49 protein-coding genes, 1 other RNA gene and 1 pseudogene (2 of these 51 cut by a window edge) are annotated in these 57671 nt (G+C 71.2%); 19 read left to right on the top strand and 32 right to left on the bottom strand.

Features of this window, described 5'->3' with window-relative positions; translation table 11 throughout:
• From DNK56_RS05760 to DNK56_RS05740, 5 genes are all read right to left on the bottom strand, one after another.
• Positions 1-8, bottom strand: partial view of a carbohydrate ABC transporter permease gene (locus DNK56_RS05760; RefSeq protein WP_111331034.1) — the 5' end (the start) only. 841 nt of this gene lie to the left of the window's left edge; 8 of the gene's 849 nt are visible here — the first part of the coding sequence; its start codon is at positions 6-8; its stop codon lies beyond the left edge, outside the window.
• Positions 5-973 (bottom strand): carbohydrate ABC transporter permease, encoded by a 969-nt coding sequence (locus DNK56_RS05755; protein ID WP_111331031.1) that lies wholly within the window; start codon positions 971-973, stop codon positions 5-7. Before DNK56_RS05755 ends, DNK56_RS05760 begins: the two co-directional genes overlap by 4 nt.
• A gap of 2 nt (positions 974-975) precedes the next feature.
• A complete protein-coding gene (locus tag DNK56_RS05750) occupies positions 976-2280 on the bottom strand; it encodes an extracellular solute-binding protein (protein ID WP_111331029.1) in 1305 nt (434 codons plus the stop codon).
• A gap of 236 nt (positions 2281-2516) precedes the next feature.
• Positions 2517-2804, bottom strand: coding sequence for a DUF3039 domain-containing protein (locus DNK56_RS05745; RefSeq protein WP_026171211.1), 288 nt, complete (start codon positions 2802-2804; stop codon positions 2517-2519).
• A 29-nt stretch (positions 2805-2833) separates the two neighbouring features.
• Entirely contained in the window at positions 2834-3394 is a 561-nt protein-coding gene (locus DNK56_RS05740) for a YqgE/AlgH family protein (RefSeq protein ID WP_111331026.1), read from the bottom strand.
• 276 nt (positions 3395-3670) lie between these two features.
• Between DNK56_RS05740 and murA the strand changes: the two genes are divergently transcribed.
• Positions 3671-5011 carry a UDP-N-acetylglucosamine 1-carboxyvinyltransferase gene (gene murA, locus DNK56_RS05735; RefSeq protein WP_111331024.1) on the top strand — a complete coding sequence of 447 codons (1341 nt, stop codon included), beginning with the start codon at positions 3671-3673 and terminating at the stop codon, positions 5009-5011.
• Positions 5012-5111: 100 nt separating this feature from the next.
• On the opposite strand, the gene DNK56_RS05730 is transcribed toward murA, so the two are convergent.
• The 3 genes from DNK56_RS05730 to DNK56_RS05715 form a co-directional block, all read right to left on the bottom strand.
• Positions 5112-5393: an HU family DNA-binding protein gene (locus DNK56_RS05730; protein WP_003968811.1), complete on the bottom strand. Its 282-nt coding sequence runs from the start codon at positions 5391-5393 to the stop codon at positions 5112-5114.
• 353 nt (positions 5394-5746) lie between these two features.
• On the bottom strand, positions 5747-7180 hold the full coding sequence (locus DNK56_RS05725) for an NAD-dependent malic enzyme (RefSeq protein ID WP_111331021.1): 1434 nt from the start codon (positions 7178-7180) through the stop codon (positions 5747-5749).
• 568 nt (positions 7181-7748) lie between these two features.
• On the bottom strand, positions 7749-10124 hold the full coding sequence (locus DNK56_RS05715; RefSeq protein WP_111331019.1) for a HelD family protein: 2376 nt from the start codon (positions 10122-10124) through the stop codon (positions 7749-7751).
• A gap of 160 nt (positions 10125-10284) precedes the next feature.
• Between DNK56_RS05715 and DNK56_RS05710 the strand changes: the two genes are divergently transcribed.
• On the top strand, positions 10285-10824 hold the full coding sequence (locus tag DNK56_RS05710; protein WP_111331017.1) for a GNAT family N-acetyltransferase: 540 nt from the start codon (positions 10285-10287) through the stop codon (positions 10822-10824).
• 4 nt (positions 10825-10828) lie between these two features.
• Here the strand turns inward: DNK56_RS05710 and DNK56_RS05705 are convergent, their stop codons facing one another.
• A complete protein-coding gene (locus DNK56_RS05705; protein ID WP_111335503.1) occupies positions 10829-11401 on the bottom strand; it encodes a GNAT family N-acetyltransferase in 573 nt (190 codons plus the stop codon).
• Here DNK56_RS05705 and DNK56_RS05700 point away from each other — a divergent pair.
• Positions 11400-11651, top strand: a complete 252-nt coding sequence (locus DNK56_RS05700; protein ID WP_111331014.1) for a hypothetical protein — start codon at positions 11400-11402, stop codon at positions 11649-11651. The genes DNK56_RS05705 and DNK56_RS05700 overlap by 2 nt on opposite strands.
• On the opposite strand, the gene DNK56_RS05695 is transcribed toward DNK56_RS05700, so the two are convergent.
• The 6 genes from DNK56_RS05695 to DNK56_RS05665 form a co-directional block, all read right to left on the bottom strand.
• Positions 11591-12742 (bottom strand): uroporphyrinogen-III synthase, encoded by a 1152-nt coding sequence (locus DNK56_RS05695; RefSeq protein ID WP_111335501.1) that lies wholly within the window; start codon positions 12740-12742, stop codon positions 11591-11593. The two genes, DNK56_RS05700 and DNK56_RS05695, sit on opposite strands and share 61 nt — an antisense overlap.
• A 127-nt stretch (positions 12743-12869) precedes the next feature.
• Positions 12870-14201, bottom strand: coding sequence for a nitrate/nitrite transporter (locus tag DNK56_RS05690; RefSeq protein WP_111331011.1), 1332 nt, complete (start codon positions 14199-14201; stop codon positions 12870-12872).
• 133 nt (positions 14202-14334) lie between these two features.
• Positions 14335-15621 carry an acyltransferase family protein gene (locus DNK56_RS05685; protein WP_111331008.1) on the bottom strand — a complete coding sequence of 429 codons (1287 nt, stop codon included), beginning with the start codon at positions 15619-15621 and terminating at the stop codon, positions 14335-14337.
• Positions 15618-17747, bottom strand: a complete 2130-nt coding sequence (locus DNK56_RS05680; RefSeq protein ID WP_446750451.1) for a glycosyltransferase — start codon at positions 17745-17747, stop codon at positions 15618-15620. The genes DNK56_RS05685 and DNK56_RS05680 overlap by 4 nt, the downstream gene beginning before the upstream one ends.
• A gap of 72 nt (positions 17748-17819) precedes the next feature.
• Positions 17820-18221, bottom strand: a complete 402-nt coding sequence (locus DNK56_RS05675) for a hypothetical protein (RefSeq protein ID WP_111331002.1) — start codon at positions 18219-18221, stop codon at positions 17820-17822.
• Between the two features lie 488 nt (positions 18222-18709).
• Complete coding sequence (locus DNK56_RS05665; RefSeq protein WP_111331000.1) at positions 18710-20032, bottom strand: alanine--tRNA ligase-related protein; 1323 nt, start codon at positions 20030-20032, stop codon at positions 18710-18712.
• Positions 20033-20188: 156 nt separating this feature from the next.
• Here DNK56_RS05665 and DNK56_RS05660 point away from each other — a divergent pair, with 156 nt between their 5' ends.
• The 7 genes and pseudogenes from DNK56_RS05660 (at position 20189) to DNK56_RS05635 (ending at position 27714) form a co-directional block, all read left to right on the top strand.
• On the top strand, positions 20189-21229 hold the full coding sequence (locus tag DNK56_RS05660; RefSeq protein ID WP_158558544.1) for a DUF4158 domain-containing protein: 1041 nt from the start codon (positions 20189-20191) through the stop codon (positions 21227-21229).
• Position 21230: 1 nt separating this feature from the next.
• Positions 21231-21509: pseudogene (locus tag DNK56_RS05655) on the top strand (Tn3 family transposase); the annotation flags it as partial.
• Positions 21510-21684: 175 nt separating this feature from the next.
• Positions 21685-22857 carry a tyrosine-type recombinase/integrase gene (locus DNK56_RS05650; RefSeq protein WP_111335499.1) on the top strand — a complete coding sequence of 391 codons (1173 nt, stop codon included), beginning with the start codon at positions 21685-21687 and terminating at the stop codon, positions 22855-22857.
• The gene (locus DNK56_RS05645) at positions 22854-23201 is read left to right on the top strand and encodes a helix-turn-helix domain-containing protein (RefSeq protein WP_111330993.1); all 348 of its coding nucleotides are present in this window, start codon (positions 22854-22856) and stop codon (positions 23199-23201) included. The genes DNK56_RS05650 and DNK56_RS05645 overlap by 4 nt, the downstream gene beginning before the upstream one ends.
• Positions 23202-23205: 4 nt before the next feature.
• A complete protein-coding gene (locus DNK56_RS05640; protein ID WP_111330992.1) occupies positions 23206-25518 on the top strand; it encodes a site-specific integrase in 2313 nt (770 codons plus the stop codon).
• Positions 25519-25582: 64 nt separating this feature from the next.
• Positions 25583-26668 carry a hypothetical protein gene (locus tag DNK56_RS34615; protein ID WP_146610524.1) on the top strand — a complete coding sequence of 362 codons (1086 nt, stop codon included), beginning with the start codon at positions 25583-25585 and terminating at the stop codon, positions 26666-26668.
• 17 nt (positions 26669-26685) lie between these two features.
• A complete protein-coding gene (locus DNK56_RS05635) occupies positions 26686-27714 on the top strand; it encodes a Tn3 family transposase (protein WP_274543584.1) in 1029 nt (342 codons plus the stop codon).
• Positions 27715-28019: 305 nt separating this feature from the next.
• Here DNK56_RS05635 and DNK56_RS05630 read toward each other — a convergent pair whose 3' ends face one another.
• Positions 28020-28367 carry a hypothetical protein gene (locus DNK56_RS05630; protein ID WP_111330991.1) on the bottom strand — a complete coding sequence of 116 codons (348 nt, stop codon included), beginning with the start codon at positions 28365-28367 and terminating at the stop codon, positions 28020-28022.
• Between the two features lie 32 nt (positions 28368-28399).
• On the bottom strand, positions 28400-28831 hold the full coding sequence (locus DNK56_RS05625) for a hypothetical protein (RefSeq protein WP_146610525.1): 432 nt from the start codon (positions 28829-28831) through the stop codon (positions 28400-28402).
• A gap of 359 nt (positions 28832-29190) precedes the next feature.
• Here DNK56_RS05625 and DNK56_RS05620 point away from each other — a divergent pair, with 359 nt between their 5' ends.
• Positions 29191-30552 carry an IS701 family transposase gene (locus tag DNK56_RS05620; RefSeq protein ID WP_111330989.1) on the top strand — a complete coding sequence of 454 codons (1362 nt, stop codon included), beginning with the start codon at positions 29191-29193 and terminating at the stop codon, positions 30550-30552.
• Positions 30553-30753: 201 nt separating this feature from the next.
• Here the strand turns inward: DNK56_RS05620 and DNK56_RS05615 are convergent, their stop codons facing one another.
• From DNK56_RS05615 to DNK56_RS05600, 4 genes are all read right to left on the bottom strand, one after another.
• On the bottom strand, positions 30754-31332 hold the full coding sequence (locus DNK56_RS05615) for a recombinase family protein (RefSeq protein WP_111330988.1): 579 nt from the start codon (positions 31330-31332) through the stop codon (positions 30754-30756).
• Positions 31333-31513: 181 nt separating this feature from the next.
• Positions 31514-32884: an alanine--tRNA ligase gene (gene alaS, locus DNK56_RS05610; protein WP_241989772.1), complete on the bottom strand. Its 1371-nt coding sequence runs from the start codon at positions 32882-32884 to the stop codon at positions 31514-31516.
• 240 nt (positions 32885-33124) lie between these two features.
• Positions 33125-33802 carry an HAD family hydrolase gene (locus tag DNK56_RS05605; protein WP_241989771.1) on the bottom strand — a complete coding sequence of 226 codons (678 nt, stop codon included), beginning with the start codon at positions 33800-33802 and terminating at the stop codon, positions 33125-33127.
• Entirely contained in the window at positions 33799-34353 is a 555-nt protein-coding gene (locus tag DNK56_RS05600; protein ID WP_241989770.1) for an orotate phosphoribosyltransferase, read from the bottom strand. The genes DNK56_RS05605 and DNK56_RS05600 overlap by 4 nt, the downstream gene beginning before the upstream one ends.
• Between DNK56_RS05600 and DNK56_RS05595 the strand changes: the two genes are divergently transcribed.
• Positions 34324-35766, top strand: a complete 1443-nt coding sequence (locus DNK56_RS05595; protein WP_241989769.1) for a tetratricopeptide repeat protein — start codon at positions 34324-34326, stop codon at positions 35764-35766. The two genes, DNK56_RS05600 and DNK56_RS05595, sit on opposite strands and share 30 nt — an antisense overlap.
• Before the next feature lie 32 nt (positions 35767-35798).
• A complete protein-coding gene (locus tag DNK56_RS05590; RefSeq protein WP_111330987.1) occupies positions 35799-36149 on the top strand; it encodes an ASCH domain-containing protein in 351 nt (116 codons plus the stop codon).
• A 164-nt stretch (positions 36150-36313) separates the two neighbouring features.
• On the opposite strand, the gene ssrA is transcribed toward DNK56_RS05590, so the two are convergent.
• The 5 genes from ssrA to ftsE all read right to left on the bottom strand — a co-directional run bounded on the left by ssrA (position 36314) and on the right by ftsE (position 40349).
• Positions 36314-36700: a transfer-messenger RNA gene (gene ssrA, locus DNK56_RS05585) on the bottom strand.
• A gap of 92 nt (positions 36701-36792) precedes the next feature.
• A complete protein-coding gene (gene smpB / locus DNK56_RS05580; protein WP_111330986.1) occupies positions 36793-37281 on the bottom strand; it encodes an SsrA-binding protein SmpB in 489 nt (162 codons plus the stop codon).
• Between the two features lie 18 nt (positions 37282-37299).
• Entirely contained in the window at positions 37300-38487 is a 1188-nt protein-coding gene (locus DNK56_RS05575; RefSeq protein WP_111330985.1) for a S41 family peptidase, read from the bottom strand.
• Positions 38488-38718: 231 nt separating this feature from the next.
• Positions 38719-39636 (bottom strand): permease-like cell division protein FtsX, encoded by a 918-nt coding sequence (ftsX, locus tag DNK56_RS05570; RefSeq protein ID WP_111330984.1) that lies wholly within the window; start codon positions 39634-39636, stop codon positions 38719-38721.
• Positions 39637-39659: 23 nt separating this feature from the next.
• Complete coding sequence (ftsE, locus tag DNK56_RS05565) at positions 39660-40349, bottom strand: cell division ATP-binding protein FtsE (protein ID WP_018555946.1); 690 nt, start codon at positions 40347-40349, stop codon at positions 39660-39662.
• 272 nt (positions 40350-40621) lie between these two features.
• On the opposite strand from ftsE, the gene DNK56_RS05560 reads away from it, so the two are divergent.
• Positions 40622-40819, top strand: coding sequence for a hypothetical protein (locus tag DNK56_RS05560; protein ID WP_111330983.1), 198 nt, complete (start codon positions 40622-40624; stop codon positions 40817-40819).
• An 82-nt stretch (positions 40820-40901) separates the two neighbouring features.
• Here DNK56_RS05560 and DNK56_RS05555 read toward each other — a convergent pair whose 3' ends face one another.
• The 4 genes from DNK56_RS05555 to DNK56_RS05540 all read right to left on the bottom strand — a co-directional run bounded on the left by DNK56_RS05555 (position 40902) and on the right by DNK56_RS05540 (position 46197).
• On the bottom strand, positions 40902-41594 hold the full coding sequence (locus DNK56_RS05555) for an LPXTG cell wall anchor domain-containing protein (RefSeq protein ID WP_111330982.1): 693 nt from the start codon (positions 41592-41594) through the stop codon (positions 40902-40904).
• 318 nt (positions 41595-41912) lie between these two features.
• Positions 41913-43019, bottom strand: coding sequence for a peptide chain release factor 2 (gene prfB / locus DNK56_RS05550; RefSeq protein WP_111330981.1), 1107 nt, complete (start codon positions 43017-43019; stop codon positions 41913-41915).
• Between the two features lie 80 nt (positions 43020-43099).
• A complete protein-coding gene (locus tag DNK56_RS05545; RefSeq protein ID WP_111330980.1) occupies positions 43100-44341 on the bottom strand; it encodes a serine/threonine-protein kinase in 1242 nt (413 codons plus the stop codon).
• 185 nt (positions 44342-44526) lie between these two features.
• Positions 44527-46197, bottom strand: a complete 1671-nt coding sequence (locus DNK56_RS05540) for a serine/threonine-protein kinase (protein ID WP_111330979.1) — start codon at positions 46195-46197, stop codon at positions 44527-44529.
• A gap of 401 nt (positions 46198-46598) precedes the next feature.
• Here DNK56_RS05540 and DNK56_RS05535 point away from each other — a divergent pair, with 401 nt between their 5' ends.
• From DNK56_RS05535 to DNK56_RS05515, 5 genes are all read left to right on the top strand, one after another.
• Positions 46599-49841: an FtsK/SpoIIIE domain-containing protein gene (locus tag DNK56_RS05535; protein WP_111330978.1), complete on the top strand. Its 3243-nt coding sequence runs from the start codon at positions 46599-46601 to the stop codon at positions 49839-49841.
• A 296-nt stretch (positions 49842-50137) separates the two neighbouring features.
• Entirely contained in the window at positions 50138-51508 is a 1371-nt protein-coding gene (locus tag DNK56_RS05530) for an ABC transporter substrate-binding protein (protein ID WP_199563870.1), read from the top strand.
• 4 nt (positions 51509-51512) lie between these two features.
• Positions 51513-52937 (top strand): carbohydrate ABC transporter permease, encoded by a 1425-nt coding sequence (locus tag DNK56_RS05525; RefSeq protein ID WP_111330976.1) that lies wholly within the window; start codon positions 51513-51515, stop codon positions 52935-52937.
• Positions 52934-53836 carry a carbohydrate ABC transporter permease gene (locus tag DNK56_RS05520; protein WP_111330975.1) on the top strand — a complete coding sequence of 301 codons (903 nt, stop codon included), beginning with the start codon at positions 52934-52936 and terminating at the stop codon, positions 53834-53836. Before DNK56_RS05525 ends, DNK56_RS05520 begins: the two co-directional genes overlap by 4 nt.
• Before the next feature lie 310 nt (positions 53837-54146).
• Entirely contained in the window at positions 54147-56321 is a 2175-nt protein-coding gene (locus DNK56_RS05515; RefSeq protein ID WP_111330974.1) for a bifunctional glycosyltransferase/CDP-glycerol:glycerophosphate glycerophosphotransferase, read from the top strand.
• Between the two features lie 70 nt (positions 56322-56391).
• Here DNK56_RS05515 and DNK56_RS05510 read toward each other — a convergent pair whose 3' ends face one another.
• Both DNK56_RS05510 and DNK56_RS05505 read right to left on the bottom strand, forming a co-directional pair.
• Positions 56392-56766, bottom strand: coding sequence for an EamA family transporter (locus DNK56_RS05510; protein ID WP_199563871.1), 375 nt, complete (start codon positions 56764-56766; stop codon positions 56392-56394).
• 73 nt (positions 56767-56839) lie between these two features.
• A protein-coding gene (locus tag DNK56_RS05505) for a bifunctional glycosyltransferase/class I SAM-dependent methyltransferase (protein WP_111330973.1) crosses the window boundary here: on the bottom strand, positions 56840-57671 show its 3' portion. 686 nt of this gene lie beyond the right edge of the window; 832 of the gene's 1518 nt are visible here — the last part of the coding sequence; the start codon falls outside the window, past its right edge — the gene reads right to left on this strand; it ends in the stop codon at positions 56840-56842.

Below are 57671 nucleotides of genomic sequence, written 5' to 3'. Positions count from 1 at the left end.
CGGTTCACAGTTCCTCCCCCTGGCGGCGCACGAGGCGCAGGTAGACGAGTGTGACGGCGAGCAGGATGAGCAGCATCACGATGCCGATCGCCGAGCCGAGGCTGTACTGCGAGGAGGCGAACGCCTTCTGGTAGGCGTACACGTTGAGCACCAGGTTCTGCCCGGCGATGCCGCCGCCGTTGGTCATGACGTAGATCTGGGTGAACACCTTGAAGTCCCAGATGACCGACTGGATGGTGACGACGGTGAGGATCGGCCGCAGGATCGGGGCCATGACGGAACGCCAGATCCGCCACTGGGACGCGCCGTCCAGCGCGGCGGCCTCCAGCACCTCGGTGGGGATGGCGCGGATGCCCGCGTACACGGTGACCATCACGAACGGGAACGAGCACCACAGGACTTCGAGGAGCACCAGGGCGAAGGCGCTGTAGCGCCCGTACGTCCACGAGTGGTCGCCGAGCCCGAGCACCCGGTTGACGGGTCCGAAGTCGGCGTCGAAGAGGAAGACCCAGACGGTGGAGCCGGTGATGGCGGGGGTGGCCCAGGCGCCGAGCGCGGCCAGCATGAGGGCGAGCCGGGGCACGGCCCGTATCCGGGTCAGCAGGACGGCGAGGGCGCAGCCGGTGAGCAGGGTGGACAGGACGCAGGCGGCGGCGAGGACCACGGTGGCGAGGAGGACCTGCCAGAACTGGCTGTCGCCGAAGAGGGTGCGGTAGTTGCCGAGCCCCTGGAAGGTGGCCGGTTCGCCGCCGCTGACCTGGGCCTGGGTGTACTCCAGGAAGGAGATCAGGCCGAGTTGGTAGATCGGGTAGACGAGCAGCCCGCCGAGCAGGACGAGCGCGGGCAGGAGGTAGAGCCAGGGGGTCCAGCCCGGCCGCCGGGCCGGGGAGGCGGAGCGGCCGCGCGGGCCGCGTGCGCGGCGGCCCGGCGCGGGTGTGGGGGGCGCTTTGTACGCCGTGCTGTTCGCGGTCATGGTCAGCCCGCGTCGGCGAACGCGGCGTCCATCTTCTTCGCGGCGTCGTCGGCCGCGTCGGCCACGTCCTTACGGCCGCTGACGATCTCCTGGAACATGGTGGGCAGGACCAGCGAGGAGTCGATCCGGCCCCAGGCCGGCGACGCGGGGACGAACTTGGCTCCGGCGCCGAGTGTCCTGACGAAGGGCTCGACGAACGGCTCGCGCTTCGCGGCCGCGTCGCGTACGTCGGTGTAGGTGGGCAGGAAGCCCATCGCGTCGAACATCCGGGCCTGGGACGCCTTGCCGGTCAGCCGCTTCATCAGGTCGACCGCGAGGGTGCGGTGCTTGCTGCTCTTCAGCATCCCGATGTTGTTGCCGCCGGCGAAGGCGGGTGCGATGGACCCCTCGGCGACGCCGGGCAGCGGTACGACGGCGTACTTGCCCTTGACGCTGCCGGCCTCGACGGCGCTGTGGCTGAAGTCGCCGCCGATGGCCATGGCGGCCTTGCCGGAGGCGAAGGCCGTGACGGTGGCGTTGCCGCCCATGGCGGCGCACTTGGCGGGCGGGCAGTTGGTGTCGCCGAACAGCGAGGTGTACGCCTCGATGCCCTTGCGGGCCTCGGCGCTGTTGATGGCGGCCTTGTACGAGGAGCCGTCCTGCTGGGCGAGTTCGCCGCCGTGGGCCCAGATGAACGGCATGGCGCCGTAGGTGTAGGCGCCGCCGACGGCGAGCCCGTACAGGTCCGGCTTCTTCTGGTGGATCTTCCGGGCGGTGGAGATGAGTTCGGCCTGGGACTTGGGCGGCTGGATGCCCAGGTCCGCGAAGATGTCGGTGCGGTAGTAGAGCGCGCGCACGCCGACGAAGAGCGGGGCCCCGTAGACCTTGCCGCCGACCGTCACGGACTGCTTGGCGGCCGGGTCGGTGTCCTTGGCGTCGGCCCAGGCGCCGAATTCGGTGGTGATGTCGGCGAGTCCGCCGTCCTTGACGTAGCCGGCGGTGTCGGTGTTGCCGTACTCGATGAGGTCGGGGGCGCTCGCGGGGTCGTTGAACGCGGCCTTGACGCGCTCGGCGCGGGTCTCGACCGGGATGTACTCGATCTCGACCTTCGTGTCGTCGTGGGCCTTCTCGAAAGCGGCGACCGCGGTGTCGACGACCTTCTCCTTGGGCTTGTTGCCGACCTCCTGGAACAGCCAGACCCGCAGTGTGCCGGTCTTCTCGTCCCCCTTGGCGCCGGTGTCGGAGGTCTGCGGCGCGCAGGCGGTGGCCGTGAGGCCGGCCAGGACGAGGGCCGCGGCCGGAGCCGCGATTCGGGCAGAAAGCTTCATCCGGGAACCCCTACCGGTAGGCGTTGCAACATACGCAACGCTCGTTTCGTTCTGCACAACAGGCAGGACACTAGGTGGGGACCAGAACGACGACAAGTGGTCTGCACCACTCTGTGACCCGGCGGAGCACCCCGCGCAACGCGTATCCGCCCCGTCACGCGAAAAACCCCCGGAGCACGCGAACGCGTGCTCCGGGGGTCTCCCCGCGAGCCGTCGGGTGGGGGCCGTACCGGCCGCTACTTCTTGTCCTTGCCGCCCTTGCCCTTGTCGCCGCCGGCGCCCATGGACTCGTAGATCTCCTTGCACATCGGGCAGACCGGGTACTTCTTGGGGTCGCGCCCCGGTACCCAGACCTTGCCGCACAGTGCCACCACGGGAGTGCCCTCCAGGGCACTCGCCATGATCTTGTCCTTCTGGACGTAATGGGCGTAGCGCTCGTGGTCGCCGTCGCCGTTCGACACCTGCGGCGTCGGCTCCACGAGGGTTCCGGTACCTGCCCCGCGCTCGGGCTCAAGAGTGCTCATAACCGCCAAGCGTACTGAAAGACGGGACATCAGTTCAGCGAAGGGTCGTCCGGATACGTGGCGATCATGGCCAATTCGCTGCGCTGCCGGCGCAGGACCGCACGCCACAGCCCCTCCGGGCGCGGCGACGACACGTCCCCGGGCTCCGACTCCACCACGTACCACGCGCCCTCGGACAGCTCGCGCTCCAGCTGTCCGGGGCCCCAGCCCGCGTACCCCGCGAAGATCCGCAGCGAGCCCACCGCGGCCGCCAGCAGCTCCGGCGGCGCCTCCAGGTCCACCAGGCCGATCGCCCCGTACACCCGGCGCCAGCCCAGGGGCCCGTCGCCGCCCGGGATCACGGCGACCCCGAGGGCGGAGTCCAGCGAGACGGGCCCGCCCTGGAAGACGACCTCGGGCTCGCCGGTGAGCCCGGCCCAGCCCGCCAGGATGTCCACGACGCCCACCGGCGTGGGCCGGTTGAGGACGACGCCCAGGGAGCCCTCCTCGTCGTGGTCGAGGAGGAGCACGACCGCACGGTCGAAGTTCGGGTCAGCCAGGGCGGGCGCGGCCACGAGCAGCCGCCCTGTGAGCGAGGACACCTCGGTCATGGCAGAAATGATCCCGCATCTTCGGCCGCCGCGTGGGCCAAGTGACCCGGCCGTCGCGCTCGGTGCCCGAGCGCAGCTCAGGGCGCACGGATGCATGAGGAGCGCATGCCCGGATCACACATCCGGACGGTGACCCTCCGCAAGCCCCGTTCAGCGGAGCGTACCGGGGGCGGATTCATGGCGATCGCGCACTGTCCGCACCCTTACGGAAGGGGGGTGCGGGGCCATTACCCTTTCGTTTGACCCTCTGCCCGACCACTCCGGAACGCGAGATTCATGACCGGCACAGACGATGTCCTGCTTGTCCACGGCGGAACCCCGCTGGAGGGCGAGATCCGCGTCCGAGGCGCCAAGAACCTGGTGCCCAAGGCGATGGTCGCCGCGCTGCTGGGCAGTGGGCCCAGCCGGCTGCGCAATGTGCCCGACATCCGCGACGTGCGGGTGGTGCGCGGGCTGCTCCAGCTGCACGGCGTGACGGTCCGCCCCGGCGACGAGCCGGGCGAGCTGGTCCTCGACCCCACGCACGTCGAGAGCGCCAACGTCGCCGACATCGATGCCCACGCCGGTTCGTCGCGCATCCCGATCCTGTTCTGCGGGCCGCTGCTGCACCGCCTGGGCCACGCCTTCATCCCCGGCCTCGGCGGCTGCGACATCGGCGGCCGGCCGATCGACTTCCACTTCGACGTGCTGCGCCGGTTCGGCGCGACGATCGAGAAGCGGGCGGACGGGCAGTACCTGGAGGCCCCTCAGCGGCTGCGCGGCACCAAGATCCGGCTGCCGTACCCCTCGGTGGGCTCCACCGAGCAGGTGCTGCTGACGGCGGTGCTCGCCGAGGGCGTCACGGAGCTGTCCAACGCGGCCGTGGAGCCGGAGATCGAGGACCTGATCTGCGTCCTGCAGAAAATGGGCGCGATCATCTCGATGGACACCGACCGCACCATCCGGATCACCGGGGTGGACCGCCTCGACGGCTATACGCACCGGGCCCTGCCGGACCGCCTGGAGGCCGCCTCCTGGGCGTCCGCCGCGCTGGCCACCGAGGGCAACATCTACGTCCGGGGCGCCCAGCAGCGCTCGATGATGACGTTCCTGAACACCTTCCGCAAGGTCGGCGGCGCCTTCGAGATCGACGACGAGGGCATCCGCTTCTGGCACCCGGGCGGCGCGCTGAACGCCATCGCGCTGGAGACCGACGTGCACCCCGGCTTCCAGACGGACTGGCAGCAGCCCCTGGTGGTCGCGCTGACGCAGGCCGCCGGCCTCTCCATCGTCCACGAGACGGTGTACGAGTCCCGGCTCGGCTTCACCTCCGCGCTCAACCAGATGGGCGCGCACATCCAGCTGTACCGCGAGTGCCTGGGCGGCTCGGACTGCCGCTTCGGCCAGCGCAACTTCCTGCACTCCGCGGTCGTGTCGGGCCCCACGAAGCTCCAGGGCGCGGATCTGGTCATCCCGGACCTGCGCGGCGGGTTCTCGTACCTGATCGCCGCCCTCGCGGCCCAGGGCACCTCGCGGGTGCACGGCATCGACCTGATCAACCGGGGCTACGAGAACTTCATGGACAAGCTGGAGAAGCTGGGCGCCAAGGTGGAGCTGCCGGGCGGCTCACTGGTCTGAGGCGGGACCGCCGGGGCCTCGGGGGCCCGGGCGGTCCCGCGCACGCCGGAGGGCGGCCACCCTGGTCGGGGTGCCGCCCTCCGTCGTTGCCCAGGGGGTCTTACTTGCCCTTGGCGGCTTCCTTGAGCTTCGAGCCCGCGGAGACCTTCACGCTGTAGCCGGCCGGGATGTTGATCGGGTCGCCGGTCTGCGGGTTACGAGCGGTGCGAGCGGCACGGTGGGTGCGCTCGAAGGTCAGGAAACCGGGGATGGTGACCTTCTCGTCGCCCTTGGCGACGATCTCGCCGACGGTCTCGGCGAGAGCGGCCAGCACGGCGTCGGCGTCCTTGCGGGTCACCTCGGCGCGGTCGGCCAGGGCGGCCACCAGCTCACTGCGGTTCATGTTGTTACTCCCGTGTTCTTCTTGCCTGTGAGGCGGAGATCGAAGCCGATGCTGCCAGGACCCTCGGACAGTCCCCGTACTCGGGTCCGTCCTTGAGAGGGTCCGGGTAGACCTCGCGCCCTGTGGGGTCTCCCCTGGACGTAGTCCTCGGGGAAGCATCCTGCCCCCACCTGCGGCGGGAAAGCCAATCCGGCACCCTCCGGAAGCCGTGCGAAAAGCACCACTGCCTCGTCGTGGTGACGTCCCGTCGGCTTCCCCGAAGCGGTCCGCAGCGCTGCGGGGCTCCGCAGGTCGCGTCGCCCGCCCACCCTAAAGGGGCGTTTGGGGCGCCGCGACCCGCGACGCGCCGTACGTCAGACGGACGTGGGCGCCGTCACAGCGGCCCCCGCGGCCCGTGCGGCGTCCCGGACGGCTCCGGCGACCGCGCCGGCGACCTTGTCGTTGAAGACCGACGGAATGATGTAGTTCGCGTTGATCTCGTCCGCGGCGACCACATCGGCCAGGGCGCGGGCGGCGGCGAGCATCATCTCCGTGTTGACGGTCCGGGACTGGGCGTCGAGCAGACCGCGGAAGACGCCGGGGAAGACCAGCACGTTGTTGATCTGGTTCGGGAAGTCCGAGCGGCCGGTGGCCACGACCGCGGCGGTGCGGCGGGCGATGGCCGGGTCCACCTCGGGGTCCGGATTCGCGAGCGCGAACACGATCGAGCCCTCCGCCATGGCCGCCACGTCGTCCCCGTCCAGCACGTTGGGGGCGGAGACGCCGATGAAGACGTCGGCGCCGACCACGGCCTGCTTGAGGGTGCCGGTGACGTTCTCCGGGTTGGTGTTCTCCGCGATCCAGCACAGCGGCGAGTCCGGGTCGGCCGAGCGCAGGTCCTCGCGGCCGGAGTGCACGACGCCGTGGATGTCGGCGACCACGGCGTGCTTGACGCCGGCGGCGATGAGGAGCTTGAGGATGGCCGTACCGGCGGCGCCGGCCCCGGACATGACGACCCGTACGTCCCCGATCGCCTTGCCCACCACGCGCAGCGCGTTGGTCAGCGAGGCCAGCACGACGATGGCCGTGCCGTGCTGGTCGTCGTGGAAGACGGGGATGTCCAGGGCCTCGCGCAGCCGGGCCTCGATCTCGAAGCAGCGCGGCGCGGAGATGTCCTCCAGATTGATCCCCGCGAAGCCGGGCGCGATGGCCTTGACGATCTCCACGATGGCGTCGGTGTCCTGGGTGTCCAGGCAGATCGGCCAGGCGTCGATGCCGGCGAAGCGCTTGAAGAGGGCCGCCTTGCCCTCCATGACCGGCAGCGCGGCCTTCGGGCCGATGTTGCCGAGGCCCAGCACGGCGGAGCCGTCCGTCACGACTGCGACGGAGTTGCGCTTGATGGTGAGGCGGCGGGCGTCCTCGGGGTTCTCGGCGATCGCCATGCACACGCGGGCCACACCGGGGGTGTAGATCATCGAGAGGTCGTCACGGTTGCGGATGGGGTGCTTGGACGCCATCTCGATCTTGCCGCCGAGGTGCATGAGGAACGTACGGTCGGAGACCTTGCCGAGCACGACGCCCTCGATGGAGCGCAGCCCTTTGACGATCTCGTCGGCGTGCGCGGTGGAGGAGGCGGCGATCGTGACGTCGATCCGCAGCTTCTCGTGGCCGGATGCGGTCACGTCGAGGCCGGTGACCGAACCGCCGGAGGACTCCACGGCCGTGGTGAGCTGGGAGACCGCGGTGCCGCTCGCGGGCACCTCCAGCCTGACCGTCATCGAGTACGAGACGCTGGGCGCCGTTGCCATGGCCGAGTCCTTCGCTTTCCTTGGGGCCGACCGTCATGCGGGGGGCGGCGTCGCGGGGCTGGGCACGCACGTCTGCGGCGTTGTCGTCAATCAACAACGCTCCGCGTTGCCTCAATCCTCCGCCTTGCAGCCGCACGCACCCAGCCCCGCTCCTTCACCCACCCCCCGCATGACGGTCGGCCCTAGCTTCATTGCTATGCGGCCCGTCACCTCTCGGATCGGACACGCCTTCCGATATTCGCACCTACCGACGAGTATTCGTTAATGACTGTCGCAGCGCGGAAACACTTTTCCACCATACGAGAATGAGTGCGGGCTGCGGAACCCCCGCGCCGGTCCGGGAAAGGCCAGAGGCCCGCGCCACCGGAAGGTGACGCGGGCCTCTGCTTCAGTTGACGACACCGACCCGCCATGCTCGCCTCGCGGCAAGTGGTCGCTCGAAGCGACTAAGGTTGGGCCCGGGGGCTTGGATCGGGCCGGTGCCGATATCCAGGCTAACAAACCACCCGGAAAAGCGACTCCCGGAACGCGGGTTGACTCCGGGAGCCCCGGCCGCGGCCCCCGCGCCTCAGTCCCTGAGCAGGTCCGGCACCCCGTCCGCGTCCGGCAGGTCCCGCTCCTGCGAGACCACTGTGAGCCGCTGCGTCGCCCGGGTCAGCGCCACGTACAGCACCCGCAGCCCGGCCGGCGACTCGTCCGCGATCTCGGCCGGCGAGACCACCACCGTCGCGTCGTACTCCAGCCCCTTCGCCTCCAGGCTGCCCAGCGCCACCACCCGCTCGCCCAGCTCCGCCAGCCACTCGCGGGCCTGCGCGCGCCGGTTCATCGCCACGACCACGCCGACCGTGCCGTCCACCTCGGCCAGCAGCCGCCGCGCCTCCGCGCGCACCGCGGCGGCCAGGTCGCCGTCCCGGACGGTCTCGAAGCGCGGCACCAGGCCCGTGGAGCGGACCGCCGCCGGGGCCTCCATGCCGGGCATCGCCAGGGCCAGCACCTTCGCGGCCAGCTCCGCGATCTCGGCCGGGTTGCGGTAGTTGACGGTCAGCGTGAAGGTACGGCGCGGACGGCTGCCCAGGGCCTCGTCACGGGCGGCCGCCGCCTCGTCCGGGTCGGACCAGGAGGACTGCGCCGGGTCGCCGACGACCGTCCAGGTGGCGTGCCGGCCGCGCCGGCCGACCATCCGCCACTGCATGGGCGTGAGGTCCTGCGCCTCGTCCACGATGACGTGGGCGTACTCGGTGCGCTCGGCGGCCAGCCGTTCGGCCCGCTCCCACTGGGTCTCCTCGCGCCGGGGCATCAGCTCCTCCAGGCCGGTGAGCTGGTCCAGCGGGTCCGCCTCGCGCTTGCGCCTGGGCCGGCTCGGGGTGCCGAGGAGCGTGTGCAGCTCGTCCAGGAGCGCCACGTCGTGCACGGACAGCGGCCCCCGGCCCGTCTCGTCCAGCCGCTTGAGGGAGCGGGCGAGCCGGCGCACCTCGCCCTGGTTGAGCGTGCGCCGCGCCCACCGGGCGAGCCGCTTCTCGTCGGCCATCGCGGCGAGCACCCCGCGCGGGGTCAGCTCGGGCCACCAGGCGTCCAGGAACTCGATGAACGGGGTCTCCGTGGACACGTCCTCGTCGAACGAGGTGCGCAGCTCCGCCACCAGCTCCGGGTCGGTGTAGCGGCCCCGGCCCGAGGAGCGGTTCCACAGCGCGTCCAGCAGCAGCCTGCGGGCGCGCGGGCGCAGCAGGTTGACCGGGGCGGTGCCGCTGAGGACGTTGTTGCGGATGCGCCGCAGCTCCTCCTCCTGGAGCTCGATCCGGCCGCCGAAGGCCACCACGCGCAGCCGGGTGGGCGTGCCGGCGGGGCGCGGGGCCTCCTCGGCCTCGCCGAACTCCAGCTGTCCCCCGGCGGACGCGGCGGGCCGGGGCTGCTCCAGGGCGCCCCGGGCGGCCTTGCGGAGCACGGGGAGCATCCGTGAGGAGCCCTTGATCCGGGCGACGGCGGGTTCGTCGTACACGGTGGCGCCCTCGGGGCCCGCCGCGTCGTCGGAGAGCGAGCCGACCGCGCGGATGGCGACCTGGCCCTCCTCGCCGAGCGAGGGCAGCACGCCCTCGGTGTACGCCACCAGGAGCGGCGTCGGCGAGACGACGAGGATGCCGCCCGCGTAGCGCCGCCGGTCCTGGTAGAGGAGGTAGGCGGCCCGGTGCAGGGCGACCGCGGTCTTGCCGGTGCCGGGGCCGCCGGAGACCTCGGTGACGGAGGCGGCGGGCGCCCGGATGACCAGGTCCTGTTCGGCCTGGATGGAGGAGACGATGTCGCGCATGGTGTGGCTGCGGGCCTGTCCGAGCGCGGCCATCAGGGCGCCGTCGCCGATGACCGGCAGCTTCTCGCCGCCCAGGTACGCGGTCAGCTCGGGGCGCATCAGGTCGTCCTCGACGCCGAGGACCCGGCGGCCCTTGGAGCGGATGACGCGGCGGCGGACCACCCGGCCCGGTTCCTTGGGCGTGGAGCGGTAGAACGGGGCGGCCGCCGGGGCCCGCCAGTCGATGACGAGCGGGGCGTAGTCGGCGTCGAGGACTCCGATGCGGCCGATGTGCAGCGTCTCGGCGATGTCGGCGGTGCCGTCCTCGCGCACGACGTCGTCGGCGGGCTCGACGGAGGTGTAGGCGCCGTCCGGGCCGCGTTCGCCGTCCTTGCCGAGCAGCAGGTCGATCCTCCCGAAGAGGAAGTCCTCGAACTCGCTGTTCAGCCGGTTGAGGTGGATTCCGGCGCGGAAGACCTGGGCGTCGCGCTCCGCGAGCGCCCCCGGTGTTCCGACCTGGCCGCGTTTCGCGGCGTCCTCCATGAGGAATTCCGCCTCGTGGATCTTCTCCTCGAGACGCTCGTACACCCGGTCGAGATGTTCCTGCTCGACACCGATTTCCCGGTCCCGCAACGAATCGACAGCGGCATCCTGCGCGGCCACCGAGGCCCCCTTCTGACGTGCACTGGGCAGCCGTCAACCCTATGCGACGGGGGGCCGGGACGCACCCGCACCCACCCGCTTCGGCGCGTGCCGGGGTATCGATTGCGTGACGGTGGCGCGCGGGCCCGGTCCGCGTCGGCCCTCTTCGTACGATGAGCGGATGAACGCCCATGTGTGCGACGGCCCTCCGCCGGCCGGTTCCCTGGTGCTCCGGCCCTGGTGCCCGGACGATCTGGAGGCGCTGCTCGACGCGTACCGCGATCCCGCCGTGCAGGCCGGTTCGCGGGCACCGGTGGCGGACGAGGAGGCGGCCGGAATCTGGCTGCGGGCCCAGGAGGAGGGCCGGGCGGCCGGGCTGCGGCACAGCTTCGCGGTGCTGGACCGGACGCTCGGGGACGCCCCGGTGGGCAATGTGGCCCTCTTCTTCGCGGAGCCGGGCGCGCCCGTGGGCGAGGTGGGCTACTGGACCGTGGCGTCCGCGCGGGGCCGGGGCATCGCGCCGCGCGCCCTGGAGGCGCTGACCGGCTGGGCGTTCGGAAGGTTCGCCGGGGCCGGCCTCGTACGCCTGGAACTCCTGCACCGGGTGGACAACGCGGCCTCGTGCCGGGTCGCGGAGAAGACCGGCTACGCCCTGGCCGAGGCGCTGCCCCCGTCCGTGCTGTGGCCGCGCGAGGGCCACCGGCACACCCGCACCGCGTGACGGCTCAGTCCTCGGCGCCGGTCACCGGGCCGTCGTGCAGGATGCGCTGGAAGAGGCGGTGGTCGCGCCACGCGCCGTCGATGTGCAGATAGCGCGGCGCCAGGCCGAACTCCTCGAACCCGCACTTGGCGAGCACCCGCTGGGACGCGGCGTTGTCGAGCACCGTGCCCGCCTCGACCCGGTGCAGCCGCAGCTCGTCCCGGGCCAGCTCGCAGGCCGTGCGCACCGCCGCCGTGGCCAGGCCCCGGCCCGCGTACGTCACGTCCACCCAGTAGCCCAGAATGGCGCTGCGGAACGCGCCCAGCACGATCCCGTTGAGGTTGACGGCGCCCACCACCCGGTCGTCGGCGTCGCCCAGCACCCAGGGCATCACCCGCCCCGCCTCCCGGTCCGCGAGCAGCGCGGCCAGCCGTTCGCGCTGGCCCTCCTCGGTGTAGTAGGACTCGGGCCGCACGGGCTCCCAGGGCTTCATGTACGCACGGCTGCGGGTCAGCGCCTCGGCGAAGGAGGCGGCGTCGGCGGCCGCGGCGGGGCGCAGCCGTACCCCCGCGCCGAGCGGACGGATTGCGTCGGTCATGTCCGGCACGCTATCCGGCCCGGCGCGCCTCGCCGATCCGGCGGCGGTGCGGGACCGGTTCGAGGACGCCTGGAACGGGTGGAACGCGGTGCGCGCGGTCCTGTGCACCGCCGCGCTGGGGCTCCTGCCGGCCGTTCCGTACGCCGGTGCGCGCCGGCGCACGGGGACGGGCGGCGCGCGCCCGGCCGGTCAGGCGCCGGTGCCTGCGGTGTCGCCGGTGTCCGGTTCCGGGTCGAGCGCCAGCCGGTAGCCGCGCTTGACGACGGTCTGGATGAGCCGGGGCGCGCCGAGCGCGGTGCGCAGCCGGGCCATGGCCGTCTCGACCGCGTGCTCGTCGGTGCCGCTGCCGGGCAGGGCGCCCAGCAGGTCGGCGCGCGAGACCACCCAGCCGGGCCGCCGGGCCAACGTGTGCAGCAGGGCCATCCCGGCCGGCGGCACCGTCCGCAGTTCGTCGTCGACCAGGACGGCGTGGCCCCGGATCTCGACGCGGTGTCCGGAGACGGGCAGCGTCCGGGCGCGGGCGGGCAGTTCGCGGCAGAGGAGCTGGACGAGCGGGCCGAGCCGGAAGCGCTCCGGCTGCACGGTGTCGATGCCCCGGGCGCGCAGCGGCACGGCGGTGACCGGTCCGACGCAGGCGGGCACCACGTCGCCGCGCAGTGCCGTGACGACGTCCTCCAGCAGCCCGCGATCCCGGGCGCGGCCGAGCAGCGAGACCGCGGCGGGGGCGCTGGTGAAGGTGAGCGCGTCCAGGGCGCGGGCGGCGGTCAGGTCGATGAGCCGGTCGAGGGGCGCGAGGTCCTCCGGCGGCATCCAGCGGTAGACGGGCACGCCGATCACCTCGGCGCCGGCCTCCGTCAGCGACTCGACGAAGCCGGGGAGGGGTTCGCCGTGCAGCTGGAGCGCGACGCGCCGGCCGCGTACGCCCCGGTCCAGCAGCCGTTCCTGGACCTCGGCCATGGATTCGGAGGCCGGGGACCACGTCTCGGTGAGTCCGGCGGCGCGGACGGCGCCCTTCACCTTGGGCCCGCGGGCCAGGAGTTCGGCCGTGCCCAGGGTGGCCAGGAGCCGGTCGCCGATGCCCCAGCCGTCGGCCGCCTCGATCCAGCCCCGGAAGCCGATCGCGGTGGTGGCGACGACCACGTCGGGCGTCTCGGCGATCAGCCGCTCGGTGGCGGCGAGCAGTTCGCCGTCGTCGGCGAGCGGCACGATCCGCAGGGCGGGGGCGTGCACCACGGTGGCGCCCCGGCGCCGCAGCAGTGTGCCCAGCTCCTCCGCCCGGCGTGCGGCGGTGACACCGACCGTGAAGCCCGCGAGGGGCTCGTGCTGTGCGTCGTCGTGCATGGGGTCCACCCGGCTCTCGTCCCGCTGGTGCTCGTTGCTGCGGAGGACCGAGCCTGCCAACGCCGCGTGACAGGCCCGGTTCAGCCGTATTTCCCGCTCGTTACGTCGCGGGGCGGCCCGTGCATGCTCACACCTCGGCGTAGCCGAGTTGCGGCTTCGCCGGTACGGGCGCGGCACGACGAAGGTATACCGCCCAGGTGAGGGCGGAGCACACCGCGTAGAAGGCGAGGAAGGACCAGAAGGCGGCGGTGCCCGTGCCCGAGGTGCCGAAGGACTGCCGGAACGCCAGGTTGACGGCGAGTCCGCCGAGCGCGCCCACCGCGCCGATCAGCCCCATGGCCGCGCCGGACAGCCGCCGCCCGTGGGCCGCCGCCGCCTCGCCGCGCAGCCCGCGGGCGACGGCCCGTGCGTGGAAGATCCCCGGAATCATCTTGTACGTCGAGCCGTTGCCGAGCCCGGACAGGGCGAACAGGGCGGTGAAGCCGGTGAGGAACAGGGGGAGCGAGCCGGTCCGGGAGGCGTATACGACGACGCCGGTCGCGGCGGCCATGGCGGCGAAGTCGGCGAGGGTGATGCGGGCCCCGCCGTACCGGTCGGCGAGCCATCCGCCGAGGGGGCGGATCAGGGAGCCGAGCAGCGGGCCGATGAAGGTGAGCGAGGCGGCCTGGAGCGGGGTGCGGCCGAACTGGGTCTGGAGGACGAGTCCGAAGGCGAAGCTGTAGCCGATGAAGGAGCCGAAGGTGCCGGTGTAGAGGACGGCCATGATCCAGGTGTGCGGGTCGCGCGCGGCCTCCTCGGCGGCGCCGGTGTCGTTGCGTACGGGCGCCAGGTTGTCCATGTGGCGCGCGGCGCATCCGGCGGCCAGCAGGATCAGCGGCAGGTACGCGGCGAGCACGATCCTGGGGTGCGCGGCGCCGGCCGTCCCGATGACCAGGAGCCCGGCCAGCTGCACCACGGGGACGCCGATGTTGCCGCCGCCCGCGTTGAGCCCGAGCGCCCAGCCCTTCCTGCGGAGCGGGAAGAAGGCGTTGATGTTGGTCATCGAGGAGGCGAAGTTCCCGCCGCCGACGCCGGTCAGCGCGGAGACGGCGAGGAAGGTCCCGTACGAGGTGCCGGGCTCCATCACGAGGAGGGCGGCGCCCACCGGCACCAGCAGGGTGAGCGTGCTGAACACCGTCCAGTTCCGGCCGCCGAACCGGGCCACGGCGAAGGTGTACGGGACCCGGGCCAGGGCGCCGACGAGGGTGGCGGTGGAGATGAGGAAGAACTTCCCGGCCGGGTCGATCCCGTACTCGGGTCCCATGAACAGCACCATCACCGACCACAGGGTCCACACGGAGAAGCCGATGTGCTCGGACAGGACGGAGAACCAGAGGTTGCGGTGGGCCGTGCGCTCACCGGTCTCGCGCCAGAAGGTCTCGTCCTCCGGGTCCCAGTGCTCGATCCAACGGCCTGCCATGGCGCGCCTCCAGGGATGCTCGGGGGTGTTGTCCGGACCCTGAGCAGCGCACGTTTCGGTGCCGTGCCGCTCAAGGTGACCTCGAAGCAACCTGGCGCTCACCGGGCCGGGGGCGGCCCGGTGAGCGGGGCGGTCAGGTCCGGGCGGCGCGGGTGGTGCCGTTGGGCCAGAGCCTGGGGCGCCGCTTGGCGGCCAGGTCCTCGACCCAGCCGACGGCGAGGATCATCAGCCCGATCAGCGGCCAGACGACGATCAGCGCCAGGGCGTTGTCGGCCCGCTCGATGTAGGTGCCGAGGTGGTCGCCGACCCAGGGCACGTCCCAGAGCAGGTCGATGATCGGGAAGGTGGCCATCAGCAGCATGTTGTGCCAGAGGTAGATGGTCACCGCCCGGTTGTTGGCGAGGGTGATCAGGGTGTCCCAGCCCGCCAGCCGGGGCGGCAGCGTCCGCCAGGAGGGCGCGTACTGGAGCAGAATCATGCAGAAGCCGAGCGACCAGGTGGCCTGGGCGAGCGGGATCTCGTCGAGGTTCCAGCCCTCCTCGGTGAGGTGGTGCGCGCCCCACCACAGGGCGAAGGCCATGAGCATCGCGGCCAGCGAGACCGCGAGGTAGCGCGGAACGGTCTTCAGCAGCCCGTCGTGGTGCGCGAAGCCGAGAATCCAGCAGGAGCCGAACACCGCGAAGTCGACCAGGCCCTCCCCGGCCGAACCGGGCACGGTGACGAGCCCGGTGCCGATGACGGCGGTGAGGCCGATCGGGGCGAGCAGGGTCACCCAGGGCACCTTCCGGAACGCCTTGAGCAGCAGCGGGGAGGCCAGGACGAACCACAGATAGGCGCGGATGTACCAGAGCGGCCCTATGGCCTGCTCGGCCCAGGAGGTCTCCAGCCAGCCGCCCTCGGAGCCGTTCTCCCAGGGGAAGGGCGGGGTGCCGATCGGGAGGAGGTAGCAGCCCAGCTTGAGGAACCACCAGATGCCCTCCTCGCGCACCGGTTTCCAGCCGAGCAGGAAGACCATGGGCACGACGACGGCGGCGAACGCCCACATCGGCGGCAGCAGCCTGCGGACGCGGGAGCGGATGACGCTCCACGCGGGCCGGGCCAGCGAGCGCGCCATCAGCGATCCGGCCAGCGCGAACATGACGCCCATGGACGGGAAGATCACGGTCAGCCAGGCCCAGCCGAAGAGGTGGAAGATCACCACCCGGACCAGGGCGACGGCGCGCAGCAGGTCGAGATAGCGGTCCCGGCCGGACCCGGCGGGCGCGGGGGCCGGGGCGGGTTCGGCGGGGGCGGGCGCGGTGACGGCGGCGGGCTCGGTGACCATGGCGGGCTCGGGGGCGGGGGCGGGGCGTACCGCGCGCAGCGCCATCGTCCGCTCGTTCCCGTGCGGCTCTCCGTACGGCCGCTGTGTGTGCGTCATGCGACGGGCCTCCGGTCGTGGGCGGGTCCGCGCTGGGCCTGTGTCGCGCCGGGCGCCTCGACGACGACCCCGGTGCGGCGCAGCTTCTGCCAGCGCAGCCGGCCGCCGGTGAGCGCGGTGATCCAGGACTGGAGCAGGACGACGTACATGAGCTGCCGGTACAGGACCTGCTGGAGGGGCAGCGAGAGCAGATGCGTCATGCGTTCCCGGTCGAGCCGGAAGGCGTACGCGGCGCACACGGCCTGGACCGCGAGGACGCCGAGCCAGGCGACGACGGTCTTCTCGGTGGGCCCGAAGACGAGCCCGTACAGCAGGAAGACGTCGATGAGCGGGGCGAGCAGCGGGGCGACGACCATGAACAGCGAGACGAACGGCAGCCCGACGCGCCCGAACCGGCCCGAGGGCCCGCGCTCGATGACCGCGCGGCGGTGCTTCCAGATGGCCTGCATCGTGCCGTACGACCAGCGGTAGCGCTGGGACCAGAGCTGCTGGACGGTCTCCGGCGCCTCGGTCCAGGCGCGGGCGTTCTCCGCGTAGACGACGCGCCAGCCGTCCCGGTGCAGGGCCATCGTGACGTCGGTGTCCTCGGCGAGGGTGTCCTCGCTGATGCCGCCGACCCGCTCCAGCGCCTCGCGCCGGAACGCCCCGACCGCGCCGGGGATGGTGGGCATGCAGCGCAGCACGTCGTACATGCGGCGGTCGAGGTTGAAGCCCATCACGTACTCGATGTGCTGCCAGGCACCGATGAGCGAGTCGCGGTTGCCGACCTTGGCGTTGCCGGCGACGGCCCCGACGCGGGGGTCGCCGAAGGGCTGGACCAGCTCGCGGACGGTGGACGGCTCGAAGACCGTGTCGCCGTCCATCATCACGATGATGTCGTTGCGGGCGTGCGCGATGCCGTTGTTCAGGGCGGCGGGCTTGCCCGCGTTGCGCTGGCGCACCACCCGGACGTTGGGCAGCCGCATCCGCTGGACGATGTCCGCGGTGCCGTCCGTGGAGCCGTCGTCGATCACGATGACTTCGACCGGATAGTCGCTTGCCAGCAGCGAGCGCACCGTGTTCGCGATGCACTTTTTCTCGTTGTACGCGGGCACCAGGACGGTCACCGTACGGGTGACGGGCTCGCCCCACTCGAAGCCGCGTCTGCGGACCCGGCGGGCGTGGACGAAGGAGAGCACCAGCATCAGCCCGAAGCGGGCGAAGACCAGCACGCCGATGACGGCGAGCCCGGCGACCATCACATCGGTGAGGTGCTCCGAGACGCCCACGGCGTAGACGAACGCCTTGCCCTTCCACAGATCGAAACCGGTCACCCGGGTGTGCGCGCTGGGGGCGCCGAGCGCGTCGGTGAGGTTGGTGAACTCGTAGCCCCGCTCCTGCATCTGCGGCAGGAACTTCCCCAGGGCGGTGACGGTCTGCGACCGGTCGCCCCCGGAGTCGTGCATGAGGATGATGGCGCCCTTGCCGTGCTTGGGCGTGGCCCGCTCGATGATCGCGTCGACGCCGGGCCGCTTCCAGTCCTCGCTGTCGGTGTTGTTGACGACGGTGAGGTAGCCGCGGCTGCCGATGTACTGGGTGACCGGCCAGGACGCGTTGTCCATGGCGTCGGCGAAGGAGGAGTAGGGCGGCCGGAACAGCGAGGTGCGGATGCCGGCCGCTCCGGCGAGCACCAGCTGGTTCTGGGACAGCTCCCAGTCGATGCGGCCGGGTGACTGGTACGACAGGTCGGGGTGGTTGAAGGTGTGCAGCCCGACTTCGTGCCCCTCGTCGACCATGCGCCGCACCAGGTCCGGATAGCGCGAGGCCATGGTGCCGGTGACGAAGAAGACGCCGTGCGCGTCGTACTTCTTCAGCTCGTCCAGCACCTTGGGCGTCCACTCCGGGTCCGGCCCGTCGTCGAAGGTCAGCACGATCCGGTGGTTCGGGATGCGCAGGCTCTTCGCGGCCTCGGTGGTGCTGCGGGCGTCGATGACCGGCCCGCCCTCCAGGACCTGCTCGGGCACCCGGTCGGTCGCGACCGGCGGGCGGACGCGGTGGTCGGCGAGGATTTCGCTGTGCACATAGCCACGCAGCATCAGCATGGCGAGCAGGGCAACGAGGAACAGCAGCGGCAGCATGTAGCGCATGGGAAGTCTGCGCCGGCGGGTCTGCTTCTTCCTGTGGGTGTTGCGCCTGCCCCGTGGGGCAGGATTGGTCATCTACTCGACGCCTTCTTGTCCTTGCGCGGGGTCTGTGGGATCGCCGCCGGGGTCCGGGGACACCGGCGCGGGGCCGTCGTCACCGGCGGGGGTCGTCGTCTCCTGCTGCTGCTCCTGCCCGGAGAGCGGGAGGAAGGGGGCGCTGGAGTTGCCGCCGAGCACGGCCACGACGAGGGTCACCGCGTAACAGACGCAGACCGCGGCCAGGACCCAGCCGAAACGTCTCAGCGTCTTGCCGCGCCGGCCGCTCTCGTCCACGAAGACGGGGCCGTCGGAGCCTTCCGGAGCGGTGGGTTCCGGCAGCAGCTCGGAGAGCTGCCGTCCGATTCCGTCCAGCTGGATGGTGACTTCGTTCGGCTCGTGTGTGTGCCCCGCACGGGCACCTTCACGCCAAGTTTCCACTGTTGTACGCACTTCCCCCACTCAGGAACGGGTGCGTGCAACTGACCGGTCGTACGTCGCGCCGGACGGGCCCCCACCCTGTCCACGCGCCCCCTACCACAGTGCACCCGGTCCATGAATGTAGCGCACGCCGGGACGCTTCGAACCCGCCGGGAGCCGTTGTTCATGATGAGAGATACATCTGTTTTCGAACCGTGCTGCGCCCGCTGCCCCACGCCGGAGCAGCGTCCGAAATTCGACCGCACGTGCGATCTTATTCGTCGTCGTGCGGGCGCAGGGCACCGGCCACGGCCTCATCCAGAACTCCGCCGTCGAAGACGAACAAAAGCTGGTCGTCCCACGGCCTGTGGGGCGGCACCCAGTCCACGACCAGCGGCGCCCCCAGCGCAGATCGAGCCCCAGTTCCTCGCGCGGTTCCCGGCGCGCCCGGTTGAGCCGGACCGGGAGCTCCGCCACCTGCCGGTACACGCGACAGACCAGGGCGTCCGTCACCCTAGCAGGAGAGCGGTGGCGTCCTCGCTTGCGGTGGTAAGGGCCTGATCGAGGTGTTCGGGACAGCGACCGCCCGCGCTGGCGAGGGCTCCGGTGCCGCCGCCTCCGCCGCCGACCGCCTTCGCGGCGCGGGCGATGACCTGGGCGGCCTGGATACCGCGGCCGAGCAGGTGAGGTGTGATGGCAGCGACGAGCAGGGCCTTGCCGGAGTGCTCCAGGGCCAGGACTACGACTGCGGGCCCGAAGGGCAGCTGGGCCAGGGTTTCGGAGACCAGCTGCCGCAGCTCGCCCGGCGTGACGCCGGTGACCCCCTGGGCGACGAGTTGCCCGCCGCCGGCCGGAAGCGCTGTGCCGGCGAGCCGTACGGCCTGGGAACGCAGTTCGGCGACCCGAAGTTGTCCCAGCTCGGCCTGGGCAGCGGCGAGAGCTTCCAGCCGCTTGTTCAAGGCCCTGGGGGCGTCGGCGGGGCGGGTACCGAGGAGGCCGGCGAGTTCGTTCAGCAGGCGGCGTTCGGTGTCCTGGTGGCACAGGGTGCCGTGGCCGGTGAGGGCTTCGACGCGGCGGAGGCTGGAGCCGATCGAGGATTCGGACAGGAGGCGGAAGGCGCCGACCTGCGAGCCGTGGGCGACGTGGGTGCCGCCGCAGAGCTCGCGGGAGAAGTCGCCGATGTCGACGATGCGGACGGTGTCGCCGTACTTCTCTCCGAACAGGGCAATGGCGCCGGCGGCCTCGGCTTCGGCACGGTCGGCGTACCAGGCCCGCGCGTTCGGGTCGTCGAGGACGTGGCCGTTGACGGCCTGCTCAATCTGGTGGAGCTGGTCGGGGGTGAGGGCGGTGAAGTGGGCGAAGTCGAAGCGGAGCCGGTCGGGCTCGACGAGGGAGCCCTGCTGGCGGGCGTGCTCGCCGAGGGTGGCCCTGACGACGGCGTGCAGGATGTGGGTGGCCGAGTGCGACCGCATCAGGCCGGCCCGGCGTTCGGCGTCCACGGCGGCTTCGCCGACGGCGCCGGTGCGGAGTTCGCCTGCAAGCACGCTGGCGGTGTGAACGCGGAAGCCTTCCAGGCCGTAGCGGGTGTCGGTGATCTGCAGGCGGGTGCCGTCGCCCATGGTCAGGGTGCCGGTGTCGCCGATCTGGCCGCCGGCCTCGGCGTAGAACGGCGAACGGTCCAGTACGAGCTCGACCTCGGTTCCCTGCCCGGCGGTGGTGACGACAGTGCCGCCGGAGATGAGGCCGGTGACGGTGGCCTCGGCGTCCAAGTGCTCGTAGCCGAGGAACTCGGTGCGGGGCAGGCGGGAGGCCAGCTCGCGGTAGGCGTCCATCTTGCGCAGGGCTTCGGCCCAGTTCTCGTATAGCTACGGCCACCCGACAGGTAATGCTGAGTAACCATCCGGCGTCTGTTTGGATTCGCTCATTCCGCTTCTACTGACGGGTCGCCACGATGCGGTGATCCAACTGGCTGGGCGAAGGGGCAAAGGGTGCGTCAGGACTGGGAACCGGGAGAGCTCATTGAGGTCTGGACACTGCTCGAAGACGACATGAAGCGGCTGCGGAACAAGTCCGGGGCGAACAGACTGGGCTTCGCGATGCTGCTGAAGTTCTTCGAGGTTGAGGCCCGCTTCCCGGAGACCGACGGGGAAGTCCCGGCCGCTGCGGTGGGGTACGTGGCCCAGCAGGTGAAGGTGCCGGCGCAGGAGTGGGCGGGATACGACTGGCGGGGCCGGGCGGCCACCCGTCACCGAACGGAGATCCGTGACGCCTTCGGCTTCCGGGCGAACACGGAGGAGGACCAGGAGAAGCTGGCCGAGTGGCTGACGGCGGAGCTGTGCGGGGTGGAAATGTCCCGCGAGCGGCTGGCGGAGGCGGTCGTAGCCCGCTGCCGCAATGACCACATCGAGCCGCCGGCGCCGGGTCAGGTCGGCCGTCTGGTGGGCAAGGCGGTTAAGGACTTCGACGCGCAGTTCTGCCGCAACACCGTGGACCGGTTGTCCCACGCGACGCGTTCGCGGCTGGAGGATCTGGTCGCGGGCGGCGAGGAGGGCGCGGAACCGGCCGGGGACCAGGCAACAACAGGTGGCGGGCGCTCGTTCTTCACCGAGCTCAAGGCGGACCCGGGGGCGCCAGGGCTGGAGAGCTTGTTCGAGGAGGTGGACAAGCTCCAGCGGGTACGGAGACTGGAGTTGCCGACGGACCTGTTCGTGGACGTGTCGGAGAAGCAGGTGGACGCCTGGCGGGCGCGGACATCGAAGGAGTACCCGGCGAACCTGGAGCGGATGAAGCCGCCGATGCGCCTGACGCTGCTGGCCGCGCTGTGCCACGTGCGGCACACGGAGATCACCGACTCGCTGGTGGAGCTGTTCATCCAGCTGGTGCTGAAGATCAACACCAGGGCGGAGAAGAAGGTCGACAAGGAGCTGACGGGCGAGCTGAAGAAGGTGCGGGGCAAGGAGGCGATGATGCTGCGGGTCGCCGAGGCTGCTTTGTCCGAGCCCTCGGGCACGGTCCGCAAGGTGATCTAGCAGAAGGCTGCTTTTGGTCCTCTTCGGGCTGGGCACCAATATGGGCATCAAGCGTGTCGCGGTGACGGGCAAGCACGGCGAGTCCGAGGCGACGCTTCGCCGGGTGCGGCACCTGTTCGTGAACCGGGCCAACATGCGCGCCGCACTGGTCAAGCTGGTCAACGCCACCTTCGCGGCCCGCGACGAAATGTGGTGGGGCACCGGGACCGCCTGCGCCTCCGACAGCCGCAAGTTCGGCGCATGGTCGTCCAACTTCATGACGGAGTGGCACCAGCGATACCGAACTGGAGTAGGAGCGGGTTCCCCGGAGTTCTCCCTCGCCGCGTAGCCGCATCTCAGCAGCTCAGCGGACGCCTGGCCCCGCATCCCGAGCTGTGCAGGATTCTGCGAGTGCCTACAAGATCCCTGGAGAGATTCGTGTAATCTGCCATGCTGTGGTGGATTCCAGGACACGCCTGCTGTCCGTCGTACGCCCCGCCCCGGCCGGCGACGGTGAAGTCCCCGCCGAGGTGCCGGTGCTGGAGCCGGGCCTGGCGGACGTCGTCACGCTGCAGCGGCGTCAGTCGGCCGCGCTCACTGACGGGGATGAGGAGTCCTTCTTCCTGGACACCGTCGCTGAGTACCAGTGGGCCCGGGACGCGGCCGGGCTGGCGGTGACGACGCTGGACCGGCTAGTCAAGCCGGTCATCGAGATCTGCCAGCACTACGGGCTAGTGCCGTGGCAGCTCAACCCGCGGCAGGTCGACCGGTATTTCGCCGGGCCGGGCAAGCGCGGCCGCTCCACGGTCCGGCAGAAGATGAACCAGATCGACCACTACTTCGCGTTCCTCGAACAGCGCTATGCCGGAGAGATCGCCCGTCGGTTCGGGGCCGCTGTCGAGTCGCCCATCGACCCGTTCAACCGGCCGAAGCACCGCGGGGACTTCGGGCTGCGGGTGCCGCCGTCGCAGCGGGCCACCCGGGAGTTCTTCGCCAGTTGGCGCGACTCGTTGGAGGACGCGCGCAAGCCCGTCATCGCCCGCCGCGACTACGTGATGGGCAAGCTCACCTACATCTCCGGCGTGCGGGCCGCCGAGCTGTGCGGCGTGTGCATCGGAGACGTGCACTGGGAGTCCGGGCAGTGGGGCCGCTTCCTGGTCAACGGCAAGGGCGCCCACGGTTCAGGCCCCCGGCAGCGGGAGGCTTACCTGTTCCAGGAGGGCCGGGACCTGCTGTGGCGGTGGATCGAGGAGGTCCAGGGCGAGTTCAGCGACGACCCGGAGGACCCGAGGGCGCCGTTGTTCCCTTCCGAGCGCCTGCCGCCGGCGGTCGCGGCGCTGAACGTGCCGACGCCGGGGATCGCGGTGACGCCGTCGACCTTCCGGAAGGCGCTGAAGACGGCCGGGCAGCGATTCCTCACCGGCCCGGTCACTCATCTGCATCCCCACCTGCTAAGACACGCTTGCGCGACCCACAACTATGAGCGCGGGATGTCGCTGTGGGAGGTGCAGAAAATGCTCGGTCACGACCGGCCCACGACCACGGTTTCGTACCTCGCGACCGCCCATGCGGATCCTGAGGTGGCGAGCCTGGCCGCTTCCGGGCGGGCCGTGCAGCGACTGGTGATGGACAAGGGGAATCTGCGGTGAAGTGGAATCTGCGCTGGGCAGCGGCCAAGCGTGACATCTGGCGGCCGAGCAATCTGCTGGCCGCGTTCCAGCAGGTCGGCTTCAACCCGTCGTTGAGCAAGGTCGCCGCTCTGTGGGGCGGCAAGCCGATCTCGGTGAGGCTGGACGACCTGGACAAGATGTGCGCCGCGCTGAACTGTACGGTCGCCGATCTGCTGGAGGCCGAGCCGCTGGCCGCCGCCGACGGAGGAGGGCGGGAGGCCGGCAAGCGGGCGGTGGGGGCCGAGGACGGAGCGGACCGGCCGGTCCGACCGGTCCCACGCAAGGGCCAGGGCCGCTCACGCCGGTCGCTGCCGCCGAACTGACGCCGTGGCGCGACGGAAGACATGGCCCGTCGGGCAGTGCCGGGTCTGCCTGGGCTGGGGCGAGAAACCGCAGTACGCCGACTGCGTCGCCTGCTCGTCCTGGCGGCATCTGCATCCCGAGCAGGCACCCTGTCGCCGCTGCGGGCACACCGGCCACCTCAACACCGACGGGCTGTGCCGTCTGTGTCTGCAGGCCATCCGGACTTTCGACGCCGGATGGATCGCCGACCCTGTCGTCGGGCGGCCGTGCCAGCTCGCGCTGATCCTGCCCGGCGTCCGTCTGCCGAGGTCGCAGCCGATCGACCGCCCGCTGAAGGGGCGGCCGCGCGACGCGAGCCGGCCGCGGTCCTGGCTGGACCGTCAGCGGATCGCGTCGGCCGAGCCGAGCGACGACCCGCGCGTGTGTCCACCGGCCGTACGCGGCCAGCTCCTCCTGTTCCGCCCGCGCCGACAGCTCGCCCAGGAGCACGTCCGGCGCATCCGCGACCGGGACCTCGCCGGCTACGACCGCCTCCAGGCCATCGCCATCGCCCAGGCCACCGAGCAGAGCTTCAGCAAGATGTGGTGGCGGGCGGCCTGCTGGATGATCCGGCTGGCGCTGGCCGTCCGGGACGCCGACGGCGAGGACCTGGTCGCCGAGGAAGTCCTCGACGATCTGCCCCGCAGTCAGAACGCGGTCGCCGACATCCTGCGCGAGGCCGGTCTTCTCCGCCCCCGCCTTCGCCGTCGGCCCGCCATCCCGCCCAAGCCGCACCGCAGCTGCCGACACTGCGACTGCTGGGGCTTCCGCTCCGTCTGCTCGGGCTGCAGCAACTGGAGCACGTGGCCAGGCAGGCACCCGGTCGGCGACTGCGGTCGCTGCGGACGCCGAAGCGTCCCGCTACGGAACGGCATCTGCCGGGCCTGCTGCCTCCACATCGACCAGCACGGCCCCGACGCACGAAAAGAGACATGGACCCAACTGTGGTTCGGCGGCGACCTCGCACCCAGGCTCGCGATCCGCCCCGGGGCCCTCGGCTACGACGCACCGCACCACAAGGCCCGGCAACGAGCCGCCGCCGCGCGCCCGCCCGCACCACCGACATCGCCGCACCTGGTGAACCCGGCCCAGACCACGCTGTTCGACGCCCGACGCGACTGGACCTGCATCACCGTCGGCGAGCTGGACCGCCTGCCTTCCCTCACCCCCGCCGCCGAGGCTCTGCTCGACGACTTCCGGCACCACGCGAAGCAGCAGGGCTGGGACGAACAGGTGCGGCGTCTCGCAGCCCGCAGCCTGCGCATCCTGCTGGCCCGCCTCGGCGCCGACGCCCCCATCCACGAGGCCGACAACCGGTCGCTGCCCGCCGACCGGCCCGGCACCAGCGCACGACGAATCCTGCAGTTCCTCACCCGCCGCGGCCTGGTCGTCCCCGACCCCGCCCGCCAGGTCGACATCCACCAGCGGGCCATCGAACAGCGCATCCAGACCTTCCCCGAGGACATCGCGGACGAACTCCGCAGCTGGGTCCTTGTCCTGCGCGGCGAAGGCCGCCGCGAACACCCCGCGATGCCGTTCGAGACGATCCGCAAGTACCTCGGCTACCTCCACCCGGTCCTGACCGCTTGGGCTGACCGCGTCACCAGCCTGCGCGAGGTCACCAAGGACGACATCCGGGACGCCCTCACCCAGCGGCCCGGCCCGACGGGCCGGGATCTCCTCAGCGCACTGCGCAGCCTCTTCCAGGCCCTCAAGCAGGAACGGCTGATCTTCCGCGACCCCACCCGCGGGACCTCGCTGTCCACCTCCGAACGCCTGCCCGTCCCCATCCCCACCGACCGGCTCCACGGCCTGATCGACCGAGCCGGCACACCGATGGCCAAGCTCGTCGTCGCGCTCGTCGCCATCCACGGGCTCGGCCGACGTGAGACCCGCTGCCTCCTCCTGGCCGATCTCGACATCGCCCGCGGCCGTCTGACGGTCCGGCGGGATCTACGGCACACCGTCTACCTCGACGAACTCACCCACATCCTCGCGAGCGACTGGCTCCGCGACCGCCACCAGCGGTGGCCCCTGACGGCCAACCCCTACCTGCTGGTCAGCCAGCAGACCGCGGCCGACGACAGGCTCCCGCCCGTCTCCACCATGGTCATGAACGACATCTTCCGGCCGCTCGGCCTGACTCTGTCCAAGCTCCGCCAGGACCGCATCCTCGACGAGGCCCGCCAGACCGCCGACCCCGTCCACCTCATGCGCGTCTTCGGCATCGCCGCCGAGACCGCGATGAAGTACATCTACGCAGCCCACCCCGAGCACCGGCCCGCCCTCTGGCGATAGCCACCGAAGCCGAGGACGGCGGCAACCACCGACGTCCCATCCACCCGATCACTACAATCCGACTATGGGTGATCACGATGCGCCGATCTGGCCGGAGACGTTGCAGCGGCCGCAGACCACGGCAAAGATCGTCTTCCTTGACCTGAACCACTGGATTGCGCTGGCACAGGCCCACACCGGACATGAGAATGGCGCGGGGCATCAAGCCGCGCTGAAGGCGTGCCGTGACGCCCGACAACTCGGCACGGCCACCTTCGTTCTCACCGACTCCAATCGGTTCGAACTCCAGAAGAAGGACACCCACGCAAAGCGGGCTGATGTTGCGGCTGTCATGGAAGAGCTCACCGGGTTCGCCACCTTGCCATCGCGGTTCACCATCCTGAAACTGGAGTTCGACGCCGCGGTGACCAGCCTCTATGGACCGCCTGCGCGCCCGTTACCAACGGTCGACTTGGTCGGCCCGGGAGTCGGCTGGGCCATCGGTCAGCGCATCGAGCTCACTCCCTTCGGCCCTGATGGTCCGAACCGCGAAGAACTGCTTCAGTGGATCGGCCATGAGAATGAAGAGAAGTTCGACGCCCTGCTGGACGGCGCGCGGGTGTTGTTCGAGCGGCTCGCGTTGCAGGGCCTCACACCTGAGCTATCAGCAAGCCTGGAGGCGAAGGGATGGGACCGGAAACTCACGGAGAAGATCGCAGAGGAGCAAGCCCAGAGCGAGCGCGATCTCATGGACTCGCTCGATCTCTCGCAGTCCCTGCGGCGCCAGCTTGAGACCCTGGTCCCGCTCCGCGAATTCATCCACGGCATGACCTTCTTCGATGAACAGTTGCGCGACCGAGGGATGGACATCGACGCGCTCGCCAATGATCCGGTCGCATGCCTACAGGTGATCCGCTCCATGCCCAGCATGAACGTGACAGTCGACCTCAAGGTGCTCAACCACCGGATGAAGCGACCCTGGAAGTCGAACGACATTTTCGACATCAACACACTGGCAGTCGCCGTGCCCTACGCGGACGTGGTACTGGCCGACAAGCACTATGCCAACTTGCTGCGGGACCGCACACGTCTGGACCGACGCCTCGGCACAACCGTCTTCTCGAAGCTCACAGATCTCACCGTCTACCTGACCGCCCTGCCTGCGTCGTAAGCAGCCCGGTCCTCGACCTGCGACGCGGCCGGACGGCTCAGCTCAAGACCACGACCCGAACCGAACCCACCTGTCAGTTCTGCCATGATGGTGAAGAGCGAGGTGGGTTCACCTCTGATCCGCTCGCAGAATCCGCGAACCCGCGCGCTTCGGGCCCTGGGGTCATGATTTATTGGCATGTGGAACGCAAATCGGTGTGCATTTACAGCCAGTTGAGGTCCTGTTCGGCGTCCGAGGTCGCCGCGATGATCGAGGGCGTGCTGCGGCACTGCACCGACATGGAGGTCGACCGGCAGTACACCGACACGCATGGTGCCTCCATCGTCGGGTTCGCCTTCGCGCACATGCTGGACTTCAAGCTGATGCCCAGGCTGAAGAACATAGGGCGGGCACGGCTGTACCGGCCGGCCGCGGGTGAGGACAAGAACTGGCCCCACCTGGCCCCGGTGCTCTCCACCAGGACGATCGACTGGGATCTGATCGCCCAGCAGTACGACCAGATCGTGAAGTACACCACGGCGCTCCGCCTGGGTACCGCCGAGGCCGAGCAGGTCCTGCGCCGCTTCACCAAGGGAGGCCCCAAGCACCCGACCTACCTGGCGATCGAGGAGCTGGGGCGCGCGGTGCGTACGGCGTTCATCTGCGACTACCTCTCGGACGCGGACATGCGCAAGGAGATCGGTGAAGGTCTGCAGGTGGTGGAGAACTGGAACTCCGCGAACCAGGATCTGTTCTACGGCAAGGACGGCGATCTGACGGGGGCGGACAAGGAGAGCCAGGAGGTCTCGATGCTCGCCCTTCACCTCCTCCAGTCAAGTCTCGTTCATGTGAATACCTTGCTGGTACAGCAGGTATTGGCCGACCCGAAGTGGGTGGACAAGCTCACGGAAGCGGACCGGCGGGCGCTGTCCCCGCTGTTCTGGACCCATGTGAATCCGTACGGAAGATTCGAACTTGATATGAGCAGCCGTCTCGACCTGGACCTCGCCGCCACAGTGTCCGGACCACGCAGCCCGAGGAGTGAGGCCGCCTCGGGCACGGCTTGAAAAGAGGCGGGACACGTTCGATCTCGGCCCGCCCCCGCCGGTGTCCACGTGCGCGGGAGGGCCCAATAGTGTCCGTGGTGTCGCTGATGATAGTGAAGGCACAGTTGGCTAGAGGGAAGGCCGTCCGGAATCGCAGGGCCCCTCACTGAACTCGGCCCGCAGCAGCCAGAACAGACCCGAACCAAAGAATGTCGGGTACGCGACGCCCATGGCTGGGCAGCCCGACGACGGTCGTCGGGCTGCCCAGCCATGGCGTGATCGACCCGACCCGTGTTCCAATTCCCGTAAGCCCAGAGGGATTCGGGTCAGGGCAGGGTGCGCGGGTCGATTCCCCCGGGGGAAATACTGATTTCGGATACTCCCCGGTCGGTGATCCGGGCCGTACGGAGGTAGCCGCGCAGGAGGGTCATGGCCTGGTCGACGGCGTGGCCCGGTGTGGTGGCCCTGATCTGCAGAGTACCTCCGATCGACGCGGCTGCCGTGGTGTCGGGTCCGCCCGAGAGGTGCGCCTCCGCAACGAACTCCGGGTCGGTGTCCCCGCCCTGGTCACCGCTGCGGGTGTAGACATCGACGAGCGCCGTGCAGAGCGTATCGGCATCGCGTGCCTCGCCCTTGGCAAGCAGAAGCTGCACGTGGATTTCCCAGTTGCTCACCACTGCTCCTCGTCCTCAGAATTTCCTGTTGCTCAGGGCTTCTTGACCGTGACCACCTTGCTGGCCGCGCTGGCAACACTGGCACCACTCCTCGGCGCCACGATCTTGCCCGTGGAACTGCCCTGGAACTTCCCGGAGTACTGGACCTTCCTCCCGGATGTCTTGGGCGTGTAGAACGTGGCCTTGCCGCCGCCCGTCTTGATGGTCTTCGTCTCGGATGACGACGCGGCGACGTTCGGGCCGCCACCGCTGGCGTGCACCAGCGAGCCGTTTACTTTTACCTGCACCGTCGGAATGTTCCCGTAGCACTGCACCCGGGTCTTGTAGATGACGCTCTTCGCACCCTTCGACCAGTGCGGCGTGTCCGCAGTCACCTTGCACCAGGCCGTCTTGATCGACGTCGTCGGAGCCTTGGCGACCTCCGGGGCATCCGGCACCTCCTCCTCGAACTCCAGCACAGTCACGCTGGGATCCCCCGTGGGGGCCTCCCCCTCGTACGGCGCTACCGGAGCCGCAGGCTGCGTCACAGGCGCCTACGCGTCGGCGGATGCCGCGGGAGCCGCGATCAGTCCTCCGGCCAGGAGCACCGTGCCCACAGCACCGACAACCGACGTACGCCCCATGGATATTCGCATCCAGATTCGCCCTGATTCATGAAAGCTGAAAGATCATCCGCAGGCTATCCAGCACTTTCGGCCCGCACAACTTTCGCTCCGTCAGATACGGCAGCTGTAGATAGGTCTGTCGGTGCTCGTTGCTGCTGTTCAGCGGCTTGAGGGGGCGGGTGAGGGCATGAGGACGGCCGCCTTGATCATGACGTGGTGTGACGCAACATCAGAGCGAGACGGCCGCTTCGGCCACGGTAGACCACGAAGGCCACGACAGCGCGTTCAGGGGCCTGTTGGCCTCGGTGGCCGACTGCTTCGCCCGCTGTGAGACCCGGGAGACGTTCGCGCGGATGACCCGGGGCATGCTGATGGAGCTTGAGGACGTTAATTGCTGGAGCTTGTCCGAAGCGATCGGTGAGCGGGGCCCGCACCGCCTGCATCATCTGTTGTCCCGCGCGGTGTGGGACGAAGAAACGGTGCTGACGAGGACGGCGGCCTGGGCCGTGGGCCTGCTCGACGACGGCGACGGGATCCTGATCGCGGACGAGACGGGCGATGCGAAGTCCTCCACCGACGCGGTCGGCGCGGCCCGCCAGTACTCCGGCTCGGTCGGCGGCGTGGGCCTGTGCCAGGTCGCCGTGCACCTCACCTTCGCCACGACCGCCGGGCACTGCCTGATCAACCGGCGCCTGTACTTCACCCAGGAGTGGGCCGGTGACGAGGAACGCCGTGAACTGGCCGGCGTCCCCGACGAGCTGTGCTTCGCCACCAAGTCGCAACTCGCGGCGGACATGCTCCGCACCGCCGCCCAGCAGGGCATATCCGCCTCTTTCTTCCTGGGCGACGAGGTCTACGGCGGGCAGGAGCTGCGTACCGCCTGCCGCGAGCTTCACCTGGGCTACGTCGTGGGAGTGCGCTCCAACCACCACGTCACCACCCCAGCCGCGAAGCTGAGCGTGGCCAAGGCCGCCGCCCGGCTGCCGACACGGGCCTGGCAGCGCATGCGAACCGGGGCGGGACAGAAAGGCATCCGCGACTACGACTGGGCGATGATCGAAGTCACCGCCGACGACACCCCCGACGGGCACGACGACAAGGCGGGGACCTCGGTGCTGCTGGTCCGCCGGCACCGCTACACCCGCACCGTGTCCTACTACCGCTGCTACGCCCCCGGGCCGGTGACACTGGCGCGACTGGTGTCACTGGTGTGTCTCAGGTGGCGGGTGGAGGACGACTTCCAGGACGCGAAGGAGATCTGCCACCTCGACAAAGGCCAGGTCACCTGCTGGAACTCCTGGCACCGCTGGAGCGTGATCGCCCTGGTCGCCTACGCCTTCCTGGCCACCGCGGCCGCCCTGGAGCGCACCGCACAGGCCGACCGCGACGAACCCGGCGAGGCCGACCTCGTCCCCCTCAGCAGCCACGAACTCCACCGCCTGTTACGGGCCTTGACCCTTCCGCCGCCCCAGCGGGACCCCAACCACCTGCTGTGGTGGTCCACCTGGCGCCGCCGCCACCAACACCGCGCCCGCCTCTGCCACCGCCGCTGGCACGCGTACGCCGACACCGCACCATGATCAGAAGGCTCAGCGGCTATCTACAGCTGCCGTATCAGACACCGGTACTGCAGCCGGTATTGGCACGGTGAGTGGGCTCGATGACGGGACATATCAGCTCATGCAAGCTTATGTTTGGCGGTGGCGTCGCCAGCGGTTGTGCGACATCCCGTGAGTAGCCGCGAGTGACGCTCTGCTACATGGTCGATAGCGACTGATCGCTCAGCCCGCAGGGGCCGATTGTGCGGAGCGTTCCAGGACCCGGTACACCGTGGCCCGGCTGACGGAGAACAGCTCGGCGAGGTCGGCGATGGTGTGCTCGCCGCTGCGGCGCTCCTTGACGAGGCGGGCTTGCTGCCGGGGCGTCAGCTTGGGCTGCTTGCCCTTGGCGCGGGCCACCGCCATGCCCTCGCGGGTGCGCATCTGCAGGAGGTCCACCTCGAACTCGGCGAAGGTGGCCAAGATGTTGAAGAACATCTTGCCCATCGGGTCGGCCGGGTCGTAGATCCTGCCGCCCAGCGAGAGGACCACCCCGCGGCTCACGAGGGAGTCGCCGATGTCGCGTGCGTCGGGCACCGAGCGGGCGAGGCGGTCGAGTTTGGGCACCACTAGGGTGTCGCCGGAGCGCACCGAGGCCAGCGCCTGGTCCAGCCCGGGGCGCTCGCGTTTGGTTCCGGTCGGCCCCTTGTCGAGATAGATCCGGCCTTCCGGCACTCCGAGGTCCAGGAGCGTGTCCTTCTGTGCGGTGAGGTCCTGCATGTCGGTTGAGCATCGGGCGTAGCCCGTCATGAGTCCCGTCATGCTCCCCGAGAGTACGGATGGCCCCCGCTCACCGCACAGATCACCGGGCACCCTAAATGAGACGGTGATCGTGCAGGTCGGCATTTTCTGCCGTTCAAGATCACGCTTGTTCGCTGGAGGATCCCCTTACGAACAACCCTTCCAGAGGCGGGAGCCCCGCGCGCGGACAGAATCGGGGGAGCTACTCAGCGTTACTTGACGGGCAGCCGTAGCTATACGAGAACTGGGCCGCTTCGGCGGTCTTGGCCTTGCCTCCGGCCTTCGCCCGCTTCTTCTGCTCGTCCAGGAGTGCGGCGAAGCGGTCCTCGTCGACGGTCAGTCCGGCGTCGCCGGCGGCCTCGACGGTCAGCTCAAGGGGGAAACCGTAGGTGTCGGCGAGCTCAAACGCGGTCTCGCCGGGCAGGGCGGCCGAGCCGCTGTGCTGGGTGCGGCTGATCGCGGCGTCCAGCAGCCTCGTGCCCTGGGCGAGGGCGCGGGTGAAGGACTCTTCCTCGGCAGTGACGACCAGCTCGATCAGCGCGGCCTGGCCGGTCAGCTCGGGCCAGACACTGCCGAGGTTGCCGATCACCGAGGCGGTGGCAGCGGGCAGGACTGGGCCGTCGATGCCGAGCAGACGGGCGTGGCGGATCGCGCGGCGCATCAGGCGCCGCAGGACATAGCCGCGGCCGTCCTTGGCGGGCAGGACGCCGTCGGCGATGAGGAAGGCGATGGAGCGGGCGTGCTCGGTGATGACCTGGAAGGACACCTTCTCCTCGCCCTCGGCGGGAGCCTTGCGGCCCGCGAGGTCCTGGACGGTGTGGAAGGTGGGCAGAAGCAGGTCGGTGGTGCAGACGTTCTGGGCGTCCTGGAGGATCGCGGCGAGCCGGTCCAGGCCGAGGCCGGTGTCGACGCCCTTGCGGGTGAGCTCGCCAAGGATGGGGAAGTTGTCCTTCTTGTCGCCCTCGCCGCGCTGGAACTGCATGAAGACCAGGTTCCAGATCTCCACGTAGCGTTCGCCGTCGATGGCGGGGCCGCCCTCCTTGCCGAAGGCGGGGCCGCGGTCGTAGTTGACTTCCGAGCAGGGGCCGCAGGGGCCGGGGACGCCCATGGACCAGTAGTTGTCCTCCATGCCCAGGCGCTGGATGCGGGAGGCGGGGACGCCGATACGGCGCCAGATGTGCTCGGCCTCGTCGTCGTCCTCGAAGACGGTGATCCAGAGCTTGTCCTTCTCCAGGTTGTAGCCCTCGGTGAGGAGTTCCCAGGCGAAGGCGCAGGCGTCTTCCTTGGAGTAGTCGCCGAAGGAAAAGCTGCCCATCATCTCGAAGAACGTCGCGTGGCGGTTGGTACGGCCGACGTTTTCGATGTCGGAGGTGCGGGCGCACTTCTGGATGCTGGTCGCGCGGGGGAACGGCGGGGTCGTCTCACCCAGGAAGTAGGGCTTGAACTGGTTCATCCCGGCGTTGACCAGCAGCAGGGTCGGGTCGTCCGGGATCAGCGGGCTGGAGGGGACCAGTTGGTGGCCGCGGGAGGTGAAGAAGTCGGTGAAGGTCTGACGGATCTGCGTCGAGCGCATGGCTGGATGGCCTCACGGAAGAGTCACGGAAGGTGGGAGGGGAGATCACACGCCGAGCCGGGCCGAGAACAGGGACTGAGAGGGTTCTCAGTTCTCCAGCTCGACGCAGATAGCTCGCGCCCCCATGGGTCGCACCTTGTCTCCAGATCCGTTGATCACATCGGTGGTGCAGCAGACCGCCAGAGCGGCTGTCCTGGTCTGCTGCACCAACGACTGTAGCGGGTCCGGTGTCAAGATCACTTAGCGTGTGCGTGTCGTCGCCGTGAGCCCGCCGGTCGGGCAGGACGTGCAGTCCAGCAGGCCAGGCCCGATGAGGGCCGGGTCGTCCAGGACCGTGGCGGCCCCGGCCGCCTTGAGTGCGGCGGGTCCGGCATAGCCCCATGCGGCCCCGAGCGGGGTGATGCCGGCCGCGCGGGCGGCGGCGATGTCTCCGACGGTGTCGCCGAGGAACACCGTCTCGAACGGGGCGGCGCCGAGCTTGCCCAGGGCGAGCAGGAGCCCGTCCGGGGAGGGCTTGGGTTCGGCGTCCTCCCAGCGGACGGTCACGTCCAACAGCGCGAGAACGGCTCGAGGCAGCAGCCAGGGCAGCCGGGTGCGGGGCTGCAGGGTGACCAGGCCCGTCGCGATCCCGGCCGTCTTGATCGCCGTCAGCCCGTCCAGCACCCCCGGGAACGGGGCGGTGTTGGCGGCGGTGGCCAGGGCCGCGTCCCACCAGATGGAGCAGAGCTCGTCCGCCTTGGCGACGCCGAGTGCGGTCAGGACCTCCACCCGCGGGATGGTGAGCGCGTCCGGCGGCAGGTCTGCGGCGGTAATGCGGCGCCCCAGAGCGGCGGTCGCGACCCCGGCGAGGGCGCCCAGCATCGCGGTCCGGCTGTCCAGCAGAACCCCGTCCATGTCGAACAGCACCGCCCCCGTCACGACGCCGGCTCCTTGGCCGTGGGCAGGTCGGCCTCGGTCAGCAGCGGGTGGAGGGCGACGCCGTGCTCATCCAGCAGAAGCCTCCCGCCGAGTGGGCGTTCCAGTACGCACAGCGCGTGGGTGACCGGGGCTCCGGCAACCCGCAGTATCCGGGTCATGGCCAGCAGCTGGCCGCCGGAGCGGACCACGTCGTCGACCAGGACGACCTGCCGCCCGGTGACGTCGGCGCCCTCGATCTGCCGCTTGGAGCCGTAGCGCTTGGGCAACCGCCGCAGGAACGCGGCCGGCAGTCCGGTCGCGGCCGCCAGGGCGATGGCCAGGGGGACGCCACCCAGCTCGATCCCGGCCAGCACTTCGGCATCCTCGGGAACGAGGGCGGCCATCGCGTCGGCGACATCGTGCAGCAGCTGCGGGTAGGCGGCCAGGCGGTACTCGTCGAAGTACGCGTCCAGTACCTGTCCGCCTGCCAGGGTGAACGCGTCGGGGGCGTTCCCCCCGACCCGGTGCCGCAGGTCCTCATCGTGCAGATCGCGGCCCAGATCGAGGACCACTGCGGCCACCACCGTCTCAAGTGCCGCCGCCTCTCGGTGGGGTGGACCGTCGCCCAGGCCGTCGCCGCCACCCACCAGTTCGTCGAGGACGAGAACCTGGCCAAGGTGGGACTGTCCGAACGGTCCTGGAAGGACTGGGAGGCCGGCGGCCTGCCCAGCCCCGACTACCAAGACCTGCTGTGCCGTCTGCTGGCCACCAACCCCGTCGAGCTGGGATTCGCCCGCGACTACTCACCCGCCCCCGCGCAGGACCACGCCGATCCGCTTTGGAACGGGGACGGACCGGATGGAACCCTTCTCCAGGGGAAAACGGAAGGCACAGGTGCAAGTCCGCAGACCTTCACGGAGGTGGGGGCAACGAAACGTCGCGACGCGGTCAAGCTCGCCGGACTGGCCATGGTCTCCCCGGCCGCCGCATCCCAGATCCTCCAGCAGGCCGCCGCCGAGGCCATGGAGTTCACCCGGCAGGCCGAGGCGACCTCACTCGGCTCGGGAACCCTGGACCACCTCGACCTCGCAGTCACCGAGTTCAACCGGGCGTACTCGCTCAAGCCTCCCAGGGCCGTCTTCGACGCGGTGATGGACTACCGGCGCAAGGTCGACGCCCTCCTCAGAGGCCGCCACACCCACCGCCAGGAACGCGAACTGCTGGCGTTCGCCGGCTGGCTGTCCGAGCTCTTGGCGTGGCTCGCCCACGACCTCGGCGACGCCCGTACCGGCCTGGCGTTCACCACCGACGCCTTCGTCCACGGCCAGCAGGCCGGACACGGCCAGCTGTGCGCGTGGGCCATGGACGCCTCTGCCTCCATCAACCTGTACGAGCAGCGGCCCGGCAAGGCCCGAGACGCCGCCCTCAAGGGCCTCGTCGAGGCCCCGGCCACCCATCCGCTGACCGTGCGGCTGCACGCTCAGGCCGCCCGCGCGGCCGCCGCCGACGGTGACGCGGACGGCTTCACCACCGCCTACCGGGCAGCCGAGGATGCCTACCGGCTCCTGCCTCCCCGCTCGCCCCGCCGCTTCGGCATGGACGTGCTGCCGCTGGCCGACTACGCCCTCACCTCCTACCCAGCAACCTCGTGCATCTGGCTCGGCCAGGCCGAAGAAGCCCGCGAGCACGCCGAACAGGCCCTGGCGACCTACAAGGCCGCCCCAGCAGCATCGAGGTCCCCCAGCCGGGAGGCCATCGCCCGCATCGACATGGCCCTCGCCCATGCCCTTCTCGGCAACCCCGACGACGCCGTGGCGCTGGGCCACCAAGCCCTCGACTCCGCCCGCGTCGTCGACTCCGTACGCCACCGGGCCGGCGACCTCACCTCGTATCTCACCCGCCGCTACCCTCGCCAGGCCGCAGTCGAGGGCCTGCGCGAACGGCTGGCCACCACTGACGCGGCCGCCCGTCCGGTCCGCCCCTGACCGTTGAAGCCCGCCCCCGAAGGAGACGAGACGTGACCGGCGACCAGCGGAGGGCCGAGCACTCCCTCAGTATCCGCAAGCCGTACTTCGACCTGATCGCCTCCGGCGCGAAGACCGTCGAGGTCCGCGTCGGCTACCCCAAGATCCGCAGGATGGCCGCCGGGGACACCCTGACCATCGCCTGCGCGGACGAGACGCTGACCACCCGAATCACCGCGGTGAAGGAGTACGGCTCATTCGCCGCGATGCTGGACGCCGAGGAACCCGCCGCGATCGGCGGACCGGACATGACCCACGACCAGCTCGTAGCCGCGATCCGCGACATCTACCCGCCCGAGAAAGAAGCCTTGGGCGCCTTCGCGCTCCACCTCATCCTCGCGTAGATCAGCGACCCGGAACGGGGCCGCCGCCCTCGTCGTGAACCCATTCGCCAGGGCAGCCGGGTACGCGATCCCGCCCGCTGGTATGTACATGACGAGACGCCTTCACGGGCATGAAAACGCCTCCGGCCTGCGACTGTTTTCGCAGGCCGGAGGCCACATGGGAATTGTGGAGATGGCGGGAATCGAACCCGCGTCCAACGGTGCGGAACCAGGGCTTCTCCGAGTGCAGTCCGCTACGCTTTTCTCGGCCTCGGAGGTCACGCGGACAAGCCTCCGACAGGCCCAGTCACTGTTTGATTTCCTTCTGCGACCCGTGACCGGACGCAGAAGTTTAGATCCCTTGATGATGCCAGGGTCCGGGTCGGGATCACCCCCGGGCTGACACTCCGCAGAGTCTTCGCTAGCTGCTAATTAGGCAGCGAGGGCGAAGGCGGAGGAATCGCGCTTGGAATTGGCGATTATTGGTTGCGACATATGGTTTACGAGATCATTGCCGCTTCCTCGACTCGCTTCCCCTGCTTCGACATCCGCTGTCGAAACCGATCATCCCCATGTTGATTTTTCAAGGTGGTGCGCACACCCTCCGTGGGGTGTGGTGCCCATCGTACGTGACCAACGCACGACGATGCCAGCGTATTCCTGGTCAGGCGCTCCGCTGGCGGCGGCGGGCCGCCGCGATCGCGCGGTTCGTCTCCCTGGTGTCCTGCTTCTCGCGCAGCGTCTGCCGCTTGTCGTACTCCTTCTTGCCCTTGGCGAGCGCGATCTCCGCCTTGACCCGGCCGTTCACGAAGTACAGCGAGAGCGGCACGATCGTGTGACCGGTCTCCTGGGACTTCGACTCCAGCTTGTCGATCTCGGCGCGGTGCATCAGCAGCTTGCGCTTGCGCTTGGCGGAGTGGTTGGTCCAGGTGCCCTGCACGTACTCCGGGACGTGCACGTTGTGCAGCCACGCCTCGCCGCCGTCGATCTGGACGAAGCCGTCGACCAGCGACGCCCGGCCCATCCGCAGCGATTTGACCTCGGTTCCCATGAGCACGAGCCCGCACTCGTAGGTGTCGAGGATGGTGTAGTCGTGGCGCGCCTTCTTGTTCTGCGCGATGAGCTTGCGCCCGGTGTCCTTTTCCTTAGCCATAGTGCGGCCATTTTCGCACTACGAACCGCCCCCGAGGCCACTCAATACCGTCTCGGCCCGCTCCTGGGCCCGCGAGGTCACCACGAGGTCCGGGGTGATGCCCTCGCCGTCCACGCCGTGACCCGCCGGGGTCCGGTAGTGGCCCACGGTCAGCTCGGCGACCGAACCGCCCGCGAGCCGGCTCGGCATCTGCACGGAACCCTTGCCGAAGGTCCGCGAACCCACCGTGACCGCCCGGCCCCGGTCCTGGAGCGCCCCGGTGACCAGCTCGGCCGCGCTCATCGTGCCGCCGTCCACCAGGACCACCACCGGCCGCCCGGTGTCGCCGCCCGCCTCCGCGTACAGGGCCCGCTGCTCGCCGTGCACGTCGTACGTGGCGACCAGGCCGCCGTCCAGGAAGGCGGAGGCCGCGGTGACCGCCTCGGTGACCAGTCCGCCCGCGTTGCCGCGCAGGTCCAGCAGGACCCCGGCACCCGGCGGCGCCTGCCGGACCGCCTCGCGCACGGCGTCCCCGGAGCCCTTGGTGAACGAGCCGACCTCGATCCGGACCGCGCCGGACGGGCCCGAGCGCTCCGCCGCGACCGGCCGCACGGTCACCGACTCGACGGCGAGGCGGGCCCGGCGCAGCGTCTCGGTCCGGGTGGCGGCCCCCCGGCGCACCCCCAGGCGCACCGTGCTGCCCGCCTTCGCGCCGGTCCGGTCGCCGCGCAGCAGGGCCACCACGTCGGAGACCGGCATCCGGTCCACGCGGCGGCCGTCCACGGTGCGCAGCAGGTCGCCGGGGCGGATGCCCGCGCGGTCGGCGGGGCTGCCGGGCTGGACGCGGGCGACGGCGACCTGGCCGTCCGCGGAGCGCCGGGCGGCGAGCCCGACGCCGGTGTAGCTGCCGTCGAGGGCCTGCTCGAACTCCTGGTACTCGCGCTGGTCGTACACGGCGCCCCAGCGGTCGCCGCTGCGGCTGACGACCTCCTCGGCCGCCTCCGTACCGGACTTGCCGTCGGCGACCGCGTCGGCGGCGGCCTCGGCGACCGCGTCACGGTCGGCGGTGGCGGCGACGGACCGGGTGTGCACCCGGGGCTCCCGCTGCTCGCCGCGGGGCAGCGCGCCCGTCGCGGCCCCGGTGGCGAGGACGCCGGCGAAGACCAGCGTCAGGGCCGCCCCGCGGCGCAGACCGCGGGGCCCGACGCGACATTCGGGGTCCGACATGGCGCCGAGTCTAGGGGGTGTCCTGCCGGCCAGGGTCGGAAAGGCCGCGACACCTGGTGCGGTGCATCGCAAGGCGGAGGATTGAGTCAACGCGGAGCGTTGGTGATTGACGACAACGCCGCGAGGTGCCGTGCCAGGAGTCGCGGACCCGGCCCTGGCCGGCAGGACACCCCCTGGGACAACGCCTGTGGGGCGCATGGGACGTTGTCCGTGCGCCTCACGGGGCGCACATCACACCTTCAGGTACTTGCGCAGTGCGAAGAGAGCCGCCACGGCGGGCATCAGCAGGCCGATCGCCAGTACCAGCGGCAGCTTGGTGAGGACCGCGTCCCAGCCGATGAAGTCGATCAGGTTGAGCTTGTCCTTGAGCGCGAGGCCGCCGTCGATCAGGAAGTAGCGCCCGGCCAGCAGCATCACGCAGGCCAGCACCCCGCCGATGAGACCGGCGAAGGCCGCCTCCATGATGAACGGCGCCTGGATGTAGAAGCCGGAGGCGCCGACGAGCCGCATGATCCCGGTCTCCCGGCGCCGGGAGAACGCGGAGACGCGCACGGTGTTGACGATCAGCATCAGCGCGATGACGAGCATGAGCGCCATCACGAAGAGCGCGGCGACGTTCATGCCGTTCATCAGTCCGAAGAGGTTGTCCAGGATGCTCCGCTGGTCCTGGACCGACTGGACCCCGTCGCGTCCGGCGAAGGCGGTGGCGACGACCTTGTACTTGGTCGGGTCCTTGAGCTTGACCCGGAAGGACTCGGGCATCTGGTCCGGCGTGATGTTGCCGGCCATCGGGGAGTCGCCGAACTCCTCCTGGTAGTGCTTGTACGCCTCGTCGGAGGACTCGTAGATCACCTTCTCCACGACGTCCATCTTCCCCAGATCGGCCTCGATCTGGTCCTTCTGCTGCTTGGTGACCGCACCCTTGGCGCACTGGACCACCGTCTCCGCGTCGCCCTTGCCGCAGAGGTAGATGGAGACGTTGACCTTGTCGTACCAGTAGTCCTTCATCGTGCTGACCTGCTCGCGCATGAGCAGCGCGCCACCGAACAGGGCGAGCGAGAGGGCGACGGAGACGACGACGGCGAACGTCATCGTGAGGTTGCGACGGAGGCCGACGCCGATCTCCGACAGGACGAACTGGGCGCGCATGGCGTCCTTTCAGTGCTGGGTGCTCAGTGCTGGTAGCCGTAGACGCCGCGCGCCTGGTCGCGTACGAGACGGCCCTTCTCCAACTCGATGACGCGCTTGCGCATCTGGTCCACGATGTTCTGGTCGTGGGTCGCCATGATCACGGTGGTGCCGGTCCGGTTGATCCGGTCCAGCAGCTTCATGATGCCGACGGAGGTCTGCGGGTCGAGGTTGCCGGTCGGCTCGTCCGCGATCAGCAGCATGGGGCGGTTGACGAAGGCCCGTGCGATCGCCACGCGCTGCTGCTCACCACCGGACAGCTCGCCGGGCATCCGGTCCTCCTTGCCGCCGAGTCCGACGAGGTCGAGGACCTGCGGCACGGCCTTACGGATCTCGCCGCGCGGCTTGCCGATCACTTCCTGGGCGAACGCCACGTTCTGCGCGACGGTCTTGTTGGGCAGCAGGCGGAAGTCCTGGAAGACGGTGCCCAGCTGGCGGCGCATGTGCGGCACCTTCCAGTTGGACATGCGCGCGAGGTCCTTGCCCAGGACGTGGACGGCCCCGGTGCTGGCGCGTTCCTCGCGCAGGATGAGCCGCATGAAGGTGGACTTGCCGGAGCCGGAGGAGCCCACCAGGAAGACGAACTCGCCCTTCTCGATGTCGAGCGACACATCCCGGAGAGCGGGGCGGCTCTGCCTCGGGTAGGTCTTGGAGACGTTGTCGAATCGGATCACGGATGCACCACGGTCGGCCGGGAGTAGGTGAGCGTGACCTTACGCGAACCGGGCTCGACCGTGCAGGCACGCGTACCGGGATGGGTGATTTACGGTGAATCGGACCCGGTTCCGCGACGGTGCGGCGGCAGGGTTGTCGCGGGGCCGTGACGGGCGGGACGGGCCGATCGGCGCGCGAGCTGGCACAGTGGTAGGGGGAACGGTTGCGTTTCCGTGAGCGTTGTGCGGAGAGATTGCTTGTGCGGCTCCGCCGCGCGGGAGGAGGAAAGCGCATGACCTACGACCGACTGGTGTGCGCGAACTGCGCGGCACCCGTCACCGAGGGCCGCTGCCCCGTGTGCCGGGCGAGCCGTGAGCGGATGCGGGAGCAGGAGCAGGGCCCCTTCGGCGGGCTGAACCCGGCCATGCTGGTCGCCCTGCTGGTGGTGCTCCTGGGCGCCCTGGCGCTGCTGGCGCAGCACGCCGGATAGCGCCCGCCCGGCCCGTACGTACGCACAGGGGCCCGGACCGCTCGTCGCGGTCCGGGCCCCTCGCGTCGCGGCGCGGCCGGAATCAGGCGGCCGTGCGGTTGCCGACCAGGCGCGGCAGGATGCGGAAGCCGATGCCGCCGGCGATCATCGTCGCGGCGCCGACCAGCAGGAACGTGGTCTCGGCCGCACCGGTCTCGGCGAGCTCGTCCTTGCCCTTGCCCTGCTCGACCGGCTGGTTGCCGACCGAGTCGGGGTCGGTGTTGTCGGTGCCGTCGTCACCGAAGAGGCCCGCCGGGGCGCTGTCGGGGCCGGTGTCCGCCGTCCCGGTCGGGGTCGGGGTCGGGTCCGAGGGGTCGGCCGACTCGGACGGGCCCGGGGTCGGCTTCCCCGTCGGACTCGCCGGAGTGGTCGGCGTCGTCGGGGTCGTCGGAGTGGTGGGTGTCGTCGGCGTCGTCGGCGTGCTCGGAGTCGTGGGCGTCGTCGGCGTCGTCGGCGTCGTCGGAGTGGTGGGTGTCGTCGGCGTCGTCGGCGTGGTCGGAGTCGTCGGCGTGGTGGGCGTCGTCGGCTCGCAGCGCGGGTCGAGCGGGTTGCACGGCTCGCCCTCTTCCTCGCCGTCGCCCTGGTCACCCGCGGTCTGGGCGCCGATCTCCACGCCCCCGACCTCGACGCCGATTCCGACCGCCTGGGCCGCCCCGGCCGCGGTCAGCGAGGCACCTGCGGCGATGACCGCGCCCGCCGCGATCCGCGCGACGCGTACGCGCGTCTTCTTCGTCATGTACTGCTACCCCCAGTAGCCGTTCTCGTCGATGGAGCAGCGGCAGGACCGGGTGGTCGTCCGGCGGGGTTCGCTCCGGGCTCCGGCCCGCCTGGTACGGCGGCCGGGCAGCCCGCCCCCGCTCACAACCGCCCCGGAGATACACACGCTGCCCAAGCACCCTTGCCGGGGTTGCGGAGAACGTCAAGGCGGTTGTGGGGCGATACGGCCCGTTTCAGGGGGACTTGATGGCCATTCAGGACCGGCAACTGTGACGCATGCGGCACGCAAAAGCGCGCGGGTCGTCCACCGGCCCGCGCGCCCGTCCGAAAGGTGCGGCTACTTCTCGCTCTGCTTGCGCCAGCGGATACCGGCCTCGATGAAGCCGTCGATCTCGCCGTTGAAGACGGCGTCCGGGTTGCCCATCTCGAACTCCGTACGCAGGTCCTTGACCATCTGGTACGGATGCAGGACGTAGGAGCGCATCTGGTTGCCCCAGGAGTTGCCGCCGTCGCCCTTGAGGGCGTTCATCCTGGCCTGCTCCTCCTGGCGGCGCCGCTCCAGGAGCTTGGCCTGCAGGACGTTCATCGCGGACGCCTTGTTCTGGATCTGCGAGCGCTCGTTCTGACAGGAGACGACGATGCCGGTCGGCAGGTGGGTCAGCCGGACCGCGGAGTCCGTGGTGTTGACGCCCTGGCCGCCGGGGCCGGAGGAGCGGTACACGTCGACGCGCAGGTCGGACTCGTCGATCTCGACGTGGTCGGTCTGCTCGACCACGGGCAGCACCTCGACGCCCGCGAAGGAGGTCTGGCGGCGGCCCTGGTTGTCGAACGGCGAGACGCGCACCAGGCGGTGGGTGCCCTGCTCGACGGAGAGGGTGCCGTAGGCGTACGGGACCTCGACGGCGAAGGTGGTCGACTTGATGCCGGCCTCCTCCGCGTACGCCGTCTCGTAGACCTCGGTCTTGTAGTTGTGCCGCTCGGCCCAGCGCAGGTACATCCGCTGGAGCCGCTCGGCGAAGTCCGCCGCGTCCACCCCGCCGGCCTCGGCGCGGATGGTGACCAGCGCCTCGCGCGCGTCGTACTCGCCGGAGAGGAGGGTACGGACCTCCATCTCGTCCAGCGCCTTGCGGACGGCCTCCAGCTCGGCCTCGGCCTCGGCGAGCGCGTCCGCGTCGTCCTCGGCCTCGGCGAGCTCGAAGAGGACCTCGAGGTCGTCGATCCGGGCGCGCAGGGCCTCGGCCTTGCGGACCTCGGCCTGGAGGTGGGACAGCTTGCTGGTGATCTTCTGCGCCGCCTCGGGGTCGTCCCACAGGGACGGGGCGGCCGCCTGCTCCTCAAGTACGGCGATGTCCCCCCTCAGCGCATCCAGGTCCAGGACGGCCTCGATCGACCCCATGGTCGAGGAGAGGGACTTCAGCTCTTCGGAAATATCGACGACTGCCACGGGTCCAGCGTAACGGCTGTCGGCGCGGGCGTTCCTCGGGCCGCCGGATCACCCCGCGCGGCCACCGCGGCGCGCACCCGTCACGGGGTCGCCGGGGCGGAGTTCTCCGTCTCCCGGGGTCCGGGGTCCGCGTCGTCGCCGCTGAACGCCAGCCAGCCGGCCGCGCCGAGCCCGGCCACCAGCACCAGGGCCGCGGCCCCCAGCGTCAGCCGGCGCTTGCGGACGGCCGCCGCCTTGTTGCGGGCCGAGCCGGGGCGGGGGCGGCCGGGGGCGCGCGGGGCGCGGGCGGTGCCCCGGGGGCCGCCGGACAGCTCGTCGGGGGCCGGTACGCGCATGCTGGTGTGGGTGTCGCGGTTGGAGTCCGGGGAGGAGCCGGGCACCAGCGGGACGGCGCCGCGCCTGCGGGGCTCGTCGCCGGCCGGGGTGTACTGCTGCTCGTCGTAGCCGGGCGCGCTCTCCGGCTCCTCGTCCGGCTCGTCCACCTCCAGCGGCGGGATGCCGGCCAGCTGCGGCAGCTGCTCGCGCAGCCGGGCGGCCAGTTCGGAGGCGCGCAGCCGGGAGGCCGGGGCCTTGGCGAGGCACTGGACGAGCAGCTGCCACAGCTCGTCGGGGATGCCGGGGAGCGGGACGACGGTCTCGGTGACATGGCGGCGCAGCACCGCGCCGGGGTGGCCGCCGCCGAACGGCGTGAAGCCCGCGAGGAGCTCGTACAGGACGGTGGCCAGGGCGTAGATGTCCACGGCGGCGCGCGGCGGCAGGCCCTCGACGATCTCGGGGGCCAGGTAGTCCGGGGTGCCGATGATCTTGCTGCTCTTGGTGCGGCGCGGGGTGTCGATGAGCTTGGCGACGCCGAAGTCGGTGAGCAGCGCGGGGTGGGAGTTGCCGGGGCCGAGCGGGCCCTCCATGTCGAGCAGGATGTTCTCGGGCTTGACGTCGCGGTGGACGATCCCGGCGGCGTGCGCGGCGGCGAGGCCGTCCGCGACGTCGGCGACGATGGCGACGGCGGCCTCGGGGGCCAGCCGGCGTTCGCGGTCGAGCCGGGTGCGCAGGTCGGTGCCCCGGACGAGGTCCATGACGAGGGCGAGGTCGTTGCCGTCGACCACGAGGTCGCGGACGGCGACGACGTGCGGGTGGTCGAGTCCGAGCAGCGCGGTGCGCTCCTGGACGAACCGGCCGACGAGCTCCTGGTCGGACGCGAGGTCCTCGCGGAGCAGTTTGATGGCGACGGAGCCCTCGGGGCCGTCCCCGAGCCACACCGTGCCGGCGCTGCCGCGCCCCAGTATCTGGTGGGCGGTGTACCGGCTGCCGATTTTCCGTGCCAAGACTGCTCCCTCAGCGGCTGGCGATGGACCCCAACAACCCCCGGTCGACAAAGTTACGCGGCGATCGGGGGTCCGTGCGCCGCGGTCGGCGCCAACCTTCGCTTCTGCGGGCGAATCGCCCCGGATTCGGCCCGCGGAAGTCGATATAGCTACAGAGCCGTCATGGCTACTGAGTCGTACGTGCGTCAGTTGCCGCCGCTGCCGCTGCCGCCCAGTTCGGAGAACCAGTCCTTCACCGTGGAGACGGCGTCGGTGATGGCGTTCCAGTAGCTCTGGCCCTGGCCGATCCAGTCCTTGAGCGGGGTCAGCTCCCAGATCAGCCAGCTCGCCACGAAGAGCAGGACCAGCGTGAACAGGCAGCCCTTGAGGCAGCCGAGTCCGGGGATCTTCATCGGGTTGGCGCTGCGCCGCCTCGGCTCGCGGGGCGGGCGCGGCGCCGGCTGCTGGGGTTGCTGAGGCTGCTGCGGCGGCGCGTACTGCTGTTGCTGCGGCGGGGGCGCGTACTGCTGCTGGGGCTGCGGCCGGTACTGCCGCTGGGGCTGCGGTTGCGGCTGGTACTGCTGCGGCTGCTGGTACGGCTGCGGCGCGGGCTGCTGGTAGGGCTGCCGGTCGCGCGGCTGCTGCGGCGGGGCCTGCCGGCGCTGCGGGCGGCGGCGCAGCGGGTCCTCGCTCGGGTCGAGGTACTGGACCTGCGTCTGCTCGTTGCGGTCGCGGGCGGCCCGGAGCTGGGACTGCCAGGGGTGCGGGTCCTCGGGGCGCGGCTCGCCCTCCGGGCGCGGCGGTACGGGCGGCAGGACGGCGGTCGGGTCGGCCTGCGGGCCGGCGCCGGGGCCACCGCTGTGCGGCAGGACGCTGGTGGCCCCGTTCGGGTCGTACGAGCCCGCGTTGCTCGGCAGCACCTGGGTCGGGTCGGCGGCGCCGGGGACCTCGGGCACGGCGGTGGGCGCCGGGTCCGGCGCGAGGAGGGCGGCGACCCCGTCGGCGGCGGCGATCTGCGCGGCACTCGCGTGCACCCCGATGCCGGCGGCGACCGTCCGCAGGGCGCGGGCCAGGTTCTCGGCGCTCGGGCGGCGGTCGGGGTCCTTGCTCAGGCAGCGCTCGACGACCGTCCACAGGGGCTCGGGGACGGTGCTGGGGCGGCGCGGCTCCTCGCTGAGGTGCCGGTGCAGGACTTCGAGGGCGGTGCCGCCGGCGAACGGCGGGCGGCCGGTGAGCAGCTCGTACAGCAGGATACCGGCGCCGTAGATGTCCACGGCGGAGGTCTGCGGGCGGCCCTCGGCGGACTCCGGCGCCACATAGGCGGGGGTGCCGACGAACTCGTGGGTCCTGGTGAGCCCCGGCGAGTCGGCGAGGCGCGCGATGCCGAAGTCGGTGAGCATCGGGCGCATCTCGCCGTCCGGGTCGGCGAGCAGCACGTTGGCGGGCTTGAGGTCGCGGTGGACGACCCCGTCGGCGTGGCTGGCGGCGAGCGCGTCGGCGATCTGCGCGGTGAGCAGGGCGGCGGCGACCGGGGTGAGCGGTCCGTTGTCCCGCAGGTAGTGGTGCAGGTCGGGGCCGTCGATCAGGTCCATCACGAGGGCGAGGAGGTCGCCCTCGACGACGAGGTCGCGGGTGCGCACGATGTTGGGGTGGGTCAGCCGCAACAGGACGGAGCGTTCCCGCAGGAACCGCATCACCACGTCCGCGTCGTTGGCCAGCTCCTCCTTGAGGACCTTGATCGCCACGGTCTCGCCGGGCCGGCCGGCCACGGCCGCCTCCGCGCCCGCCGCCTCGCGCTGGCTGGCGCGCCAGACGGTGCCCGTGGCGCCGCGTCCCAGCGGCTCCTCGAGCAGGTACTTGCTGCCTACCGGCCGCACGTCATGCGCTCCCTGCTGGTCGTGGAACTTGCGGTCCCCCCGGAGATGCCTCCCGGAGTTTCCGGCCCACTCTAGAGGCTGTACGGGGCTCCCTCCCCCGGCCCCGTACGCACGGGTCGCGGGGGAAGACGCCCGCGTCGCGCGGATGGTTGCCGCGGCGGTCCGGGGGAAACGGTCATGCCGCACTTTTGGGGGCGGAGCAGACCTTTCAAGATCACTTACCGGTGACCGCCGGGCGTGTTGTCAGTGGCAGGTGCGAGGATGCCTGGAGCACCACTGTGGGGTCGGGAGCCTCGCGGTGCGTGACGAACCTGTACCGGACGACGCGTCCGTGTCGGGTGGGGGGAATCACAGGGCGTCTCCCCGGCCGGGCCCGCGCGCAGAAGGGACCGCTGACGGCGATGCAGATCCGGCTGACCGTCCTCGCGCCGCCCAGCGGCCAGACCCCGGCGCGCGCCTGCGATGTGCTGGTGACCGCCCCAGCGGGGACGGCCCTGGCCACGGTCGCCTCCGGCCTGGCGATGGCCGTCGCGGGCCCGGAGGGCTCCCTGGGCAGCGGTGCGGTGGTGCTCTTCGCGGGCCGGGAGCGGCTGGACGCGCAGCGCTGCGCGCTCGGCGAGCCGCCCCTGGTCGACGGCGCGATGCTCTCGCTCCAGGCCCCCGGCGAGGACGAGGCCGTGGACGAGGTGGTGCCCGCCCGGCTCCAGGTGGTCGCCGGGCCCGACGCCGGCGGTGTCCATCTGCTGCACGGCGGCACGGTGCGCGTCGGCCGCTCGGCGGAGGCCGACGTCCCGCTGGACGACCCCGATGTGTCCCGGCTGCACTGCGAGGTGACCGTTTCGGACGACGGCCGGGTCACCGTGGCCGACCTCGGCTCCACCAACGGCACCTCGCTGGACGGGGCGCAGGTCCGCGACCGCCCGGTCCGGCTGGCCCCCGGCGCGCTGCTCCGGCTCGGCGAGTCGACGCTGCGGCTCGCCTCCGGCGCGCGTACGCCGGTGCTGCCGACGACGCCGGACGGCGAGGGCCATCTGCGTGTGGCGCGCGTCCCGGCCGCGCCCGCCCCGGACCAGGGGGGCGAGGCGCCCGCGCCCGCCGCCCCCGCGAGCGGCCCGCCCCACCACGAACACCCCCTCCCGGACGGCGCCGAGCCCCCCGTCCCGCCCGGCGCACCGGCCGGGCCGCCCGAGCGGTCCGCCGGGCCGGAGGTGCCCCGGCGCGGCGGCCTGGGCGCCTGGGCCCGCCGCTTCAAGGGCGCCAGGGCCGTCCCCGCGGAGGCCGAGGCCCCGGAGCCGCCCGCGCCGCCCGCCCCCGCCGTGTCCGCCGCCCCGCCCGCGGCCCCGGAGGGCACCTGGCCCGACCCGGCGGCCGTCCTGCTGACCGCCCTGGGCCCCGGCCCCCGGCTGTGGGAGCGCGCCCCCGACCATCCGGAGGCGCTGGTGGTCCGGCTGGGCACGACCGACCGGGCCGATCTGCCGGCCGTGCCGGTGACCGTGAGCCTGCGCGAGGCGGGTTCGCTCGGGCTCGCCGGGCCGCGCGAGCGGCTGTCCGGGCTCGCCCGGTCCTGCGTGGCGCAGCTGGCCGCGCTGCACTCCCCCGCCGACCTGGAGATCGTCCTCATCAGCACGGACCGGACCCGCTCCACCGAGGAGCGGCGGCGGGAGTGGTCCTGGCTCGGCTGGCTGCCCCATCTGCGGCCGATGCACGGCCAGGACTGCCGGCTGCTGCTGGCGTTCGACCGGGACCAGGCGCTCGCCCGGACCGCCGAGCTGGTCCGCCGGCTGGACGACGGGCCGCTCGGGCCGGGCTGGGCGAGTCAGGACCCGGCCACGATCGCCGAGGCCGCCCGCGCCCGCACGGGGCCGTTCACCGTGGTGATCCTGGACGGCGATCCGGGCGCCGCCGCGCTCCGGGAGAGCACCGCCCGGCTGGCCGCGGCCGGCTCGGCGGCGGGCATCCATCTCATCTGTCTGGCCGAGACCCCGGCCGCGACGCCCACCTCGCCCGTCGCCGCCACGTACGAGGCCGCGTGCCACGCGTCGATCCCGTTCCGCGAGTGCGGGGCGGTGGGCATGCTGAGCGGCGATGTGGCGACGGCCCTGCGGCTGCTGCGCACGGCGGGCGGCCGGGCCGCCGGGCACGGCACGGTGGCCTCGGTGGACGCGGTGTCGGCGCACTGGGCGCAGCGGTTCGGGCGGGCGCTGGCGCCGCTGCGGGCGGAGGGCTCGGCCGCGCCGGGCGACCGCCCGCTGCCGGTGGCGCTCCCGCCGAGCGCGCGGCTGCTGGACGAGCTGGGCCTGGCCCGCGCCACCCCGGCGTCCCTGATGGCCCGCTGGGCCTCCGCCGCGGACGACCACCCGGCGCCGCGCGTGGGCGCCCAGCGCACGGCGGCCCAGGCCCCGGACACCCGCGGCTCGGGCCGCACCCCGTACCCGGACCGGACGACGACAGGGTCCGGCCGTACGCCGTACCCGGACCGGACGACCACGGGCTCCGGTCGCACCCCGTACCCCCGTACCGCGACCGGTGATTCCGGGCGCACGCTGTACTCCGCCGGGGGCGGTGCCGTCGAGGGCGCGGGGAGTACGCAGACCGTGACGCGGGCCGCGCCCCGGGGGGCCGTGTACGCCGGGCGGCCCGTGGTCGTGCTGGGTGCCGGGCCGCACGGCGCGGTGAGTGTGGACCTGGCCGACGAGGGGCCGCATCTGCTCATCGAGGGGCCCGGCGGCAGCGGGCGCAGCGAGTTGCTGCGGGCCGTCGCGGCGTCGCTGGCCGCCGCCGCCCGGCCGGACCGGCTGGGCATCGTGCTGGTGGACGGGGCCGGCGGCGAGCGCGGCGAGTCCCTGCGGCCCTGTACGGAGCTGCCGCACGCGTTCACGCATCTGGTGGCGTCGGACCCGGTCCGGATGCGGGAGTTCGCCCAGGCGCTGGGCGGCGAGGTGAAGCGGCGGGCCGAACTGCTCGGCGAGCTGGAGTTCGAGGAGTGGCACAGCCGCCGGGAGGACGAGCAGGGCCAGGCCGCGGCGTCGGTCCCCTCGCAGCGGGGCGACGTGGAGGCGCCGGCCAGCGGCACGCTCCGGCTGCGCGCGGGCGGCGGCCGGCCCGTCGATCCGGGGCCGTCGCCGCTGCCCCGGCTGGTGGTGCTGGTGGACGACTTCGACGCGCTCATAGCCCCGGCGCTGGGGAGCCCCGGCCGGCCGGCGGCCGGTTCGGTGGTGCGGGCGCTGGAGGCGGTGGCCCGTGAGGGCGGCCGGCTCGGCATGCACCTGGTCGCGGCCTCGGCCCGCCCGGACCGCACGGAGGACACGGAGCTGGCGCGCGGCGCCCGGCTGCGCATCGTGCTCGATCCGCCCCCGGTGCCGCCCTCGCCGGACGAACCGGCGCCGGGCCGGGGCCGGCTGGGGCATCCGGACGGGCGGGTGACGCCGTTCCAGGGCGGCCGGGTGACGGGCCGCATCCCGCGTACGGCGACGCTGCGGCCGACGGTCGTGCCGCTGGAGTGGGAGCGGATGGGCGATCCGCCGACCCGCCGCCCGGTGCGGGAGCTGGGCAACGGGCCGACGGACCTGGCGCTGCTCGCCAGCGCGCTGGAACGGGCGGCGCGTTCGGTGAACGCGCAACCCCTGGCGCCCCTGGTTCCCTGACCCGGGTTCCGGCCGGTCCGGCCACCGCGCCGGAGCCGCCCCCTCCGCCGCCCCGGACCGGGCGGACTCCGCGTCCCGGGCCGGGCGGCCCGATCGTCCCCCAATCGCCGGATACCTGCACTGACGGCACGTCACGAGGCCATCACGATCAAGGAGTTGGGGGTGAGCGCGGTATTGCGGCGTCCGGGCGCCGGGCATAGGACTGTGCGCACACGACGATGTGACGCATGACCGGGAGCGCTGGCTTTCAGGACCGGCGCCGGTCCGGCGCACGCGCACAGAGAGACGGGGCAGGGATGCGCACAACCCTTCGTATTCGCAGGGCGGCCGTGGTGTTCACCGCCATCGGCGCTCTGGCCCTCACCGCCTGCGGCGGCGACGGCGACGGCGGAGAGAAGAAGACGGACGACGGCGCCTCCACGCCGGACAAGAGCTCCGCGCCGAGCGTCGTTTTACCGAAACTGGACGGTGAGAAGCTCTCGGTCGCCGCGGTCTGGACGGGCCCGGAACAGGCCAACTTCGTCAAGGTGCTCGACGAGTTCGAGAAGCGGACCGGCGCGCAGGTGACGTTCGTTCCGGCACAGGACCCGATCGTCAACTTCCTCGGTACGAAGATCGCGGGCGGTCAGCCGCCGGACGTCGCGATGATCCCGCAGGTGGGGGCGATCCAGCAGGCCGTGGCGAAGAAGTGGGCCAAGCCCGTCGGTGCCGAAGCCAAGGCCGAGCTGAGCAAGAACTACGCCAAGGTCTGGCAGGACCTCGGCACGGTGGACGGCACCCAGTACGGGGTGTACTTCAAGGCCGCCAACAAGTCGCTGATCTGGTACAACGCCAAGGCGTTCGAGAACGCGGGCGCGAGCGAGCCGAAGACCTGGGACGACTTCCTGAAGACCGCCGAGACGGTGTCCGCCTCGGGTGTCACGCCGGTCTCGGTGGGCGGCGCGGACGGCTGGACGCTCACCGACTGGTTCGAGAACATCTATCTCTCCCAGGCCGGTCCGGAGAAGTACGACCAGCTCGCCCAGCACAAGATCAAGTGGACGGACGGGTCCGTCAAGGACGCGCTGACCACGCTGGCCCAGCTGTTCGGCAAGCCCTCGCTGATCGCGGGCGGGGCCGACGGCGCGCTGCAGACCGAGTTCCCGACGTCCGTCACCCAGACGTTCACCGGCGGGGACCAGCCGAAGGCCGCCATGGTCTACGAGGGCGACTTCGTCAGCGTCAACATCGCGCAGACGAAGGCGAAGATCGGCACGGACGCCAAGGTCTTCCCGTTCCCCGCGGTCGGCCCCGAGGCCCCCGTGGTGACCGGCGGCGACGCGGCGATCGCGCTCAAGGACGGCAAGGGCGCCCAGGCGCTGCTCACCTGGCTGGCCTCCACCGACGCGGCGAAGATCGCGGCCGGCCGGGGCGGGTTCATCTCCCCCAACAAGGGCCTGGACCCGGCCGCGTACCCGAACGACGTGCAGCGCACGATGGCGAAGGCGCTGATCGCGGCCGGTGACGCCGTCCGGTTCGACATGTCCGACCAGGCGCCGCAGTCGTTCGGCGGGACGCCCGGCAAGGGCGAGTGGAAGATCCTCCAGGACTTCCTCAAGAACCCGAAGGACATCGCGGGGACCCAGGCCGCGCTGGAGTCCGCCGCGGCCAAGGCGTACAAGAGCTGACGGCATGACGACAGCGGCAGCGGGGGGCGCCGACGAGGCGCTCCCCGCCGACAGTCAACGGTCCGGCGGGCACCGGGTGCCCGCCCCCCGGAAGACCGCCCCGGCCGGCTCCCCCGGTACGCCGGGCCGCCCCGGCCGGAGCGTGACCGGCACCCGCAGGGTGATCGCGTCGCTCTTCCTGCTGCCCGCGCTGGTGCTGCTCGGGGCGCTCGTGGTGTACCCGATCGTGTACTCCGTCTACCGGTCGTTCTTCGACCAGGCGGGCACGGGCTTCGCCGGCCTCGACAACTACCGGACCCTGTTCACGGACGACACCATCCGTACGGCGGTCAAAAACAACGCGATCTGGGTGGTGTTCGCGCCGACGATCTCCACCGCGCTCGGGCTGATCTTCGCGGTGCTGACCGAACGCATCCGCTGGGGCACCGCGTTCAAGCTGGTCGTCTTCATGCCGATGGCGATCTCCATGCTGGCGGCGGGCATCATCTTCCGGCTGGTGTACGACGCGGCGCCGGAGCGCGGGGTCGCCAACGCGGTGTGGGTGGGCGTGCACGACACGTTCGCCGAGTCCTCGGGCTTCCCGAAGGCCCATCCGCTGCCCGTGCACCCGCTGAAGGCGGCCGGTGGCGGCGCGTTCGTGACGAAGACGACGGTCCACGCCGGCCAGCCGGTCGAGCTCCCCCTCGTCGGCGTGCTTCCGGCGAGGATGCCGGGCGACGCGAAGCCCGCGCAGGCCCCGGCGGCGACCGGGGACGGCGCGATCACCGGCACCGCGTGGCTGGACTTCACCAAGGGCGGCGGCGGCAGGCCCAACGTCATCGACGCAAAGGAACTGGGGCTCAAGGGCCTGAAGGTGGAGGCCGTCAGAAACGGCGAGGTCGTCGCGACCGCCCGGGCCGGCGCGGACGGCACGTTCACGCTGCCCGCCGCGGCGGACGGCGCGGAACTCCGGCTGCCGGCCGACAACTTCAGGGAGCCGTACAACGGCGTGAACTGGCTCGGGCCCACGCTCGTGACGCCCGGCATCATCGGCAGCTACGTGTGGATGTGGGCCGGGTTCGCCATGGTGCTGATCGCGGCCGGACTGGCCGGACTGCCGCGTGAACTCCTGGAAGCGGCACGGGTGGACGGCGCCAACGAGTGGCAGGTGTTCCGCCGCATCACCGTGCCGATGCTCGCCCCGGTCCTCGCGGTGGTGCTGGTCACGCTGATGATCAACGTGCTCAAGATCTTCGACCTGGTGTTCATCATCGCGCCGGGCTCCTCGCAGGACGACGCCAACGTGCTGGCGTTCCAGCTGTACCGGTCCTCGTTCGGCACGGACGCGGACCTCGGGGTCGGCAGCGCCATCGCCGTGCTCCTGCTGCTGCTGGTGATCCCGGTGATGCTCTTCAACATCAGGCGGATACGGAAGGAGGGGCGCCGATGACCACGTCCCCGGCCACCACCGCGGGGGGCACCGGCACGGTGAAGGCACGGCGGTCCCTGGGCACCCGGCTCGCGGCGGGCGCCGCGGGCGGGGCGATGCGGGTCTTCCTGGTCCTGGTGGCCCTGTTCTGGCTGATGCCGACCGTGGGTCTGCTGCTGTCCTCGCTGCGCGGCCCGGACCGGATCGCCGCCACCGGCTGGTGGAAGGTCTTCACCGCCCCCTCCGAGCTGACCCTCGACAACTACTCCAAGCTGCTGGACAACTCGGCGATCACCGACTCGCTGCTGAGCACCGTGATGATCACCGTGCCCTCGACGGTCCTGGTCGTGGTGATCGGCTCGCTCGCGGGATACGCCTTCGCCTGGATGGACTTCCCCGGCCGCGACTGGTGGTTCCTGCTGGTCGTGGGGCTGCTGGTGGTCCCGGTGCAGGTCGCGCTCATCCCGGTGTCGAAGCTGTTCGGCGAGATCGGCATCTTCGAGACGACGCTCGGGGTGGTCCTCTTCCACACCGCGTTCGGGCTGCCCTTCGCGATCTTCCTGCTGCGCAACTTCTTCGCGGAGATCCCCCGGGAGCTGCTGGAGGCGGCGCGGCTGGACGGGGCGGGCGAGATCCGGCTGTTCACCCGGGTGGTGATGCCGCTGGGCGGGCCCGCGATCGCCTCCCTCGGGATCTTCCAGTTCCTCTGGGTGTGGAACGACATGCTGGTCGCGCTGATCTTCGCGGACTCCGGATCGCCGCCGATCACGGTGGCCCTCCAGCAGCAGGTCCGCCAGTTCGGCAACAACATCGACGTGCTGGCGCCCGGCGCCTTCGTCTCGATGGTGATCCCGCTGGCGGTGTTCTTCGCCTTCCAGCGCCAGTTCGTCTCCGGGGTGATGGCGGGGGCGGTCAAGTAGCAGGTACGTAACAGTGCGGGGTGCTCCGGCCGGCCGGCGGGGGCGCCCCGCACCCCTGTGCGGGCCCGGAATCACGGGCCCGCGGGGCGCCCGTCATGGACCGGCACGCCCCGAATCACCCAAGGTTCACTTACTGTCCCGGGTAGTATGATAAGTGGGGCCTTCATCAGCCGCGCGGTCGACCGCTCACGGGCCCGACGCGCCCCTGACCTCGAACGTCGTACGCCCGTCCGCCCCCTGACCGTCCTGCGGAGCCCACCCCAGTACGCTGTGTGGTCTCCCAGTACGCACAGTCCGAGAAAGAGTCCGTATGCCCCGGCTGAGTGTCATCATCCCCGTCCGTCGCGCCCGAGGCAGTCTGCGCGAGTGCCTGGAGTCGGTGCTCTCCCAGTCGTTCACGGACATCGAGGTCATCGGGGTGGACGACGGCGCGCCGGACGGCTCGGGCCTGGTGCTCGACGAGTTCGCCGCGCGCGACAGCCGCGTACGGGCCGTGCACCTGGAGCCGGGCGCCGGAGCGCACGGCCGGCGCAACGCCGGGATCGAGGAGGCCGCCGGGGAGTATGTCCTGTTCCTGGAGGGCTACTACATCCACCTGCCCGGCTCGCTCCAGGCCGTCGTGGACCGGCTGGAGTCCACCGGCGACCCGGACGTGCTGGTCTTCGGCCACCGCAAGCGCCCCTTCCGCGGCAAGACCCGCTCCACCCGCTCGCTGGAGAAGCTGGGCTCCATGCCCGCCGGCCCGCTCACCCTCGTGGGCCGCCCCGACCTCCTGGACATCGCCACGGTCTCCTGGAACCGCGCGGTGCGCCGGGGACTCCTGGAGCGGGAGAGCGTGACCTTCGGTCCGGGCCCGCACGGCGAGCGGATGTACGCGCTGGCGACCCTCGCCGCCGCGGCCTCCGTGGCCACGCTGGACACCGCCTGCGTCGAGCACCGCCAGCAGCGCTACCTGCCCGGCCTGGTGGACGACGTGGAGCCGACGGCCGGCTCGACGCCGCTGGAGCTGGTCGAGGCGTACGGCGCGCTGATGACCTTCGTCGAGGCCCGCCCGGCCCTGAAGGAGGTGCGCGGCCTCCTGTTCGAGCGCGCCTTCCAGGAGCTGCTCTCCGCGTACCCGACGGTGACCAGGCGCCGCCGCCAGTACGTGTCCGCCGTCGCCTCCTTCCACCGCGCGCACCGCCCCGAGGGCTTCAAGTTCCCCGGCGGCGCCAAGGGCCTGCGCCCGCAGCTCATGGGCGACGGCAAGTACACGGTGCTCGGCGCCCTGGACACCGCTCTGGCGACCCGCCGCAGCCTGCGCGCCGCGCCCTCCACGGCCCGCGCGAAGGCGAAGAAGCAGTTCACCAAGCGCTACTACAAGGCGCAGCGCAAGCTCCCGCTCGACCCGAAGCTGGCCGTGTACGCCGCCTACTGGAACCGCGGCGTGAGCTGCAACCCGGAGGCGATCTACCGCAAGGCCAAGGAGCTGGCGCCCGACATCCACGGCGTGTGGGTGGTCTCGAAGAAGAACGTGGACTCGGTGCCCAAGGGCATCGACTACGTGGTGCCCGGCACCCGCCGCTACTGGTCGGTGCTGGCCCGGGCCACGTACTTCGTCAACAACGTCAACTTCCCGGACCACCTGGTCAAGCGCCCCGGCCAGATCCACGTCATGACCCACCACGGCACCCCCGTGAAGATCATGGGCATGGACCAGCAGAACTACCCGGCGGCCGCCCAGGGGCTCAACTTCGACCGGCTGCTCAAGCGTGTGGACCGCTGGGACTGGAGCGTCTCCGCCAACCCGCACTCCACCGAGGTGTGGTCCCGCGCCTACCCCAGCGCCGCGCGCCCGCTGGAGACCGGCTACCCGCGCAACGACGTCTTCGCGACGACCACCGAGGAGCAGATCGCCAAGATCCGCGAGGACCTCGGCATCCGCCCCGGTCAGCGCGCCCTGCTGTACGCGCCGACGCACCGCGACTACGAGGCCGGCTTCACCAGCCGGCTGGACGTGGACAAGTTCTGCGCGGCCGCGGGCCCGGACACCGTGCTCCTGATGCGCGCGCACTACTTCTACGGCGGTTCCGGGCTGCCGGACAACGCGTCGGTCATCGACGTCTCCACGCACCCGCGCGTCGAGGACCTGTGCCTGGCGGCCGACGCGCTGATCACCGACTACTCCTCGGTGATGTTCGACTACGCCAACCTCGGCCGCCCGATCGTCGTCCACGCCCCGGACTGGGAGACGTACCGCACGGTCCGCGGGGTCGTCTTCGACCTGCTGTCCGGCAAGCCCGGTGAGACGCCGGGCGCGGTCACCACGACCACGGACGAGCTGGCGGCCGTCTTCACGGACGGCACCTGGAACAGCCCGGAGAACACGGCGCTGCTGAAGGCGTTCAAGGAGCGGTTCTGCCCGTACGACGACGGCCACGCCGCCGAGCGCGTGGTGCGCCGGGTCTTCCTGGGCGAGGAGCCGCCGGCCCCCGGCACCGTCTGACCCGCCTCGCGCGCCCGAAGGGCCCGGCACCGGAACGTTCCGGCGGCGGGCCCTTCGGGCGTTTCCCGGCTCAGCGCTGCTGGCCGGCCATCACCGTGACCAGGCCGACCACCACGAGCAGCGAGCCGCCCCAGGTCCACAGCGAGGTCCGTTCGTGCAGCACGGTCGCCCCGGCGAGCACGATCAGCAGATAGCCGAGCGCGTTGAAGGGGTAGGCGACGGAGAGCGGGACCTTGGCCAGCGTCGTCATCCAGGCGAGCGCGGACACCGCGAAGACCAGCAGCCCGAGCACGACCCAGGGGCTGCCGGCGGCGCGCATGACGACGGAGCCGCCGTCCCGCCCGGCGGCGGCCGCCGCGCCCTTCATCCCGTGCTTGAGCATGATCTGGCCGCCCGCCGACGAGAACACGGCGAACAGGAGCAGCAGCACGCTGGGCAGGGTCATGGCCTTGTTCCTGACTGCGGGGGGCTCGGGGGCGGCTGGTCCGGGGGCGGGCGGGGGTCCGGGGCGGGGCGCCTCAGACACCGACCCGGTGGTCGGTGGGGACGTACTGTCGGTCGAGGATGTCCTGTACATCGACGTGCTCTCCAGCGATGATCGTCTCGGCCGCGTGCGGGGTGAGCAGCGCGACGTGCTGATAGCCGAACAGCGTCGGCCGCACGCGGGTCAGCAGTTTCGACGCCCCGCCGAGTGCGGCGGCGAGCGGTCCCCGGCCGAGCAGCGACCAGAACGGCGCTCCGGTGGAGGAGAGTTCCAGGACGTCGTAGCCGGCGGCGCGCACGGTGCGGCGCAGGCTGGCGCGGGTGAAGAAGCGCAGATGCGTCTCGTCGAGGATGCCCCGGCGGTCGTAGTCGAAGGCGCCCGCGGCGACCCGCAGCCGGGAGTACCAGTGGCTGAAGTTGGGCACCGAGAGCAGCATCCGGCCGCCGGGCCTGAGCACCCCGGCCGCGGCGGCGAGGATGTGTCCGGGGCGGGAGAGGTGTTCGATGACGTCTCCGGCCACCACGTAGTCGAAGCCGGTCCCGGCCTCGGGAGGCAGCCCTTCCTCCAGGTCGGCGAGGTGGAAGTGGCTGCACCGCTCGCGGACGCCGGGCACCTCGACGTAGTCCACGCCGGTCACCTCGTGGCCCAGGTCCTCAAGGCGTTCGGCGAACAGGCCGCCGGAGCAGCCGAGGTCGAGGACCCGGCCGGGGGGCAGGGCGCGCATCTTCTCCAGGATGACCGCGTGCGAGGAGCCGTCGCCCTCCTTGAAGGCGTACTCGACGGGCTTGGGAATCCACGGGCAGGTGCCGAACCCCTTGACGGCCAGCCGGTATTCGAGGACGTCCTTGACGACGTCCTTGGCGTAC

The sequence above is a fragment of the Streptomyces sp. AC1-42W genome (genome assembly GCF_003248355.1).
Taxonomy (GTDB): Bacteria; Actinomycetota; Actinomycetes; order Streptomycetales; family Streptomycetaceae; genus Streptomyces.
The sequence above is the reverse complement of the archived record's forward strand: the minus strand, read 5'-3'. Positions and strand labels throughout refer to the sequence as shown.

Excerpts from the sequence above, each read along its gene's own strand:
- DNK56_RS05690 (WP_111331011.1), bottom strand. The coding sequence starts at position 14,201 with ATGGCAGGCCGTTGGATCGAGCACTGGGACCCGGAGGACGAGACCTTC.
- murA (WP_111331024.1), top strand. The coding sequence starts at position 3,671 with ATGACCGGCACAGACGATGTCCTGCTTGTCCACGGCGGAACCCCGCTG.
- DNK56_RS05510 (WP_199563871.1), bottom strand. The coding sequence starts at position 56,766 with ATGACCCTGCCCAGCGTGCTGCTGCTCCTGTTCGCCGTGTTCTCGTCG.
- DNK56_RS05725 (WP_111331021.1), bottom strand. The coding sequence starts at position 7,180 with ATGGCAACGGCGCCCAGCGTCTCGTACTCGATGACGGTCAGGCTGGAG.
- ftsX (WP_111330984.1), bottom strand. The coding sequence starts at position 39,636 with ATGCGCGCCCAGTTCGTCCTGTCGGAGATCGGCGTCGGCCTCCGTCGC.
- DNK56_RS05755 (WP_111331031.1), bottom strand. The coding sequence starts at position 973 with ATGACCGCGAACAGCACGGCGTACAAAGCGCCCCCCACACCCGCGCCG.
- smpB (WP_111330986.1), bottom strand. The coding sequence starts at position 37,281 with ATGGCTAAGGAAAAGGACACCGGGCGCAAGCTCATCGCGCAGAACAAG.
- DNK56_RS05515 (WP_111330974.1), top strand. The coding sequence starts at position 54,147 with ATGCCCCGGCTGAGTGTCATCATCCCCGTCCGTCGCGCCCGAGGCAGT.
- DNK56_RS05560 (WP_111330983.1), top strand. The coding sequence starts at position 40,622 with ATGACCTACGACCGACTGGTGTGCGCGAACTGCGCGGCACCCGTCACC.
- DNK56_RS05665 (WP_111331000.1), bottom strand. The coding sequence starts at position 20,032 with ATGGACGCCTACCGCGAGCTGGCCTCCCGCCTGCCCCGCACCGAGTTC.
- DNK56_RS05520 (WP_111330975.1), top strand. The coding sequence starts at position 52,934 with ATGACCACGTCCCCGGCCACCACCGCGGGGGGCACCGGCACGGTGAAG.
- DNK56_RS05750 (WP_111331029.1), bottom strand. The coding sequence starts at position 2,280 with ATGAAGCTTTCTGCCCGAATCGCGGCTCCGGCCGCGGCCCTCGTCCTG.
- DNK56_RS05525 (WP_111330976.1), top strand. The coding sequence starts at position 51,513 with ATGACGACAGCGGCAGCGGGGGGCGCCGACGAGGCGCTCCCCGCCGAC.
- DNK56_RS05530 (WP_199563870.1), top strand. The coding sequence starts at position 50,138 with ATGCGCACAACCCTTCGTATTCGCAGGGCGGCCGTGGTGTTCACCGCC.
- alaS (WP_241989772.1), bottom strand. The coding sequence starts at position 32,884 with ATGCGCTCGACGCAGATCCGTCAGACCTTCACCGACTTCTTCACCTCC.
- DNK56_RS05740 (WP_111331026.1), bottom strand. The coding sequence starts at position 3,394 with ATGACCGAGGTGTCCTCGCTCACAGGGCGGCTGCTCGTGGCCGCGCCC.
- DNK56_RS05695 (WP_111335501.1), bottom strand. The coding sequence starts at position 12,742 with ATGCACGACGACGCACAGCACGAGCCCCTCGCGGGCTTCACGGTCGGT.
- DNK56_RS05745 (WP_026171211.1), bottom strand. The coding sequence starts at position 2,804 with ATGAGCACTCTTGAGCCCGAGCGCGGGGCAGGTACCGGAACCCTCGTG.
- DNK56_RS05615 (WP_111330988.1), bottom strand. The coding sequence starts at position 31,332 with ATGACGGGACTCATGACGGGCTACGCCCGATGCTCAACCGACATGCAG.
- DNK56_RS05575 (WP_111330985.1), bottom strand. The coding sequence starts at position 38,487 with ATGTCGGACCCCGAATGTCGCGTCGGGCCCCGCGGTCTGCGCCGCGGG.
- DNK56_RS34615 (WP_146610524.1), top strand. The coding sequence starts at position 25,583 with ATGGGTGATCACGATGCGCCGATCTGGCCGGAGACGTTGCAGCGGCCG.
- DNK56_RS05730 (WP_003968811.1), bottom strand. The coding sequence starts at position 5,393 with ATGAACCGCAGTGAGCTGGTGGCCGCCCTGGCCGACCGCGCCGAGGTG.
- DNK56_RS05555 (WP_111330982.1), bottom strand. The coding sequence starts at position 41,594 with ATGACGAAGAAGACGCGCGTACGCGTCGCGCGGATCGCGGCGGGCGCG.
- DNK56_RS05535 (WP_111330978.1), top strand. The coding sequence starts at position 46,599 with ATGCAGATCCGGCTGACCGTCCTCGCGCCGCCCAGCGGCCAGACCCCG.
- DNK56_RS05680 (WP_446750451.1), bottom strand. The coding sequence starts at position 17,747 with ATGCGCTACATGCTGCCGCTGCTGTTCCTCGTTGCCCTGCTCGCCATG.
- DNK56_RS05700 (WP_111331014.1), top strand. The coding sequence starts at position 11,400 with ATGTCCGGCACGCTATCCGGCCCGGCGCGCCTCGCCGATCCGGCGGCG.
- DNK56_RS05685 (WP_111331008.1), bottom strand. The coding sequence starts at position 15,621 with ATGACGCACACACAGCGGCCGTACGGAGAGCCGCACGGGAACGAGCGG.
- DNK56_RS05710 (WP_111331017.1), top strand. The coding sequence starts at position 10,285 with ATGAACGCCCATGTGTGCGACGGCCCTCCGCCGGCCGGTTCCCTGGTG.
- DNK56_RS05705 (WP_111335503.1), bottom strand. The coding sequence starts at position 11,401 with ATGACCGACGCAATCCGTCCGCTCGGCGCGGGGGTACGGCTGCGCCCC.